Genomic DNA, 57671 nt, shown 5'->3' with positions numbered 1-57671 from the left:
AATATTTTCACTGAACTTTTTTGAGAGTTCCTTCTAAAAAAAATACCGCCAACAAGTAAATCAATAAATAAATAGCAAAAATATAAACGAGTGAGAAAAAGCCAAATATATTGACCATATACGCACTCATGTAAAAAAATACCAATAAGCTAAATCTCCCAACGGTTGACAAGAAAGATTCATATGTAGCCCTGAAATGATCACTAATACTATCGTGCAAAATAACTTCTACACGAAGATATGTATACTTAATGAGATAAAAAATCATACAGACTAAAATGACAGCCATTTCTTTTCTTGGTTCAAAGAAAGCGACTGTAGAAATCAGTAAAGCCGAAAGAAACAACAGTAAAATAAAATTCACTCTTTCACTTAGTTTTGTAAAGAGAAAACTAGCCAAGAGCTGAGAGAGCAATATCAATGAAAATGTCACACCAAGATCAAAATAAGTGACATTAATATTATGATCTTTAAATATCCACTGCCAATATTGCGAGAATATATTGAAAAAGATCAATGAAAAATAAAAGCATAAAGAGATATAAGGAACTTTAATAAAAATAGACAACATCTCCTTAGCTTCACAAATGAGAGAACTCGCTTTATTTGGTTTTTTCTCCCCCTTCAAGTCATCAAGAAAAAACAAACCAAATAGTGTTGTCATCAACATTAAAAACGCCGCGATATACCATATATATTGGCTCGAATAATCAGCAAAATAAGCACCGATCAAACTGAATATAAACATGCCGATGTAATTATATTGAGAGCTGGAACCAAGCACTTTTTTAGTGGATGTCACTTTTGCTTTTGCATATTGAACAAGTAAAGCATTATAGGCTCCAGCAATTAATGTTAGCGATAAGGCATTAAAAGTTTCTGCCAAAAGAAAACCATAAAAGCTTGTAGAAAATCCCATGAGAAAGAGCCATGTGGCAGCAAAAGCCGCTGCCAAAACGATCGATATTTTATAACTTTTTCGATCAGCAAAATATCCCAGAGGAATATCGGTAACCATCATAATAAAAGCCTGAAACGACTTAATGACACCTATATCAATAAGCGTTAAGCCTTTTTCAAGCATATAAAAGACAATAAAGGCGCCAGTTAAAATCCTTATACCGTTAAATAAAAAGCCAAACGCTAATATACTTGTCATGCACTCCCCCAATAACGCCAAAAAAGGCACCCGTATACATCATTTTATATCAATATAAAAGCTTACATTTTACGACAAATAGGACTATAATCGCTATAAGGATTTCCAATCCTATCAATTTGATACCCCAAAAAATGCTGGGAAAATGCCTAAAAAATCAATAAACAATGTTCTTTCTATAATTTGACATTTGTCAAAATCCGCTAAATATTTCACTGTCTCAAGAGCAGCCAAAAAACCAGCAACAACATTTACGGATCTATTTAAAGTATTCATATCGTTTTGCTTAATAGTCTTAACACACTCAAACTCATTAATATCCTTCATAAGCTTCTGATTCTAAAACAGGCATATCATCTGGTTTTACCTAAAATAATAAGCAACCAACAACAGTATTGACCATAGCTAAAGCAGCATACAACAGCACCATCTTCACATTGAAGACAGCTTGTTTTAAAAAAAAACGACACACCCTTTTTACTTCAACCTTATGCGATTTTTACCTCAACCTTGCCCAAAGCGTGTATGAATATAATCACTCAAAAGCGCTTCAAATTCTTCAGCAATGTGATCACCCCGTAAAATTTTTACCTTTTGTCCCTCAATAAAAACAGGTGCCGCAGGACTTTCCCCCACTCCAGGCAAAGAGATTCCAATATCCGCATGCTTTGACTCCCCCGGTCCATTGACGATACATCCCATCACAGCCACCTTCAAGCTTTCAACGCCAGGGTATTTTTCACGCCAAACAGGCATATTTTTGTATAAATCTGCTTCAATTTTTTGTGCCAATTGTTGAAAGACCGTTGAGGTTGTGCGCCCACAACCAGGACAAGCCGCAACAACAGGCAAAAATTGCCGAAACCCCATCACTTGCAAAAGTTCTTGCCCCACCTTTACTTCTCGTGTCCGATCACCACCAGGTTTTGGTGTTAAGGAAATTCGTATCGTATCACCAATCCCTTGCTGTAATAAAATACCCAAAGCCACCGAAGAAGCAACAATGCCCTTTGTTCCCATCCCAGCTTCCGTTAATCCCAAATGAAGAGCATAATCACAACGCGCCGCCAAGGTGGTATAAACAGCAATAAGATCTTGGACATCACTCACTTTAGCAGAAAGAATAATTTTATCACGTCCCAATCCTAACTCTTCTGCTAAAGCAGCCGAAAGCAAAGCCGACTGAACAACAGTTTCCCGCATCACTTCAGCAACCGATAAAGGATTTTCTTGCTGTGCATTTTCATTCATAAGCCGTGTTAACAACGCATTATCAAGAGAGCCCCAATTCACGCCAATGCGAATAGGTTTATGATACCGACAAGCAATCTCAATAATTTCTGCAAATTGACGATCTTTTTTTGCGCCAAAACCAACATTTCCAGGATTGATGCGATATTTTGCAAGCGCCTCAGCACACGCAGGATGCTCTGATAAAAGCTTATGGCCAATATAATGAAAATCCCCCACCAATGGGATAAAAAATCCTAACCTCTCCAATCGCTCCCGTATTTTTGGTACAGCTGCCGCCGCTTCATCGCGATCAACAGTAATTCGAACCAATTGTGAACCAGCTTGCCAAAGAGCAGCTACTTGAGAAACAGTTGCATCAACATCAGCGGTATCTGTATTGGTCATTGACTGTACAACTATCGGGCTCTGCCCCCCAATAATCACATCACCAACAGCAACACCAACAGATCGACGACGCTCAAGTGGTTTAGATAAAAAATAGGTCGTACTCATCAAGTCCTCAAATTTTTAAAACCTGCGCTATCAATCATTATTTACATTGACTTCCTCCGCGCTTCAAAGGACGAAAATTACACCGCCCACCAATCTTAACAGATTGCTCTCAAAAGGTTCTACCTACTAACACTGATGCAATACAATTCATAGGTAGATTCATTCTATAGACGCACCGGATAAGTTCTACTACTTCTGTTCAAGTTTATACTTCTACACTTGGTTGCTTCAAAAAGAAACTGAAACAAAACAGAGACAATACTGTATTTTTAAGTTGCATGCCGATACCTTAATCAACGTCACCACAAAACAATGTTTTACAACACAACAGATAACGCCTATCAAAGCGCAATTTTTAAAAATGCATGAAAGACATCGCCAAATTAATCCAACATATTGATTTATAATAATCTATTTTTTACAAATTTGAATAGCAACCCCAAATATCGTAAGATTTCCTCATTTTAAATCTTCTTAATTGAATCAATCAATACCACTCCCTACAGCCACAAGAGAATAGATAGATAAAAACTCCTTATAAACTATTTCAAGTGCCAAAAGCTATCCCAACACTTTAAACAAACAAAAAAATGAAGACATCGCCCACCATCTTTATGAATGAATCTTACACCATTTTGTAAAAATTTTTACCTTACATCCTTAACAAACACCATCACGAAATGAACTCAAGTACATTAAGAAATGCCTCATTAAACCCAAACTTTTAATTCTCATCTCACCCACGCGCGGCATTATCAATGCAACCTTTCAATGTTCAAGCCGTTATAGCAAAACCCCAAACACAATTCCAACTGTCACGCAACAATTTAACACATGAAGGAGTCAATAAATGTGTCTATTTTCACCCCATAGAAAAAATGCTAAAATTAAAAAACGTATAGCACTCTTAAAAAGAGAGCTGGTCCCCGTAAATCATTGGAGTTTTCAAAATGATAGCTTTGAAAACATTTCTGAGCTGTTTAACACATGGAAACAAAAAGGCCGTCACGCACTTTATCACCTCAACGAACATGCTACAGAATTAAAGAAAAAAGCGAAAGAAAATCCCAAAAAAACCCTCGCATTAGCAGCAGGAGTCGTTTTAGTAAGCTTCTTACTGATCCGTAAAAATTAATAACACAACCAATAACCTTCCCTTTTAATGCCCGCCTTAAAACGGGCATTTTTATGGTTTACAAAATATAAACTTTACGTCTTCCTCCTAACTTTACGCCCTCACCCAAAAGGATAAGTTTCCCATCCGACCCAGTCTATAATCCAATTTTTTATCTGGCTTCCCCCTACCCCCATCTTCCAAACATGCGGTGACACCACACCTCAAAGGACAGTGTTGTGCAAAACCACAAGCAAAGCTTCCAATACTCCACCCCCCCTACTGAGTTAGTTCAAAAGAAATGGAAGTGAGTAAAGATGCATGCGCTTTAATATTCTAAGGAACATTATTTTACATCATGACATAAAAGTATAAGAAGCCTAAGAGCTTTAAAACATGTAGTATAGCAAACCAAACGAAATCTTCCAATGTAAACAACCACTTGCTATAAGTAAATGACGCAAAAATTAAACTGAAAAAACCCAAAATTTCATCCTCCAGAATCGACTCGCTGCGAAGTATCTACATAGGTAACTACGGACATGCCAGGAATGAGTTTTTCAATCCCTTCCTGCCCAGGATCTAAAGCAATCCGTACTGAAATACGTTGCGCAATTTTGATAAAATTACCAATTGTCGTATCCGTTTTTAACAATGAAAATTCTGAGCCTGTAGCAGGTGCAAAACGAACCACACGCCCTGTTAACTTTTTGTTGTTCAATGCATCAACAGAAAAAACAACCGGTTGTCCCACACGCATCTGAGAAAGTTGCGTTTCCTTATAATTAGCAATAATCCAAATATCATCAGAAATAACAGAGACCAATTGTGTCCCTGGCATAACATATTGCCCTACCCGCGCTCCAACTAATCCAATATAGCCTGTTCGAGGAGATAAAATCTTTGTGTGATCGAGATTAAGTTTTGCCAACTCAACACTCACCTTCGCTCCCGCAATTTCTGACTGTAAACTTTGCCGTTCAAGATCCAATTGTTTTTGCAATTGGCGTTTTGTTTCGAGAGCTGTCAAGAGTTGTGAAAGAGGACGAGAAACAGAACTTGCCGCATCACCAAAACCTAACTTTTTACTATCTGGAACAACATTGGAAAATGCTCGTGAACGCGCCAATTCCACCTCTGCTGTATTAATTTCGCCCTGCAAAAGCTGTGCTTGTAATTCAATACTTGCCAGTTTTGCATTTTTTGAATCGAGAACAGCCTGTGCCCGTGCAAGCTGCTGCCGAAAAAGAGAATCATCGAGCTCAAAAAGCAGCATTCCCTTTTCAACGCGTTGATAATCTTGCACATAAATCCGTGCGATTACCCCAGAGATCTGTGAACTAACCAGAGTAACATTGCCCTTAATAGAAGCATTATCCGTTATTTGAATGTTACTCACAAAAGGAGGAAGCCTCCAAGCCCACAAAATCAGCAAAACACCCGTAATGCCCGATAGGAATGCAACAATCGTAGCTTTTGACCGTAATTTTTTTATCATTTTTTTTGCACCCCTCTTTTTATGACATTACTCTACTTTTCTAATGCACGCAAAGAGCATGACTTAACAATCATTGTGGCAAGAAAAATAACGAATACAACCATTGAAATATAAAAATAAAGCCGAAAAACGTCATCATAAGCAAAAATATTTGCTGTTAACTTAAATTTCTCTATCAACATAGAAGTACCCTGCTCACTTCTCAAGCCATTGGGAACAGAAACACCATAAGAAGGCGAAAATAAAGTATTCATCTCACCAGAAATAAGCGGATCAGTAATAATAATATTTTGTGTTAAGGACTCAAAGTTCTTATGGGCAAAATAAAACTGAAGGCTGCCAAAAAAAGCCGACCCCATCAATCCCCCTGTCACTTGCGTTAGCAAAAAAACAGCAATAAAACTTAAAACGTAACGCGGTCCTCGCTCACCAGCGATCACAAACCCTTTGAAAAGAGCAGGAGGCAAAAAAAGTGCATAACTAAAACTCACCAACCCTTGGCTCAACATCATATCTTGTGGGCGCGTTAAATGGTTTACATGACTATCTAAATAAGCTCCTAACGCCAAACAACCCAAAGACAACAAATAAAAATAATCCTCACGCCCCGCCCGTAAAAAAAAGACACAAACAGCCCCCCCTAACAGAATCCCTAATGTCACCGCAAGATACATGGGCGCCATCTCACGATTGAGCAAACCAAAAAGATTAAAAAACCCTACGGGCAAATTTGACCGCTCCAATAAAAAAACATGAAAAATAAATAAAATAAAAACAGATTGGACCATTTCTTTACTGAAAATCCAACGGAGATCAATCAACGGTTTTTCTCTATTAAGCTCAATAATAATAGCAATAGCCAACGAGAAAATAGCAAGTGCGAGCCCCCAACCAATCCATGGTGCTTCATACCACCAATACAATATGCCAACAGACATGATCACAGCATTTAATCCAAGACCAAGAGCAATCAAACCATAGCTTATCCAATCTAATTTTTGAATAACCTTACTACGCACAACAGGAGTAAGAGGCAAAGTATAGATACAGACCAAGCTGATAAGAACCAACCCCATTTCCAGAGCGGAAAGACTGGAAAAACCACCATTTTCCAGCAAATCAGGAGAAATCAAACGTGATAAAGGTGCCGCTAAAGCCGCATTCATATAATTCAAACTAAGACCAACAGTAAACTTCTTTGCTGGAGCAAAAGCCTCCATCATATAAAGCAGCGCAAGCGAAGCCAAAGGAGCAGCAGCAATCCCAGCAAAAAAGCGAATAATCAATGCAGAACGCAAATCCGTAACAAAGAGCTGCAACACGCAAACCAAAACAAAGCCAAGAATTGATAATTCAGCAAAAGCGCGCAGCCCAAATTGATAGCGGATTTTGATCAACATAATCGCTACACTCACATTTGGCGCCATATAAGCCGCTACCAGCCATGTCGTCTCGGCCAAAGTTGCATGAAAATCACCCGTAAGATGGACAATGTTAGACTGAACAATATTAGCCCCTAAACCATAAGCCCATTGCAAAATAAGAGAAGCAAAAATATAAACAAAGCACTTTGGCAAAGGTCCCGCAAAGACACGACCAGGATGAGGAAAAGGTTTTGCACTCCTTTTAGCAGACACAACCGTACTCTTTTTTCCGCTCATGTCATCTTTTCCTGTATACTCTGCTACGCTTCTATCAACACAGCACCATCAGCTGACAACTGCTGGAAAAAAGCCTCTATTTTATGATTGTCCTCATCACTTGTCCCTCCTTCTAACGTCGCTTGAATCTGCAAAATCTGCTGTTCTAATACATCAAAAGAAAGATTCTCTACAGCCACAACGTGCTCTACCAATAAAGAGCAGCCTGAAAAGGTAATATTTGCAACACCCCCGCATACAACAAATAATTTTTCACCCACAGAGGTGCGAACACGAACACTGCCCAACACAATACTTGCCACCAATGGCGCATGATGCGCCATAACTGTCAAATAACCTGAGGCTGAAGGAAGAACAACAGACACTACCTGCTCTGAAAACACAATTTTTTCAGGCGATACAAGCTCAAATAAAAAATGCTCTTCTCTATTGTTTTCCACAAAAGTCTCCAAAATACCCGATATAAGGACTCTCCGTTTTCTCCAACGACTCGTCCTTTTTAACGAAAAATACCCATGACAGTTTTCTCTTGAATAAGAAGCTTCTTACTAAGAAGCCTCTGCCATGAGACGCTTTCCTTTTTCAAGTGCTTCATCAATCGAACCAACCATATAAAAAGCAGCTTCTGGCAAATCATCGTAATCGCCAGCACAAAGCCCCTTAAAGCCTTTGATTGTCTCTTCCAAAGGAACGAGTTTCCCCGGCGAACCAGTAAAGGCTTCCGCAACATGGAAAGGTTGCGAAAGGAAACGTTCAATTTTACGTGCCCGCCCCACCAGCAATTTGTCATCTTCAGAAAGTTCATCCATTCCAAGAATAGCAATAATATCCTGAAGCGCTCTATAACGTTGTAAAATGGTTTGCACTTGACAAGCAACCGTGTAATGCTCTTCCCCCACAATCAATGGATCCAACATACGCGAGAAAGAGTCAAGCGGATCAACCGCTGGATAAATCCCCTTTTCCGCAATAGAGCGCGAAAGAACAGTTGTTGCATCCAAATGAGCAAAAGACGCTGCCGGCGCCGGATCCGTCAAGTCATCTGCCGGAACATAAATTGCCTGAACGGAAGTAATAGAGCCTGTTTTTGTACTGGTAATACGTTCTTGCAACGCCCCCATATCTGTTGCCAAAGTCGGCTGATACCCAACAGCAGAAGGAATACGCCCTAAAAGAGCAGATACCTCAGCTCCTGCTTGCGTGAAACGGAAAATATTATCCACAAAGAAGAGAACATCTTGTCCTTCATCACGGAAACTTTCTGCAATTGTCAATCCTGAAAGAGCCACACGCGCACGCGCTCCTGGTGGTTCATTCATTTGCCCGTAAACAAGGGCACACTTTGACCCTTCCGTTGAACCATTATTCTCTTTTGGATTCACATTCACGCGGCTTTCGATCATTTCATAATAAAGATCATTTCCTTCACGTGTACGTTCTCCCACACCAGCAAATACAGAATAGCCACCATGTGCCTTTGCAATATTGTTTATAAGCTCCATAATGAGAACGGTTTTTCCAACACCAGCACCACCAAACAATCCAATTTTACCCCCTTTAGAATAAGGGGCTAACAAATCCACGACTTTAATACCGGTTACGAGAATTTCCGAAACAGTCGATTGTTCAACATATTCAGGTGCCTCTTGGTGAATAGAACGTGTTTTGGTTGAAGCGATTGGTCCCACATTATCCACCGGTTCCCCAATCACATTCATAATACGTCCCAACGTTGCTTCTCCTACAGGAACGCTAATTTGTGTGCCTGTATCCACAACCTTTTGGCCCCGCATCAAACCATCAGTCGTATCCATAGCAATCGTACGTACGGTATTTTCACCCAAATGCTGCGCAACTTCTAATACCAAGCGATTGCCTAAATTCTCTGTTTCCAAAGCGTTGAGAATATTTGGCAATTCACCTTCAAATTGCACATCAACGACAGCACCAATAATCTGCTTGATTTCACCAACAGCGCCTTTTGCATGCTCTTCTTTTTTTGCGGATGTATCTTTTTTTACAGGTGTATCTTTAGCTGCATCACGCGCAGGTACAGAGGAAGCCTTTACATCCACTTGAGATTTCGAAGCGGCTTTTTTCACGCTGGAACGAGCAGCTGGTTTCTTTTTTTCACCTTTTTCTGTTCCTTTGCTTGAGGTTACTGCTTTTACCATCAATCCTTACCTTCTCCATTTAAAGCGCTTCAGCGCCCGCAATAATTTCGATCAATTCTGTCGTAATCTGTGCTTGACGTTGACGATTATAAGCCACCGTCAATTTACTAATCATTTCACCCGCATTGCGCGATGCATTATCCATAGCTGTCATCTTGGCGCCCATTTCACCAGCAACATTTTCTAGCAAAGCCCGAAAGATTTGCACCGAAAGATTACGTGGTACAAGGGCCTCTAAAAGAGACGCAGCATCAGGTTCATATTCATAAACAATCGATTGTGAACCTTTGTTATGATCGATTTGCTCCACAATATCTATTGCCCCAACAGCTGCTTTTGGAGCAACCATTGGAATCAAATCCAAAGCTGTTGGACGCTGATTAATTACGGAAACAAATTCAGAATAAAACAGCGTACAAACATCGAAAGCGCCTTCATTGAATAAATCAACAATCCGTTGACTAATCATCACTGCCTCTGCAAAACCAATTCGCTTTACAGCATGCAAATCGATATGATCAATTATCAAGCCTTTGTAATCACGCGATAAAATATCCGCGCCTTTTTTACCCACAGTGATAATTTTTACTATTTTATCAGTCGCCAACAATGCCTTAATCTGTTCACGTGCACGACGAGCAATTTGCACGTTAAAAGCACCACACAAACCGCGCTCAGCAGTACACACCACCAAAAGATGTACATCATCGCGCCCCGTACCACGCATAAGAGTAGGCGCATCAACACCATCTACATCAGCAGCAACACTGGTCAAAATATCAGCCATTCTCTTCGCATAAGGACGTGCAGACTGCGCTGCCTCTTGAGCACGATGCAACCTTGCCGCTGCAACCATTTGCATAGCTTTGGTAATCTTTTGTGTTGCTTTAACCGAAGCGATACGGTCTCTAAGATCTTTTAGTGAAGCCATTCAAGCATTCCATCAATTCATCACGAGAAATTTTTCGCATAAGTATCAAGAACAGTTATCAACTTATCTTTCAGCTCATCTGTTATTTGCTTTTGCTCAGCAATTGCCTTTAAGAGATCTTGATAATCACTACGCAAAAGCACCAAAAGTCCCTGCTCAAACCGCGCAACATCAGAAACCGCCAAAGCATCAAGATAGCCATTCACACCCGCGAAAATAACCACCACCTGTTCTTCTGTTTTGAGTGGAGAAAATTGCGGCTGCTTCAACAGCTCTGTCAAGCGCGCACCCCGATTTAACAGACGCTGGGTTGACGCATCCAAATCAGAGCCAAACTGCGCAAAAGCTGCCATTTCACGATATTGCGCCAATTCACCTTTAATCGAGCCAGCAACTTGCTTCATTGCCTTAATTTGTGCAGCAGAACCAACACGCGATACAGAAAGACCAACATTTACAGCAGGACGAATTCCTTGATAAAACAAATTAGTCTCTAGAAAAATTTGCCCATCAGTAATCGAAATCACATTTGTAGGAATATAGGCAGAAACATCATTTGCTTGCGTTTCAATAACCGGCAAAGCTGTCAACGACCCAGATCCATTTTCCGCATTCAACTTCGCAGCCCGCTCTAAAAGACGCGAGTGCAGATAGAAAACATCTCCCGGATAAGCTTCACGACCTGGAGGACGACGCAATAAAAGAGACATTTGACGATACGCCACCGCCTGTTTTGACAAGTCATCATAACCAATCAAAGCATGTTGCCCATTATCACGGAAATACTCACCCATAGCACACCCAGCAAGAGGTGCAATAAATTGCAGTGGTGCTGGATCAGAAGCAGTCGCTGCAACAATAATAGAATATTCCAGCGCTCCACGTTCTTCTAAAACTTTAACGAACTGTGCCACCGTCGAACGTTTTTGACCGATAGCCACATAAATACAATAAACTTTGTCTTGCTCTCGTCCAGCCCCTTTTTCATGAAAAGGTTTTTGGTTTAAAAATGTATCGAGCAAAATTGCTGTTTTTCCTGTTTGGCGATCACCAATCACCAATTCACGCTGCCCCCGTCCAATAGGGATGAGTGCGTCAATCGCTTTCAATCCGGTCGACATCGGTTCATGGACAGACTGACGCGGAATAATTCCAGGAGCCTTAACATCGACACGACGACGCTCTGTTGCTTTAATGGGACCCTTCCCATCGATAGGGTTTCCCAACGCATCAACCACACGCCCCAACAAAGTGGGACCCACAGGAACATCGACGATAGCGCCTAGCCGCTTTACACAATCACCTTCACGAATCTCACGATCTGAGCCAAAAATGACCACACCAACATTATCAACTTCCAAATTGAGTGCCATACCACGCACACCGTTTGGAAAGGCGACCATTTCCCCTGCTTGGACATTATCCAAACCATAAACGCGAGCAATACCATCCCCTACAGAGAGAACCCAACCAATTTCTGAAACCTCAGCCTTTTGGTCAAAGTTTTTGATTTGCTCTTTTAGAATTTTTGAAATTTCAGATGGTCTAATATCCATCAGCTGACCTCTTTTTTCAATGCAAGCTTAAGTGAAGACAATTTTGTGAGAAGAGACGTATCAATTTGAGACGACCCCACACGAACGATTAATCCACCAAGAATTGTTGGATCCACAATGATGTGCAGCAAGACTTTTCCTCCAACAACACCTTCCAAAGCCTCACACAACTCTTGTCTTTGTTGAGAACTTAAAGGGCACGCAGAAACAATTTGCGCAGCAACCTGCCTACGAGCGCGTGCAACACAATGCTGAAAAGCACGTAAAATACCAAATACGGCACTAAGCCTACGATTTGTTGCAATAACACGTAAAAAATTACCAATGACCTGCCCTGCGTTTTTATCAGCAAATTTGATGTTTGCACAAACAGATTGCATTACCTTAATTTGCTCTTTAACTGAAAAGAATGGACTAAGCACAAAGCGTTTTAAATCCTTATGCTCCAAAACAAGCAAAAGATCCTCTACTGCCTTTTCAACCTTTTCAACGTTTCCGGCTTCTTGAACGCAATCAAAAAGCGCTTGCGCATAGCGTTGATCTACCAACGGCAGCGGTATGAGAGAAAATGAATCCGACACGAAATACCGCCTCTTTCCCTTGAGCGACTCTCTGATAGTTATCAGATGAAATGAAACAGACATTCTCAATCTTAAGAATCTTTTTCTTAAAACCTAGAACAAAAATCACTTGGTTTCTAGCATAGACATAGCCGACTCGCAACACCACAAATCGCTGCTTTTTAAAAATTTTAATAAAATATTCAAAATATTTTTGAAAAGCATTTTTTTTAGATATACAGGATGGCATCACAGTTTTTTTATGCCTCTTTTTGACATTCTCTGAGCGATTTTTTCACTCTCTTTGATTTTTCTTCAAATGCCCTTGCCACCATAATAAAACACTTCTTCTCCAAAAAACACTCCCTTTATCACCACAAGACCTTTAATGAGATGCAGCTGCGATTGAAAAAGTCTATTATTTCAAACTGATAAGAAAGAAAAAACAATGAATATCCTCCTAAAAATTAAAGAAAACATTGATCTTTTTTCTTCAAATACCCACTCCTTTTAAAAAATTTCACCAAGTAATATTTTCTTGTAAGCACACTCTTTAAATATACAAAACATTGATTTATAATGACAATATATCATTTTTCATACCGGATAAGCTTCAAATATCGACAAATTCTCTCTTTTCAAATTTTTTTATCAAAAACATGACCTTCATTAAGCCCACATAGCTTCACTTTATATATCACTATATTGCACTGATTTTAGAAAAAGCATAGATCGCTATCAATTTGAACTCGAATAGAATTGGATACTTTTGGTGTACAGCTAAGCATTTTCAGCCCTTATAAAAAGAATCCGCCTATCAAAAAGATACTGTCCCTCGTACAAAAAAGGAGTAAAAGCCGAAATGATAGTGCCCTCGAAGAAGAGAAGCGCTTCTGCTGGTTCTATAACAAAGATATTTTTTCCCGTGGCTCTACTTAATGCAATGGACATGTATCATATTTTGCTGCCTGGATGCTTATTCTGAATAATATAAGAATTCAAGTAAAGCACCTTAAGCAAAGAGACCTTCACTTTATGCGATACTGGTTTTAGAAAAAACTTTGCGGATCAATATCAATTTGAACCCGAACGGAACTGGGCATTTTGGGTGTACCGCTAAGCATTGCACGTATAAACCCTTGTATATCAAAAGAACGCTGTCCTTGCAGCAAAAGCCGAAAACGATAACGCCCCCGAACCAAAGCCAAAGGCGCTTCTGCTGGTCCCATAACCGAGATATTTTTTTCCCGTGGCGCTGCCTGACGCAATGCGCGCGCATAATGTTCTGCTGCTTGGCGCTGTTGTGCAGACACGATCAAAGAGGCAAGCCGCCCATAGGGAGGCAAATGATAATGCTGACGCGCTGCAATCTCACGTGTGTAAAAATCTTCTGGCTGGCATGCAAGTAAGGCTTTGATAACCGGATGATCTGGTTGATAAGTTTGCAATAATCCTAAACTTTTCAATCCCACACGCCCTGCTCTTCCGGTAACTTGAGAAAGCAGCTGATAGGTACGTTCACTTGCGCGTAAATCGCCATTGGCAAGACCAAGATCAGCATCAATAACACCAACCAGAGAGAGCTTGGGAAAATGATGTCCTTTAGCGACCAACTGTGTTCCAATAATAATGTCCACATCGCCATTTGCAATGGCTTGTAATTCGCTTCGCAACTTCCCAATCCCTCCTTTGAGATCTGTTGAAAGGATCAATGATCGCGCTTGAGGAAAAAGCATTTGTGTTTCTTCGGCAATTCTTTCCACACCCGGTCCACAAGCCACGAGATGATCTAATGTCCCGCATTCAGGACAGGCTTGAGGAAGTGGTTCATGATATCCACAATGATGACATTTCAGTTGCCCTTGCGCACGATGTTCGACCAACCAACTTGAACAATCGGTACAATGAAAACGATGTCCGCAAATTCGGCATAAAGTCAAAGGTGCATAACCACGACGATTAAGAAAAAGAAGAGCTTGTTCGCCCTTATCAAGCGTTTGTTTTAAAGCCCTTTCAAGAGCAAAGGAAATAAAGCGCCCCTTTTGCACTCCTCCTTGGCGCATATCAATCACCCGCAACTGTGGAAGTGCAACTTCTTTAAAACGGGAAGGTAAATGCACCTTTTGATAACGCCCTTTTAAAACATTGGCTTGGCTTTCAATCGACGGTGTTGCTGAAGATAAAATAACAGGAAAATGCTCAAAAGAGCCCCGTGCAACAGCCATATCACGCGCATGATAAAAAATGCGCTCTTCTTGTTTATAAGCGCTATCATGCTCTTCATCGACAACAATCAAGCCAAGCTCATGAAAGGGAAGAAAAAGTGCCGAACGAGCCCCCGCAACGACACGCACCCGCCCTTCTGCAACTTGCCGCCAGACGCGTTCTCTACGACGTGGCGTCAGATCAGAATGCCATTCTGCTGCCGCAGCGCCAAAACGTGCATAAAAACGATCTAAAAACTGCTGAGTTAAAGCAATTTCCGGCAATAAAATTAAAACCTGCTTGCCCCCTTTGAAAGCTTGAGCGACCGCTTCAAAATAAACCTCTGTCTTTCCTGATCCGGTAACACCATCAAGCAAAAAAACTTGAAACTGAGAAGATAAAACACCTTCCCGCAATAATGTTGCTGCTTCATTTTGCGCTCCCTGCAACTGAGGGGGACAAAAATCAGGATCAGGCATTGCCACAAGATCAGGAGCAGGAACCTTAACATCTTCAAAAATTCCTAGCGCTTTTAAACCTTCAACAACAGAAACCGAAGTTCCAGCCGCATGTGCCAGACCAGAACGTGTCCATATCTTCTCATTACGCAGCAATTCCAAAATCCGTGATCGCGCTGGTGTGAGACGTTCTACATTTCCACCACAATATCGCAAACCCAGCATCTGCGCTTCCGGCTCTAAAGCAGCCGGTACCGACAAAACCAATCGTGCTACAAGACCAAAAGGTGCCATTGTATAGCGACTAACAAAACGCAAAAATGTGATCATTTCTGCCTTTAATGGGGGACAATCAAAAACATGAAGCAGAGAGCGTAATTTTTCACGCGCCACAGGAGCAGACTTTTGCCCATCGGCTGTCTGCTCTCCAACGTCCACAACAAAACCGCAAAGCTCACGCCCCATCAACGGAACCCGAACAAAGGAACCAACGTTCACCTCCATAGAAGATGGAACTTTATAACTATAAGCGTGAGCAACAGGAAGAGGAACCAATACGGATACAATCTTTTCCTCTATCATGTTTGAATTCATCTTTTAAACCAATCTACGACCTATTGAACACCAACAGGCCTAAACCTTAATCTTTAAACACTCTTATAAAATTCATTGCAGGATTCAATCCCCCCGATTACAACACTTTTCTAACAAAAATTCTTTTTAATACTCATTTCATCACCAAAGTGCCAATAAAAGAACCAATCTCATCGTCTATAATAAAAAACTCTATAGCAAAAAAAACAGCGCCATTCTTCTGTGCAAATAAAGCGCATCACTATTAAGCATTCAACATGCTATCGGTTAAGTGCATCCTTCAACAAAGCGATCCCATAGTATGACTTCTTCCCAACGCACACTTTTATTTTTTTACCGCCTCATATCTCAATTTATCTTCAACAAACTGATTTATAAAGATATAATCATCATTTTACCTATTGTAATAAAACCCTCAATACGATGAATTTTTCTCATTTCAACCCCATCGAGGAACATTTGTAAATCCTTATTGATGAAAGAGTATCCCATGATTTTAATTATAGGGAGAATAATATTGCAAATGGAGCCGTTACAATATTCACTTTGGCTTTGTGCCAAAACGTGAAAACACGTGTATACATCTTTCAGCTTGATTGAGAATCAAGCAACAATACAAGCAGCACAAAAGCGTATTGTTGAAGAATGGAGAACACAGAATAAATCAATGTAATTGACCATAAAAAAACCCTTCATGCGTAAAATTTTACAGGCGTTCTTCAACAGTGTTTTACGACAAAATAAATCCATCCGCTTTCATCAAAAACAAAGTTAAACATACCCCCTAAAAAAGGAAGGTATCTTATGATGCACTCTCAAATATCAAGAGCAATCGCAAATAGGAAATGAGCAAAGTGTTTGATAATGCTAGCTTATTTCCATAAATATAAAAACACCGCTACGCAAAGATGCCAATACGCAAAAATGTTGGTACGCAATGAATTCTATACCTTATCACGAGTAACACTATGAAATGGGTGTGGAAACGATAAATCATATTTCTTTACCGAAAACGGGTACATGATTAACACCATAGCATTCTTGTTCTTTACACAGATATTAATTCTTTCTCTTGCTTTTGCAGTCAACAATAGCGCATAACAAAAAATAGGATAAAGCTAAAAAGAAGAGGTTAGAGATGAAATTTTTTGTGGATAGCGCCAATATTGAAGAAATTCAAGAGTTACAGAATTTAAGCCTTGTTGATGGTGTCACAACCAATCCCTCTCTTATCCTAAAATCAGGACGCAATATTCTTGATGTTACAAAAGAAATTTGTGCTCTCGTTAGCGGACCTGTTTCTGCTGAAGTTGCAGCAACGGAATTTGAAAGCATCATGAAAGAAGCAGCTGTTTTAGCAAAGATTGCCGACAATATTTGTATCAAGCTTCCTTTAACACTCGATGGATTAAAAGCCTGTAAAGCCCTCACAGCAGCAGGACTAAAAACAAATCTCACACTTTGTTTTTCTGCCAATCAAGCCTTATTAGCCGCCAAAGCAGGTGCAACATTCGTTTCACCTTTTATTGGTAGACTTGATGATTGTGGAAATGATGGAAGTGAACTGCTTCATGAAATTCGCACAATTTATGATAACTATAACTTTGAAACACAAATCCTAGCCGCTTCAATCCGCACCGTTAATCATGTCAAAGAAGCAGCACTAAGCGGTGCTGACATTGCAACAGTTCCACCAGCAATCTTAAAAGCACTGGTCAAACACCCTCTCACCGACAAAGGGTTGCAAATATTCCTCAACGACTGGAAAAAAACAGGACAAAATATTGCTTAATATCTAGAATTTTTATTGGAAAGATCTTTTGAAAGTAACAAAAAGATCTGTTCAGCCAACTCTTCCGCAACACGTTTTTTTGCATCTTCTTCTGCTTGCAGCGTTGCATATTCTTGACGAAGTCGCTCAAAAGATGCATTCATCATTGCTGTTCCTTTTGCAACAAGAGTATTTTTCATATCCTGCAAAGTGTAAGAAGCTCTGCTCATAACAGTTCCAACAGAAGGTCGTCCCTTTCTCTTTTTCTCGAAATCAACCTCTATCTGCATCGATTCTCTGGTAAAGACGGATATCTGCAATGCCAATTGATAAGCAGGTAGAGAAGGTTTAGCACCATTTCCATACAAAAGAAATAGAAGATGATTGCGCACCATTTGTCCAAAACGATCCGAAGGTTCTTCCACAACAATAGAAGCAAGCTTTTGCGCTAATCCCAAAGAAGCTTGTCCAGAAGGGTGCCCAGAAGCAGGATTCCCATAAGAAGCAGAATCCATTGTCATTGCACTCTGCAACTCTTGACGGTAAAGCGGTTCAACTTTGCATCCACACAACAGTGTGAATACACCAGCTAAAATGACAAGAATAGAACTTCTAAAAAACGACATTCACAATCCTTTGTGGAACAACAATGATTTTTTTCACAGGCTTTTCAATCAGCTGCGCCTTTACAAAATCTAACGCCAAAACCGCTTCTTTAATCATCACCTCATCAGCAGTTGCTGCAACGCTCACCTCACCACGTTTTTTACCATTAATTTGTACTGGCAAAGTATAGCATTCCGCAACGGTTAACGTGGGATCATAAATAGGCCAAGCAAGCGCAGATATTAAATTTTTTCCCCCTAAAGCAGCATGACATTCTTCTGCTAAATGGGGCATCATGGGTGCAATCATAGCAAGAAAAAAATCCATAGCTTGACGTAAAGAAGCTTTCATTTCATCGTCAACACTTTCTATCCTATTTAACAACGGCGCCATAATATTCAAGAATTCATAAAGGCGTGCAATAGCCCGATTAAAAGCGAATTTTTCCAAATCATCTTCTACAGCGCAAAGCGTGCGATGTGCGACCTTTGAGAGTTCCAAAGCCGCTCCCTGATGCCCTGCACAAGGCGCCACATCCTTTAAAATAGAAGCACTCACAGCCACATGGCGCCAAACACGCTGTACAAAGCGATGTGCACCTTCAACACCAGATTCTGTCCAAATGACATCCCGCTCGGGAGGAGAATCTGACAACACAAACCAACGCACAGTATCAGCGCCATAAGATGCAATAATATCATCAGGATCAACGACATTCTTTTTTGATTTTGACATTTTCTCAATCAAACCAATCGTCACTTCACTTTGATCGGTTAATTTATAAGCACACCGCTTTCCATCTTTTTCAACAATCGAAATTTCTGCTGGAGAAACCCACCCTTTACCATCTCGATAGGTTTCATGCACCACCATACCTTGGGTAAAAAGCCCCTTAAAAGGCTCATCTACCGTCACATGACCGACCAATTTCATAGCACGCATAAAAAAGCGTGCATAAAGAAGATGCAAAATGGCATGCTCAATTCCACCAATATATTGTTGCACAGGCAACCATTCAGCTGTTGCTTGTTTGTCAACAGGTCCCTGCGCAAAAGGAGCCGTAAAGCGTGCATAATACCAAGAAGAGTCAACAAATGTATCCATGGTATCGGTTTCGCGTTTGGCAGGTTGACCACAGGAAGGACAAGTAACATTCTGCCATGTTTCATGTCGTGCAAGAGGATTTCCTGGTTGATCAAAAGTAACATCATCAGGCAACACAACCGGTAAATTAGCACGTGGAACAGGAACAACCCCACAAGTTGTACAATGGATCATCGGAATGGGGCACCCCCAATAACGTTGACGCGAAATCCCCCAATCACGCAAACGAAATTGCACTGTTTTCTTCCCTTGCGGTTGCCCATTGAGCATTTGTTTTTCAAGCTTTTTAGCAGCTTCTTCAAAAGCTTGTCGGGGTGTCAAACCATCCAAAAAACTAGAATTGATCATCACCCCATCACCCGTATAAGGTGTTTCAGTAATAACAAAATCTTCTGCTTGCTCTCCTTTTGGCAAAACCACGGGTTTTATTGGAAGATCATATTTACGCGCAAAATCGAAATCTCTCTGATCATGAGCTGGACAACCAAAAACAACCCCTGTTCCATAGTCCATAAGCACAAAATTCGCGATATAAACGGGAATATGTACTGTTGAATCGAAAGGATGAACAGCCAAAAGGGGCGTGAGAAACCCTTGTTTTTCAGCTGTTTCAAGTGCTGCCGTTGTCGTTCCACCACACCGACAATTTTCAATAAAAGCACTCAACGCTTTGTCTTTTTTTGCCAAAGCTTGTGCAATAGGATGATCAACAGACAGAGCCAAAAAGGAAGCGCCAAACAGTGTATCAGGACGCGTTGAATAACAAACAACCTCATCAAATTTCTCACAAACATCATCAGCATCACCCGCCGACTTTAAAGCCCAACGAATCAGCAAACCTTGTGATTTTCCAATCCAATTTTTTTGCATGGTGCGAACTTTTTCCGGCCATTGGTTCAGCTCTTCAAGCCCTGCCAAGAGATCTTCACTAAAGTCGCTAATTTTGAAAAACCACTGCGTCAACTCACGTTGTTCCACCAACGCACCAGAACGCCATCCCCGCCCATCAACAACCTGTTCATTGGCCAAAACAGTATGATCAACAGGATCCCAATTCACCTTAGCCACTTTACGTGCTACCAACCCCTTTTGATAGAAATCAAGGAACAACATTTGTTGGCGGTGGTAATATTCCACATCACAAGTCGCAAATTCCCGAGTCCAATCTATCGAGAGCCCTAATTGCTTTAATTGCCCACGCATCACCGCAATATTTTGATAAGTCCAAGTTTTAGGGTGCACTTTATTTTGCATAGCAGCATTTTCAGCCGGCATCCCAAAAGCGTCCCACCCCATAGGATGAAGGACATTAAACCCCTTGGCGCGTTTATAGCGTGCAACCACATCCCCCATGGCATAATTGCGCACATGCCCCATGTGAATACGGCCAGAAGGGTAAGGAAACATCTCTAAAACATAATATTTTTCACGAGCATCTTCTTGGACAGTCTGAAAAATTTTCTTTTCATCCCAAATTTCTTGCCATTTTTTTTCTCTCGCCCGTGGATTATAGCGTTCGCCTATCTTATAATGCTCAATCGTCATTCCCATTATACTCTTTTAATAAAACTGAACAAAAAAACTTGTTTTATTATGCTTGACCATGGATTAACCTCATCGTCAACATTTTCGTGAAATATTTCCCTAAGTATTTTATAAAACTTTAAAAAAAAACGACCAACTCTTGAACAAAAAAGGTAAAGCACAAAAACATGAATACACAAACGCCCCTCAATGCCCCTTCCACTGAAGCATGGCAAAACCTTCAAAAAGACATTGCTGAAACATGTCAAGAGCTACAACGCCCTGTAGAAGAAATTGAACTTATCGCTGTTTCAAAAACTGTTTCTGCTATTGATATACGACCCCTTTTACAAGCAGGCCAATCTTTGTTTGCAGAAAACCGCGTACAAGAAGCGGCACAAAAATGGCTCGGGTTACGTCAACAATTTGAAAATATTAAACTCCATCTCATCGGTCCCCTACAATCGAATAAAGCCGCTGAAGCTGTCAAACTTTTTGATGTCATCCAAACGGTTGATCGTGAAAAAATAGCAAAAGTTTTGATGGAAGAAATGCAAAAGCAAAAAAGGCATCTTCCCTGCTATGTTCAAGTCAATATTGGCTTAGAACCGCAAAAAAGTGGTATCGCACCACAAGAAGTGATCCCTTTTGTTTCTCAATGCAAAAACAATTATGGACTTGATATCATCGGACTTATGGGCATTCCCCCTGTCGACGAAAACCCCGGTCCCTATTTCGCGCTCTTAGCAAAATTAGCAAAACAAGCAGGTCTTCCAAAGCTTTCCATGGGTATGTCCAGTGACTTCAAAACCGCTCTACAGTTTGGCTCTAATGTCCTTCGCATTGGCTCCGCTTTATTTGGAAAACGCCCTGTGTAAAGCAATTTCCCCTCATATAAATTCCCATTGAAAATTCTACGAACAAGCCAAAAACAGCAGAAATGAGAAAAATATTTCCTTCAATCTCAATAAAGGAGCAATTCTAGCAAAAAAGATTCCAGTCCCTCTTTCATCCTGTTAGCAAAATAAGCAAAAAAGCTGGTCTTCTCAAATTTCTCACCGGCACATCCACAACACGTACAATAGCTTCAAAATAGCATTACAATTTGGCTCTCATATTCTCGCATATTGGCTCTACTTTACTCCCCTCTGAACGCCTCTCCAGCAAAAGCAACATAAAAAATAAATCCTTATATAAAAGCAAAATGATAAGAGGGGCGTTGAGCATGAATGAAAAAACTGTCGCAAAATCACTAATAGCAAAAGAATATTGAATACGATTATCGCAATGATTTTCATTGAAAATCACGCATTCTCTTAACTTCTCCAACATGCGTAAACAATTTCCCCGCATGCCAATGGCGTAAAGCAGGCAAAAGAGGCTTATGGCTGCATAATACAATAACAAAACTCTTTCATGTAAGTCACTTGAGCAAAATAAACATCTCAAATACCCAATAGAGCACCAAGAGCCGCGCTAAACAACATGCTAGCAATCTATAAGATCAACGATAGCATAGAGGCTTTCCATGCTCTACAAAGCATAACATACGGTCAATATTCGCCTGAAAAATAAAAGAACGAATCTCACGCATGTGCGCATAATACATGCAAGAAAAACAATGGCAATGAGACCGATTTCAATAACGATATTTCTTTATCTTTCTCGTAAACAAAGAGAAAAACTTCAACTTTTCATATGCGCAATTTTTCTGATTTTAAACTTTAATTAAGAAAAACCATGGGGTATTTCTTATATTTTAAAATATTGTAAATAATATTATTATCTTTTTAAGAAAAAAATTAATATATACATAACATATATATGATTTATATAGTATTTTTATTTCCATTTTTAAAATTTATCTTTGACAATGATCTAAAATACGTAATAACCATTTGAAATGTATCATTGTGATACTACTTTTAATGTGGATAATTAAGGAGAATTAATATGTTTGGTTCATTCAACACATTCGGTCATATGGCGACAAAGATATCTCTGAAGTTAAATAATTTTGTAAGTATATTTGTAAGAATATACCAAAATTAAATATCTACATCTGTGCATAAAATAATTTTCAGAGATATCTATTGTGGATCACATCTTATAATCAGGATTTTTTTATAATGAATATTTGTTATGAAATCGTAAGAATGTTTTGTATTCTCATTGTCTTTATCCCTATATATGCTATTGGTTTTTAAAAGTGGTAGTTACAGTTGGAAAGTAAATATAAAATAAACTTTATATACAGTAATTCTTTTCATTATTTCTGATATTTTGGTTTAATTAATTATTAATAAACTTATTCTTTTTTAAATAAGGGAATACAAAATAAAAAACATTTAAAGCGATAATCAATAAAGCACCTTCATCTCCCTTTTTATATGATATTTTTTAGTGCCTTTATGCTTTTATAAAAAGCTCTTTACTACAATAGATTCTGCCACATTTGAATATCCTAAAAGCATAAAATACTCTCTTGAATACAAACGTATCAGATTTTAAAAATTGACTATTCTAATCTTTGTCATTTAGTCTAACCTCACAATGAAAAGCTTTTGGGAAAACTCTGCCACAAATATAACCATACAAAAATACAGAGGCAGATTTTTCCAAACAATAAAAAGAGGGAAACATGACTGAAAAAATTTATCCAATATCAGAAGAGATCAAAAAAAATACTTTACTCGATGAGGAAACTTATCAACAATGGTATCGAGAAAGCATCAATGATCCAGAAAGCTTCTGGGCCAAACATGGTCAACGCATTGAATGGTTTAAACCTTTTACAAAAGTAAAAAACACTTCTTTTAACGGAGATGTCTCCATTCAATGGTACGAAGATGGGATAACAAATGTTACCTATAATTGCATTGATCGCCACCTGAAAACCCATGGAGACAAAATCGCGCTCATTTGGGAAGGAGATAATCCTTATCATGATAAAAAAATAACCTATAACGAGCTTTATGAACATGTTTGTCGTTTTGCTAATCTTTTGAAAAGTCGTGGCATTAAGAAAGGCGATAAAGTAACCATTTATCTTCCTATGATTCCCGAAGCAGCCTATGCCATGCTTGCTTGTGCTCGCATTGGAGCTATTCATTCGGTTATTTTTGCTGGCTTTTCTGCTGAAGCAATAGCAGGACGCCTTGTCGATTGTGAATCAACCTTTATGATTACCGCTGATCACGGCTTGCGTGGCGGCAAACGGATCAACTTAAAAGACAACGTTGACCATGCCATTGAGATAGCCGCGCGCCAAAACGTGCAGGTGGACCAAGTCATGGTTATACGGCGGACTTGTGGACCCATTCAATGGGTAGAGGGGCGTGATTTTTGGTACCACGAAGAGATAGCTCATGCCAAAACAGCTTGTCCAGCAGAACCCATGAATGCTGAAGATCCGCTTTTTATTCTTTATACTTCAGGCTCCACCGGCAAACCTAAAGGTGTTTTGCATACCACAGCAGGCTATCTTGTTTTTGCCTCGATGACTCACCAATATGTTTTTGATTACCACCCCGATGAAGTTTACTGGTGTACGGCTGATATTGGTTGGATAACCGGCCATTCTTACTTGGTTTATGGACCTTTATGTAATGGTGCGACCACTTTAATGTTTGAAGGCACACCAACCTTTCCTGACAAAGGCAGATTCTGGGAAATTGTCGACAAGCATCAAGTCAATACACTCTACACCGCACCAACAGCTATCCGCGCCTTAATGGGAGCAGGAAATTCGTTTGTTGAACACTCAGACAGGACGTCGTTGCGTCTTTTAGGCACGGTAGGCGAACCGATTAACCCAGAAGCATGGGAATGGTTTTATCATATAATTGGAAATGACCGTTGTCCGATTCTCGATACATGGTGGCAAACGGAAACAGGAGGGCATATGATCACACCCTTGCCTGGTGCAACCCCCCTCAAAGCAGGATCGGCCACACGTCCTTTCTTTGGTGTTCAACCCCAAATTGTTGATGCCCAAGGCAATGTTTTAGAAGGTGAAGCAGAAGGCACTCTTTGTATCAGTGATTCATGGCCCGGACAAATGCGCACACTTTATAAGGATCATGAACGCTTTATTCAAACTTATTTTTCCTCCTATAAAGGAAAATATTTTTCAGGCGATAGCTGTAGGCGCGATAGCGACGGTTATTATTGGATCACAGGACGAGTTGATGACATTCTCAATGTCTCGGGGCACAGATTAGGAACCGCTGAAATTGAATCGGCTCTTGTTTCTCATCCCTCTGTATCAGAAGCAGCTATTGTGGGTTACCCGCATCCCATTAAAGGACAAGGAATTTATAGTTTTGTGACCCTCATGGAAGGAACAGCGCCAAGTGAAGAATTGCAAAAAGACCTTATCAAGCATGTGAGACAAGAAATAGGCTCTATTGCCATATTGGATAAAATTCAGTTTGCTCCGCAGCTTCCCAAAACGCGATCAGGGAAAATTATGAGACGTATTTTACGAAAAATCGCTGAAAACGATTTTGATACTCTCGGAGATATTTCAACTCTTGCCGAACCACAAGTTGTTGAAGATCTGATTGCCAACCGACAAAACTAAAAAACACGACGAAATACAACATACGGTGGTTTTTGTTTTTTGCTAAAATTATCTCAGCATTATTACGAAAACCACCGAGGATAATAAAAAACAAAACAATTCATGAAAAGCTCAATCATTCTAACAACAAACGCTTTTCTTCATGAGAGGTAAGAAATAATTTAAGCCAAAACCTCAGGATTGGGATACGAACAAGAATAAGAAAGTAAGATAAAAAGAGCAACATAGCTTTTTAAAATCACCCAATGTCCACTCAGTGCAAAAAAAGCTTCTGAGTAAGAAGGAAAAATAGTTCTGATGTTTATGCTAGAATCCCTTTGAAATTCCTGCTAAAATCATAAATAAGGCTAAAAAAAGAAAGTATAAGTGATAATATTCTTGAGCAAAAATATTTATCTATAACGAGGGTGTATAAAAAATATTGAAAACCATGAAATCTAAAATAAACAAGCTTACAACAAAAATCTAAAGCAATGAAAGTAAGAGTTTTTAGAATAAATGATGCAATATAAAATCAGGAGTAATAATAAAAAGTGATTCATTTTGAAAATGTCGGCCTACGCTATGGAATGGGCCCTGAGGTCCTTCGTGATATTAGCTTTCATATTCCTCCTGGATCATTTCAATTTCTCACAGGTGCCTCTGGAGCAGGGAAAACGTCGCTGATGCGTCTTATGTTTTTGGCACTCAAACCCACCCGCGGTCATATTGATCTCTTTGGAACAGACACAGCATTGCTCAAACGACAAGAGCTCCCTGCGCTGCGACAACGTATCGGGGTGGTTTTTCAAGATTTTCGTTTACTCGACCACATGACCACTTATGAAAATGTCTCCTTACCTTTACGCATTAAAGGACAAGAAGAAGCAACCTATCGCAGTGAAGTGGAAGATCTTCTCTGTTGGGTAGGTCTTGGAGATCATATTCATGTTTTACCACCGGTTCTTTCCGGTGGGGAAAAACAAAGGGTAGCCATTGCACGCGCACTCATTGATCAACCTGAAATTCTACTTGCCGATGAACCCACCGGAAATGTCGATCCGCCCTTGGCAAAACGCCTACTGCGTTTGTTTATTGAATTAAATCGTTTTGGAACAGCTGTTATCATTGCTACCCATGATATTGCCTTAATGGAACAAGTTGCAGCACGACGTATGCTTCTCCATAACGGACGGATGACGATTCATGAATAAGTCTTTCCCCATTTTTACAAGCAATAAAAAAAATACAACAGCGATTATTCCCAGTGGTAATATTTCTGGAAAAGCATTAGTTGCCGTGATTGCTATTATGACATTTCTTTCAAGCCTCACCTTAATCGGTGTTGATTTGGTCCAACGTGCCGCCCAAAATTGGAGTAATCAGATTAGCTATGAAGCAACAATACAAATACGCCCCATTGACAATGTTGATATCAACAAAGCACTCCGTGATGCCGTACAATTGGTTAAAACATTTTCTGGTGTACAAGATGCAAAAATTGTTGACCAAAAAGCTACAGAAAAGTTACTGGAGCCATGGCTTGGAACAGGCTTCAATGTCAATGAACTACCCCTTCCCCGCCTCATCATTGTGACCCTGAAGAGAGATGAAAAAATCAATTTTGCAGCCATTAATCACGCCATTAAAACCCAAATTCCAGGAGGTCAATTTGATGATCACCGTGTTTGGGTTCATCGTTTTGCGACCATGGCACACACCACTGTTTTCATTGGTTTTTCAATTTTAGCATTGGTTTTAGGCTCTCTTATCCTCACCATCATTTTTGCCACCCGCAATGCATTGGCAGAAAATACACATATTATCAATGTCTTATATTTCCTTGGTACTGAAACTCTTTTCATTGCGCGCCAATTTGACTGGCATTTTTTTAAAACTGCGCTGCGTGGTGCTTTATATGGTGGTCTTACAAGCATATTTCTGTTTTCAGCCTTTTGCTTCTGGACGAATTATAACTTGGGAAGAGTAGAAGCTAGCCAAGTAACAGCTTTGTTTGGACATCTTTCCATAAGTTCCATCCCCTACGGAAAAATCACTCTGCTTATTATTTTCGTTTCTTTTCTCACCACCCTTACCAACCGCATGACTATTTTAGCGCAACTGAAAAAAATCGATCAATGTGAAAACGGTTTATTTTAATTTTATGACTCACAACAGCCCCAACTCATTGATGCAAAAAAATTTAGAACGTCCTCTTCCAAAACGGCCCCACTATAATAGTTGGTCTCCCTGCTTTTTATTTCGCTATTTTCCACCGACAACCCTTACTCTTTCAATCATTGTTTTCATTTTCTGGAGCGGTTTTATCATTTTTTCTGAAAAAACTGAACGACTTTCTCCCCCAACACCTCTCCCCAAAGCGGATGCCATTATCGTGCTTACAGGTGGAGAAAACCGAATAGAGACAGGACTTAATCTCTTACAAAGGGGGTTTGGTTCACGTCTCCTCATCAGTGGCGTAAACACCACAACCAATCTGAAAAGTCTCATGCACAACATGCATATTACCCCACGGCTTATCTCCTGTTGTATTGACATCGGGCATCAAGCGATTAACACCAGAGGAAACGCCGAAGAAAGCGCCGCTTGGATCAAAAAACACCACTATAGAACCCTTTATATCGTCACCCATGATTACCATGTGTGGCGCTCAATGCGAGAACTTAAATATTTAATGCCTGATATCCATTTCATTGCCTATCCTGTTAAAAAGAACAATGCTGAAAGCGCAATACAACAGATCAATCAAATCCGCATTCTTATATTCCAATATATTAAAACGCTCCAAGTCTATATCAGAACCGCATTCTAATCTTTATCCTTCTGACTTTTTAAAAACCTTGCCACCCACGAACCGCTTCATACCCTTCCACACGAGTTGCCTCTATAAAAACTCGACAGAGCTTACCCTCATACAACGCAGAACATCCCAATGCACGTGTCACTGTATTTGCACGTTCACCCAAAACATCTCTTACATCCCAAACATATCTCACAGCGCGGATCTGTACATACCATCCCAATATATAAGCTCTTGTAAATAGAGCCCCCAGACAGCCATAAGATCTCCAGACTTGTCATAAAAATCTATTTATACCACTGTCTTACCCTTCATAAAAAATGCAAACCGCCTCACCCTATATTTTGCCACCCCCCAAGTATTACGATAGCTCTTAAACCTCTTGGGATGATTGGTAAGAGGCATGCATTACGCCTTTCTTAAACACGAACATACCAACCTCGTATGACATGCAAAGAAGTAATTTTAATAGATTTAAAATGAGAAAATTTATAATACTTAGATTTCTCATTCAACAGAGAGAATGTTAAACTATCATTATAAGTCAATATATTAGTAACAATCTCTTATTCTAAAAAGCATCTTCATAAGAGCATTTTAGATCACAGATAGAAATAAGCTCAAAACGCACACCGCGACAAATACCCTACGTTTTTTATCGCAATCTTTTTTGAAATCATTTCGCTCTCTAAGATCACCTTTTGTCTGGTTTCCTCTCCCAAAAAGAACGAAAACTTTTAAACTCTATTGATCTGTAAACAATAATAACTCAGCTTCTTGTCTAACGCGTTCCACCTGCTCACTTCAATATCAGAACACCTCAAAAGACAGATTTCATGAGAATTGTCATTTCCTCTCAACATCTCAAAAGGCGACGATTCTTATTAGCAACGATTTGTAAACAATCCACTTTCTCTGGACAGGTTCCACTCAGCTTCCCCATTTATATGGTTTACTCACATAAAGCTAGACAAGAAAACCCTGCCTGAGAATATTCATCACTACCGCTAAAGCTCATGCGTCATAATTTTAGCGACCTCACTGCCTAAGGTGCTTTATCACATACAATATATTGATTTATAATGAAAATTTATTACGCTACAACTTGAATGAGAGCTCTCAATATCATCAGATTCTCTCATTTCAAATCTATTCTCTATTGAATCAATCAAAACCATTTTCTTGCACATCACATAGGACTTGCACATCACAAAGGAAGAGAGCCTGCGCAGCGTAAAACTGTACAAGAAAGACATGCCTCTTATGGACGTGTCTCAAGTGCCAAGGGCTGTCGCAATACCCACGAGCTGACAAGGTGTGTGATAGTGCCAGTTTGTTACGACACAGCGCTATTTTACCGCACAATGGATAATTTAACCTTTTCAGTTTCTCTCACTTCCAATTTTGGCAGGTTGCGCACAATTTTCATTGTTTCCAAGCTTACAGTAATAACCCGCTGAAACAATTCCAATGGATAAGCTGGATTACTCACCGTTTCAACAGCATAGCGATTGGCATCATTCACAATCCCACTCGCTTTATCCGTTTTGACAACCTGCCGCTCCATAACCCATTCAAGAGCAGGCCTGCCATTGATCACATACTCATAAGCTTCAAGAGGAATATTCTGCATCGTGATATTCGCATTATAAACCACGGTGCTTTTGTCAATAGCACCACGCTTACCAGCAAATTTCATTGCTTCAACACGATAAAAACTCTTCTCATCAGAAATCACCCAAGTTCTTGGATCACCCTGTTTATAGGTAACGGGATAGGGTTCAACCTCTTCATAATTCATATGCAAATCACCAAGCTTTCGCCCCGCTGTAACAAAAGCCCAAAAATCCTCTACCTTTTTAACTGTTGGAATACGCGGCAATTGTTTAGACAGATTATGCGCATAACGAGCACGATAATCTTCAGAATGCAAAATCCCATAAACATAATAAAACAAATCATCCTTTGTTATCATTTCGCCAGGATAAGCTGCCTTAAAATAAGCCAACCCTTCGTCCGTAAGAGCATCACGCCGCTCTAAACCAGTTTCTTTGCTTTCCTCTGCAAAATTTGCAAACAAATGAACCTGATCCCCCTCCTTATTTTTCAAGGACACAGTATCTTCATAAACATACCGTGGAAAACATTGACCAGTATCCATTGCATGAAGATTAGATAAATTCTTAGTCATCAGAACAGAAAATCCACTGCTTGCTCCAATTCCCGTAACTTGTATCACCTTATTTTCAGCCGCTTGTTCCAGAGGAAAAATACGTGGCATTTGTAAAACTCTATGGTTAAAAACACGATTGTAATAGAGCCACTGTTGTGTAAAAGGACGATAAAGGCTCTGAGTAATATACGTATCTTTAAATTTAAAAGCTTTCCCCCTTATTAATTCTTCTTTAAGGCTACTACTCCAACTAATCTTTCTAGAATCTGTATTGACAAAATCGTTCACAGCATTTGCACGTGCTTTGCGATCAGAATGTAGATACGCAGCATTAAAACGCTCTACTTCACTGTTATAAAAAGCAATCATATTGCTCATATTCTTTGCTAAAGCTTCACGACTTGAGTTATATGTCCAAGCATCACGACTAGTTTGTATACCGCCAGAAAAATTTTCAAAGAGCCTTTTATCACTGCCTTTCTTGTCACCTAAGGCTAGAAATTTTTCAAAATCATTATTGCGCTGATTCAGCCAATCGCCATGCTCATCAGGTGTAATCATCTGCCAGCTGTGTTCACGTGTGATACCACCAATACTCCCCAACCTCTGAAGTTCACGGAGCTTTTCTTTTGCTGTGAGATAATCTCCAATATCACGAAAATATATTTTCCCATGCTGTTGTGCATCCGGATTTTTAACCAAAATGGAAATCGCAATAGGTGCGCGAGACCCAGAACCAAAAATCTTTCCCCCCTCCTTTCGAGAGAGTTCTCCAGAAGTTCGTTGATTCCCCCGCAAATGGAAAATATAAAGGCTGCTAAATTCCTCGATTAAACATTTTCGTAAACCATCCGTAGAGTAACTACTGATAAAACCTGCATTTGTCACAAAACCAATAACACCACAGTCTTTTATACGGTCACTTGCCCAACGAATGGCACGAATATAACTGTCATAAAGTCCATTAACATTGCTTGCTTTAGATTGAGCGGCATAGGTTTCACGAATGCGACGATCCAATTTAGGATAGCCAATATTCTGCGCATTGTCGTTTTCACTTTTTTGTCCAGAAGAATAAGGGGGGTTGCCAACAATAACACGAATATCCAGTTCCTTCTGGTGCGCCCGACGTGTACTGTTATCCACCAGCAAATCACTGATCAGGTCTTTTTCTTGCTCATAAAGCTGGAATGTATCGGTTAAACAAATTCCCTCAAACGGAACATAATCGCCCCCCATCAGACCATGATAGGTCGTCTCAATATTAATGGCTGCAATATAATAGGCTAAAAGCACGATTTCATTGGCATGAATTTCACGACAAAATTTGTGTTTCACTTCTTCTGGCTTTATCAGACCCGATTGTAAAAGCCGCGTGATAAAAGTACCCGTTCCAGTAAAAGGATCCATGATGTGCACACCCGGTGAGCCAAGCGTTTGCCCAAATTCTTGCTCTAAGACATCATTGACAGAGTGCAAAATAAAATCCACAACCTCGACGGGGGTATAAACAATGCCTAGTTTTTCTACAGTGCGTGGAAAAGCATAACGAAAAAACTTATCATAAAGCTCTACAATCAACCTCTGTTTTGCTTTTGGATCCGTAATGCCACTGGCTCGTAATTTTACACTTGCGTAAAATTTTTCCAGATCTTTGGATTCCTTATCAAGATTTGCCTCATCAAGCACATCAAGCATACGCTGCATAGCACGCGAGACAGGATTCTCACGTGTGAACTGATAGCCTTCAAACAACACCTGAAAGACAGGACGCGTGATAATATGCTGTGCCAACATCTCAATCGCATCAGCTTCTGTAACAGCATCATTTAAGTCATCACGCAGTTCTGCCACAAACCTGTCAAAGGCTTGACGCGCCTCAGTATTTGGCTCTGCCAGAATGCCTGTTAAGCGCGTGATATGATTCTTAGCAATTTCAGCAATATTGCTCGCCCAATCCTCCCAATAATCACGTGTCCCACATTTCTTAACGATCTTTGCCAAAATCGCACGAGAAAGTTCATCTACGCAGAAAGAAAACTCCTCGTTTACCTGCTCTGTAAGAAAGCAATCATGCTCCAGACTTCCAATTCCCGCTCGTGCAGGCTGTGAGCGAACCGGAAGATTGTCTACAACAGCCGTAACAGCCTGTAACTCAGTGCTCTGCGTGACACCAATAATCTCAATCACATTGCTGATATCTTGCCCGAGGGATGCCTTATTAATCGTCGCATCAAAACGATCATCATGCGCACGCAAAGCATTTAAAATTTGCCAGATAACCCGATATTTATCATTGTTGTTCAAAGCCTGTTCCACTGGAGTATCAGGAGGAATACCAATTGGCAAAATGACATATCCCATCTTTTTACCTTCAGAGCGACGCATCACCCGCCCAACCGCTTGCACAACATCAATCTGGCTTTTGCGTGGATTTAAAAACATGATCGCATCAAGAGCCGGAACATCCACCCCCTCAGACAAACACCGAGCATTGGTCAAAATACGACAAACATCATCCCCACTATCAGCTTTCAACCAGTCAAGTAATGCACCACGATCCTTCGCATTAAAAGTGCCATCAACATGCTCAATTTCACACTTCAGAAAATGCTCATTTTCTGTATCCTCTTTCGTATAATCAAGATATTCTCTAACAACCGTAGAAAACTCATCACGCACAAGTTCAGAACTTTTAATAGTTTTACAAAACGCTAAAGCACGATGCATAGGATATAAATCCGCACCAACATCAGCCTTCATATTTTGTTTTGTCAAAGCCTTATAACAGCCAATAATCTTTGTTGCATCATCAAGAATAAGCTCAGTATCGCTATCACTAAGGCGCTTCTGAACAGCGGAACTGACCAATTTTTCGTCCATTGCTAAGACAATAACCTTATAATCTGTTAAAAGATCATTTTGTACTGCCCATGAAAAACCCCGATAAAAAAGTGTTTTACCAAAAAGCTTTTCATCATCCATAGAAGCAAGAACAGCATTAACTTCATTCGCGCGACTTTTTGCGTTATCACCAAAAATACGTGGTGTCGCTGTCATATAAAGGCGTTTCTTGGCACGAATAACATCATTGGAATGCACCTTAACAAAATTGGATTCATCCTCGCCCACCAGCGTTACCCCTGTTGTACGGTGCGCTTCATCACAAATGATAAGATCAAATGTTGGCAAACCATAGTTTTTCTGAGCATCAGCAATCACCTGAATAGATTGATAGGTTGCAAACACCACGGTCATCTTATCTGCAACACTCTTCGCCACCTGTTCTGCAAGTTTAGCAGCATCGGTTGTCGCCGGAAAAGCAAGATCAAACACATCAATTTCAGCAACATCATCACTATTTTTACGACGCTTTCCCACTTGTGTATCGGAACAAACAGCAAAAGATCTCAATCCGATTCCTGCATCCGTTGTCCATTCACGAACCGTCTGTGACATCAGTGCCAAGGAAGGAACAAGAAACAAAACAAACTTGCCTTCACCCGCCAAATCCTCAGCAATTTTAAGACTGGTAAATGTCTTACCAGTACCACAAGCCATAATAAGCTTCCCCCGATCTGCTTGAGCAAGCCCAGCACGCACATCACGCAATGCTTCCAATTGATGTGGACGGATTTTCTTTTTATCCTCCAAAACAACTTTGCCCTGGGCTGCAAAAGTTTCCCAACGGATCGGACTTTGTTGTATATCGGAAAGATTAATCCGTATAACAGGAATATCCTGCCCCCGTATCATTGTTTCAGCGTTATCACTCCAAGTACTTTCAGTACTATCTATAATAACACGCCGCTTGAATGGAGCTTTCCCTGATGCCGAAATAAAACTATCAATATCTGCTTTTCTAATCCGATAGGCTGCATCATAAAATTTACATTGGATTGCCGCAAAACCCCCTCCATCACGAAGCTTTGCCACAAGATCGATACCAGTATCATGACCATCCCAATCATTTTCATGAGCCCAATCTTTAAAGGTTTGAACCTTCTCATAACACCCAGACTGAAGAGGATCATGTGTCAGATAAGCAAGAGCAAAACGCTCAAAATATGTACCTTTATCTCGTTCGGTACGCGCTTCATCACGATAGCTCTGTAAAAGCGATTGCAGCGTCGTCATGCTTTTCTCTCTATTAAAAACATCTTCAATTATCGAATCTAGACCTATTCATTAATGCCTCTTGTTCTACCCAAAAAACTTAAAAAAAGCTTAAAATTGCTTGATTTTAAGATATTTCTTCTATGCTTAATTAAATCAACAAGAGAGAATCTTTTGATCTTTTTGAGTATCCCCCAAATCATATGATGCATTTATTGATGTCTATATCCCTATGGAAATAAACGGTAAGGCGTGATGATTTTGAAAATATTTTTTGCCTTTTGTTAAGAATACACAATAAAGTGCGCAATAATTTTAGGATTTAGCTTAAGAATGAGAGGAGGAAATGGATAGGACACCTGCGAACACACAAGACACCAAGGAAGAAACTCCACACACAAAACAGCGCATTTTACGAACGATCATGCATATAATTTCACTATAATACGCAAAATATTAGTCGTGATATTCAAAATATTGATTTTTGAAATATTTCTTTGTCTTTTGTTCTTTCGTAGACTAATTATTCGCTTCTTATACTTTATAGCGGGTGATTTTAGAATTCTTTTTTATATGTACAATATATTGATTTATAATGATAATATAGCGTCATTCATATTAAATTAGAACTCTGAATAACGTAAGATTTTCTCATTTCAAATCTGTTTATCTTGAATCAATCAAAACCACCCGCTTGCACATCACAAGCGGGATGAGTGTGTGGAGAAAAACTGTACAAGAAATGACTAAAAATGGCTCTTATGAACCGCCGCCTTAATGCAAGGTCTATCGCAACACCCACGAGCTGGCAAATATAATGATGGTGCCGGCTTATTACTTCATAAGCGTAAAGATGGAGGTGCTCAATAGATTTACCATGAACAGCGTCGCAAAATAGGCTTGGATACCTTGAAAAATGTTTCTTTAAAACAAGAGTGTTAATGTGCAACACAATGGCGCTCTGTATCGAACTTGTAGCAGGAGGAAGAATACCATACCAACTAGACATACCATTGCTCATCACTAGCGCCATTATGTTCTTTAGCAGCATAACTGCAGCTTGGTATTACGATGCTCTTACTTCATCTCACATCTGCTGAATATGAGCTTATTCTTTTTCAATAAATGAAAGCCCCTTTCATTCATACATCATTCAAAATAAGAAGCTATCCGCCTCTCAAACTTTTTGTTGTCCTCACCAAACTCATGAAATCAAACCCGCATCTCACGGTATTAGTTCTTAAGATCACGCCCCCTACCGAGTATCTGACGGCATCCTTACCCTAGAAACTCAAATGGCTTGTTTATCCTTCAGCTCCAAAATCATGAGATAAGGCAGAAAAAAGCGATGCCTTAAACAAAATATTCTAAAGAAAGCTAAGTTACTCGCATAAAGGAACAGAAAATGGCTGTGTCTTAGGTCACATTTTAAAACTTGAGCACGATCATAATTTATTTGCATAAACCTAAACACCTATAATTTGCACCACCTTCTGCAAAACTAAAAGTGAGAAATCCTCATAACCTCTTTTCCGAAAATCTTAAAAAGACTAAACGAAACCTCTTAAACTGCTCAACTATCTCGATACCAGTTCATTTTTTTGGAAGAACGCAGGTTTAAGCTGTTTTTGGCATCAACCTTCTTTTTTGTTCTTTTGTTTGTTAGCAGATATACTATTCCCTCGCCTCTTTTTAGGTTAAATCTTAAGAATCGCCGCGCAGTATATTTCACTTGTCCTCCTCTTCACATCTCAGAAGACGAGAATTTTTAACAAAATTCAGTCTGCAAGCAATCTCATTCTAACGGGTTCCATTTAACTTCTCCTTAATAGGATTTACTTCCATAAGACTCGACAAGAAAGATTTAAAAATATTCATCATGCATTCTCAAAACATTTAATGCCTTAATAAGGCTTATATGCCTACCATATCTCACATGATGGGGTGCCCTATAAAACGTTCACCTCTAGTGGTACGCTCCACTTAATGAACAAAGCGTTTTCTAAAATAGAGCAGCAAATAATGCTAAACTTTTTCCATTCATGTTTCGCTTCATAAATGCTTCATCCAGTGGAAAGCATCACGAACAAACATGCCCCCAATTGATAAAGCTTAATCGCGTGAAAGAGCGACAACAGGGTCAAGCCGTGAAGCTTGCCGCGCTGGAGAAAAGCCAAAACATATTCCTATGAGGGTTGAAAAAGTAAGAGACATAATGATCGATTCAATGGTATAGATAAGATGGATAGGTGCCTTAAACAGAAGAAACAAGCCACCGATAGAAAGCCCAAGCAAGATCCCCAAACCACCACCAATGACACAAACCAACACCGCTTCAATGAGAAACTGCTGCAAAATATCACTTTGGCGTGCACCAACTGCCATACGCACACCAATTTCATTGATCCGCTCAGAAACGGTGACCAGCATAATATTCATCACCCCAATACCACCTACAATCAGGGAAATCGCTGCAATTGAAGAAATTAAAAGTGTTAAGATATGTGTACTCTCCATGATACGTTCACGAAAGAATTCTGAATTTCTAATGAAAAAATCTTCTCCACCATGCCGCATAATGAGAAAACGTTTCACCATGTTTTCCGCTAAATGTGAATCGACATCATCAGCAATCCTAACAGTAATTGCACGAACTTCTGTTGTACCAAGAAAACGCGTTTGCACTGTTGTATAGGGCAAATAAAGCTGTAATGTATTTGATGCATTTCCATTTGCGTGATTTTGCGAATCAACAACACCAATAATACGCGCTGGAACATTACCCACATGCACCACTTTGCCAAGAGGGCTTTCATGGCTATGGGGAAAAAGAACAGACAATGCTTCTTTTTCAATCACGAGATCAACCGCCCGATCATGGACACTTTTTTGATCAAAAAACTGTCCTTTGAAAACTTTAAGCCCCTGTATCTGAAAGAATTGTTCTCCCACCCCCACAATGACAGCATTGACTTCAACTGCACCAAAACGCACTTTTGAGCTTGTTGAAATCTGAGGTGTTACACCAGAAACATAAGGTAACCCAGACAAGGCTTCTGCATCAGCTTCAACCAAACTGGTTATTTTTTCTGCTTGTGGATCAGAAAAACTTTTGCCAGGAAAAATGGTTAATGTATTAGCACCCAAACTTTTAAAATTTTCCAGAATTTTCTCTCGTGTACCATTCCCTAAAGCCACCATAGCAATAATCGCCCCAATACCGATAATCACCCCAAGCATTGTTAGAAAAGTCCGCATGCGATGTGCATTCATTGCCAACAGAGCCATCACAAACGCCTCACGGAATCGCTCAACAAAAGAACGAAAAAAGCCTAGTTTTTGTTGGCCTTTTAGATTTTGTTGTTCCTGAAGAGATTTTCCACCAACTTTTGTTTTTGCAACCCTTGACCGCTTATCAGCAATAATTTCCCCATCACTAATTTCGATAATACGCTCTGCTCTTTCAGCCACCTGCATATCATGGGTTACAATGATAATAGTACGTCCCTCTTGATGAAGTTCATCCAAAATATGCAATACTTCTTGCCCACTCTTTTTGTCCAATGCACCAGTTGGTTCATCTGCAAGAATGACCTCCGCATTATTCATGAGCGCCCGAGCAATAGAAACACGTTGTTGCTGACCACCGGACAGCTGATTTGGACGATGATTTATCCGATCACCCATGCCCAAACGTGTTAAAAGATCCTGTGCCCGCTGTTTCCTTGCTTCCACGGCACTTCCCGCATAAATAGCCGGAATTTCAACATTACCAAGAGCTGTCAATTCATTCAACAAATGGTAACGCTGAAAAATAAAACCAAAATGATTACGTCGCAAAGCCGACAATTCATCCGCAGAAAGGGAAGCTATTTCTTTACCAGAGATCCAATAACGGCCAGAAGTTGGGCGGTCAAGACAGCCTAAAATATTCATCAAGGTAGATTTACCTGAACCGGAAGCACCTACAATTGCCACCATTTCACCACGTTTAATGGTAAGATTGATGTTTTTCAAAACGGTAACAAACGCTTCGCCCGCAGGAAATTTGCGCACAATATTTTCCAAGACGAAGACAGCATCTGCTTGATTTGTGCTCATGCTTTAACTCTCGTCTTCGCTATGCATGTTAGAAGACTCGGGCATCAATCCATCAGACGAACTGGTGACGACGACATCACCCTCGTTAAGTCCTGAAATAATCTCTGCCATAACCTTATTATTCAACCCAACGCTCACCTGTTTAGTAACCAACTTATTTTCCCCCACCAAAACAGAAACCCATGCTTTACGCTCTCTTGTCTCATCGCGTAAAGCATTACTTGGAACCAACAAGACATTCTGTGCGCGCCCTAAGATAATATGAACTTGAGCAGTCATATAGGTTCGCAAAAAATTGTCCGCATTATCAACATGTAGAATTCCATTGTAATAGATAGCCGATGATATTAAAGCACTAGAACCACTCACCATACCAGGATTAATACTCACATCAGCACGAATTGTTTCAGGAGCCGGCTCTACTTTTTCTAAAACGCCTTCATAACGACGCTGTGAATTACCTAAAACTGTAAAATAAAGTGGTTGTCCAGCTCGGACTTTAAGAATATCTGCTTCTGAGATTTGCGCCTTAATCGTCATCTTTGATAAATCACCCAAAATAACAATTGTTGGCGCCGACTGAACCGCATTCACATTCTGCCCTTCTTCCACAACTGTTGCCAAAACCGTTCCCGCTGCAGGGGCAGTGATGCGTGTATAACCTAAATTAACCTCTGCACTCTCCACATCAATTTGTGCTTGCACAATCTGCTGACGAAGTTGTTCAATTTGCGCCTCGCGTATTTTCACCTGTGTCGCAGCCTCATCGAGGTTCGCCCGTGAAATCGCCCGTGTTTCAATCATTTTTTTCTGACGCTCTAAATTTTTCTGTGCAAGAGAAAGATAGGCTTCTTGTTCTACCAAACTCGCATAATAATGCGATAATGCTGCTTTTTTTCTTTTTAAATCATTTTCCTGATCTGTAGGATCAATTTCTGCCAAGAGATCGCCTTCTTTCACAACACTCCCAGGGGAAACATGCATTGACACCACACGCCCTGTTGCTCGCGCACCAACAGCCACCAACCGGTAAGGACGTACAAGACCAGAAGCTAAAACACTTTCCTCAATATCCCCACGTTTCACCACCGCGGTTATATAAGTTGGAGTAGATGTTCCAAAAAAAACAGAACGTAACCATAACAGCAAGAGAATGAGAAATATAGCAGTTAAAAAGAAGGAAAGTTTTTTGTGTTTTGTAATGAAATTTTTGAGTAAGTTTTTTTTCATTTCCCTACCTTTGCACGCGAACGAGGTGCATTATCAACGACTTCTGGACGCGATACATCAACAACGCCATCCCAGCCCCCCCCCAATGCTTTCATCAACGTGATATATTGCGTAACCAAAGAAACACGGCTATCTTTAAGCGCCATTTGTGCAGAATAATAAGAGCGATCAGCATTTAACAATTCAAGAAAACTAGTATTTCCATTCTCAAAAAGGTTCCGTGAAAGTTTTAAGGAATGAAGAGAAGCTTTATTCGCAACGATTAGCTTTTCTAAGCGTTGATGTTCCTTCGTTAATCTTACAAGCGCATTTTCTACATCTTCTAAAGCTTCCAACACAGCAGCTCGATAAGTAATAAAAGCTTGATCACGCTGCGCGCGCGCTACCGCAATAGAAGCCTCGACCTGACCTCCATTAAAAAGAGGAAAACGAAGACCAGGTCCAAAAGACCAGCCAATCGTTGAATTTTTCCATAATTGATCAATTGCCGTTGCTGCTGTCGAAATATTACCTGTTAAAGTAAGTGATGGATAACGATCTGCTTCACGTTGACCAATCCGTGCTGTCGCTTGCGCATATTGACGCTCTGCCCGTCGCAAATCTGGACGTGTTAACAAAATATCGGCTGGAATTCCTGCTGGTATCGGCCAGCGTGGTTGTGGAATCTTTGCATGCTTAGCATTTTTTTGTAAAAGATCCTTCAATGCCGTAGGCACACGACCAGTTAAGACAGAAAGGCGATGAACGCTCATTGCTAAATTCGCTTCCATCTGTGATATATCTGCTTCTGTATTTGCCATTTGTGCTTGCGCATTTGAAACATCAAGCTCAGAAACATCACCAGCTGTTAATCTAGCGCGCATCAGTTCATAAGTTTTACGTTGTGATACAGCAATTTGCCGCACAATAAACAACTTTTGTTGCCAGCCACGCATTTGCACATAATTTGTTGCCACATCTCCTAGTAATGTCACCATGGTAGCGCGCATATCTTCCACAGCCGCATCAAGGCCATAACGCGCCGCTTCAACCGCACGTTTATGCCCACCAAAAAAATCAAGCTCCCAGCTTGCATCAAAACCACTACTATACTGGTTGAACAATGCATCAGACTGTCCAGAACGACTACGGGTTCCTGAAATTGAATTGGACACATTTGGCAAAAGAGTTCCCACAACCTGTCCTAAACCCGCACGCGCCTCACGTACCCGAGCTTTGGCAACAGCAACATTATTATTTCCAGAAATCGCGTAATCCATTAACGCATCTAGAACAGGATCATTCAAATGCCGCCACCATCCGGCAAGCGCAATGGGCTGCCCTACAGTCTGTGCAGATTTTTCTCCCCAAACTGCTGGAACACGAAAAGATGTTTTCTGGTAATTAGGACCAACCATACATCCTGACAAAAGCAAACACAACAAGACACTAAAAAATAATCCACGAGAAGCGCCCCATTTGAGATTTCTGATATACATCCAGTCTCCCGCATTCTTTCAGAATCATTATTTAATATTAATACTTTATTTACCTCTTATTTCAAACTTGACGTGAAAAATCAAATACAGTTTGCACAGGAATATGATCTGAAGGACGTTCCCATCCGCGCGCATCACGAAAAATCGAAAGATCTACAACAAAAGGGGCTAAATCTTGAGAAGACCAAACATGGTCAAGCCGCCGCCCATAATCGGTAAATGCCCAATCGCGAGCACGATAACTCCACCATGTGTAAAGCTTGGTAGGAACAGGAATATGCAACCGCATCAGATCAACCCATCCACCTTGACAATACAAATCCTGTAAACGCTCGGTTTCAATGGGAGTATGGCTTACAACCTTCAACAATTGCTGATGAGACCAAACATCCTCTGCCAAAGGAGCAATATTTAAATCTCCCACCAAAAGAGAAGAAAGACCATCGCCTTGATCCGCACGAATGGAGGACATTCCTTCTAAAAAATCAAGCTTATGACGAAACTTTTCATTCACATCAGCATCAGGGATATCTCCCCCAGCAGGAACATAAAAATTATGAATCCGCAAGCTTCTCCCATGGGCTTCCACAATAACTGAGATATAACGGCAATCTTGGTTTTGACAAAAAAAACGTTTTTCTACCTTTTTAAAAGGCAAACGAGAAACAATAGCCACCCCGTTATAAGATTTTTGTCCACTCAATGCGATATGCTTATAACCCGCTGCTTCAAAAGCCTCCACTGGAAATAAAGCATCTGGACATTTTGTTTCCTGTAGACACAAAACATCTGTGGAAAAGAGTTCCAAATACTGAAAAACCTGTGCAAGACGCAAACGAATAGAATTAATATTCCAAGTCGCAATACGAAAGAACATTTGTTTTAATCCCAATGACGTAACACTCTTTCTTCATTTCTTCGAAGGAAGTGCAAACATCCCATTAGCGAACCGGACGTCTGTCCGCACATTCATAATCTGCACAGTAGTTTCCAAATTTTGTTGGTCAACAATTGTCCACTGTCGCAAAGCAGAGCCTTTAGAATCAAAAACCATCCTTATTTGCCCTGCCCCAATCGTTTTATCACGCAGAACAATCGTTACAGCCCCTGGATCTTCGCGAAATGCGAACAAGCGCCCAGAAGATACATCAATTTTATCATCCAACAAAAATTTCATTGGCGTTTGCGAAAGTTGTGAAAAGTTCCAAGTATTCAAAGCCCGATTGTTAATACCCACAAATTGGCCATCTGAAATAATCTGTAAAGGCATTTTTTTGTAAATGAAACGAATTTTCCCTGGGCGCTCTAAATAAAATGTCCCCTGAGACATTTTTCCCTTTGGACTAAACTGAATAAAATCACCTGTCATTGTTTTGATTGCCGCAAAGTGATTCACAACATTTTGCGCCTTTATCACTTTATTAGATGCTTGCGAAAAAACAGGAAAAGTTAAACACCAAAAGACAATAATTCCCACCAACCCAAAGACTCTTCTTTGCAGTAAAAAAGACGTTTTCATAAAAAATGCTCCCAAGCAATACTTAATTGACTTTATAATTCATAACTTAAGTGATCAACGACGAATAAATACCCTTCTTTATAAGATAAAGATATTGTTTGAAAAAAATATCAAAAGATTTTTAAAAGTATTCTTCTTCGACAGTCTCCAAAACTTTTCGCTTACCTATATCATTAGCTGGACTAATGGTGCCTTCTTCTTCCATCCTTTCGATCAATGTGGCGGCACGATTATAACCAATGCCTAAACAACATTGAATATAAGAAGTTGAAGCCTTACGATCACGAAGCATAATAGCAACAGCTTGACAATAGGAATCATCTGCTAAAGAAAAAGCTAAAGAAACATCCTTTTTTATTTCTTGCGGTATCGTTTCCAAATAACCAGTCTGCGTTTAAGTTTCCGAAATCATCAAATTTTCCTGCTTTTCTGCTGATTTTCTAAACGCATAATATATTCTTTCCCACCCCTAATCTATGAAGCAACATAAATTATAGTCAAGACATAATGGATTAAGGACTAAACATATTACTCGCGAACCTGAAAGCTCTTTTAAGTGTCAAAAATGCTTTTTTGACTTCCTTCCCACCCAAAAGAATAAAAATCTTCATCCGAACCACTCTGTAAACAGTTTGGAGTTTAGCAAATTTCACTTAGCTTCCCACCCCATATAATTCATTTATATTAAGACTCGACAGATCAGCCTTGCCCTAAATATTTAGAGCGCACTTAAAAAGACACTTAAATACCAAACCTTACATGCTTTTACCCCCTCTACACTCGCAATGACATTATTTTATACCAAGATATTGATTTATAACAATTTATCTTTTTAACTTAAATCATAACGCCAAATACAATAAGATTCTCTCATCACATACTCTCTCATATTAAATCAATTCAAATCATTTGCTTGCACATTACAAGCAAGGTTGGTGTATGGATAAAAGTTATATAAGATAAAGAATCCCCTTATAAGGAGTCTTAAGTACCAAGGAGCTATCGCAAATTGAGAGCTGGTATATGAAAATGCAGACTTTCTACGATACAATAGGATAAACACTTATTTTATAAGGTATTATAAAAAACAACTATAAAGATTTTTCAAAAGCGCTCTTCTTCAGCAGGCACTAAAATTTCTCGTTTCCCTGCGTGATTTGCTGGACTAATAATACCTTCTTCTTCCATCCTCTCAATCAATGTCGCAGCGCGGTTATAACCAATGCCTAAACGGCGTTGAATATAAGAGGTTGAAGCCTTACGATCACGAAGCACAATAGCAACAGCTTGACTATAGGGATCATCTTCTGAAGGAGAAGACAAAGAAACATCAGCACCATCCTCTTCAACTTCTTGCGTAATTGTTTCTAAATAATCAGGTCGTGCTTGCTCTTTGAGATGCGCAACAACCTGCTCCACTTCATCATCCGCAACAAAAGGCCCATGCACACGCTGAATACGTCCTCCTCCCATCATAAAGAGCATATCTCCTTGTCCCAATAATTGCTCGGCCCCCTGTTCGCCTAAAATTGTTCGGCTATCAATTTTTGAACTCACAGAAAAAGAAATACGTGTAGGAAAATTGGCTTTGATCGTCCCAGTAATAACATCGACGGAAGGACGCTGTGTCGCCATAATTACATGGATACCGGCAGCACGTGCCATTTGTGCTAAACGTTGAACCGCTCCTTCAATATCTTTACCAGCAACCATCATCAAATCAGCCATTTCATCAATAATGACAACAATATAGGGCATAGGACTAAAATCAAGTGTTTCCGTTTCATAAAGAGGCTCACCAGTCTCACGATCAAATCCAACTTGAATTGTCCGCACCATTGTCTCTCCCTGACTTGCAGCTTCCCTAAGACGTGCATTAAACCCATCAATATTACGAACGCCTAGTTTTGACATTTTACTATAGCGCTCTTCCATTTCACGAACAGCCCACTTTAAAGCAATCACGGCTTTTTTAGGATCCGTCACCACGGGTGTTAATAAATGGGGAATGCCATCGTAAACCGAAAGCTCAAGCATTTTCGGGTCCACCATAATGAGACGACATTGTTCAGGTGTCATACGATAAAGCAATGATAAAATCATTGTATTGATAGCAACAGACTTTCCCGATCCTGTTGTACCAGCAACCAAAAGATGGGGCATTTTTGCTAAATCTGCAACAACAGCTTCCCCCCCGATTGTCTTACCCAAAGCAAGTCCTAGCTTGGCTTTGCTGTCAATAAATTCTTGCGCCTGCAACATTTCTCGTAAATAAACCATCTCACGCTTTGCATTAGGCAGTTCTATTCCAATAACATTACGTCCTGGAACCACCGCAACACGCGCCGAAATCGCACGCATCGAGCGTGCAATATCATCTGCCAAACCAATGATACGGGAAGACTTAATGCCTGCAGCCGGTTCAAATTCATACAAAGTTACCACCGGTCCAGGACAAGCATCTATAATTTTTCCTTTGACCCCAAAATCTAACAAAACCCCTTCAAGCTCCTGAGAATTTGCTCTTAAAACAGCAGGAGAAAGTTTTGCATCCTTAACAGACGGTGGTGGAACCGAAAGATAATCTACAAGAGGAAGAACAAAACCACCCTTTGAAGAAGCTGTTAAAAACTTTCGATTTTTAACAGGAGAAACATAGGCTTTATTTTGATTTTCCTCACACTTTACTTTTTCACCTAAAAAAGTTGGCTCAATCCGATCAAATGGCTTTCCTTGCCCTTTACTCTGAAAACGCCTTTTGAAACAGAATAAACGAAAAAAACGCGCTTGTAAAAAATAAAAAAGATGCAAAAGAGCGCCACAAGTTGTCGCAAAAAAACCATGATTTTCACGATCCTCCTCTGCGGCATATTCCGTATCTTCTTCCAACTCAAAGACTGGATTAATGATTTCGTCTTTTGGAATGCTTTTTTCTTTTCTTTTCTTTGTTCGACGCCGCCATATCACATTGCCAGCAAAAGCAGCGGTGAAAAAACCTAAAAGAATAAAAACAACACTGAAAAACACCGTGTAAGGAGGAGAAAGAAAAAGAGGAAAGACTGAAGAAACAACACTTAAAACTTTATCTCCTAAAACCCCTCCCAATCCCATTGGCAATGGCCAATAAGTAAAAGAAGCAACAGGAGACATAAGGGCAAAAGCAATTAAAAACCAAATCGTTGATAGCACCCATAAAAAAAAGCGCAAAGTCAAATTGTAGATATTCTTTTGCGCCAACAAGAGAAAAGACCAAAATAACGGTGGCAACAAAACAGAAAGACTTGCCAAGCCAAAAAACTGCATAATAAAATCTGAAAAAATTGCCCCCATCCACCCCATAAGGTTTGTAACCTCATTTGTACTTGCATGGGTTAAAGATGGGTCCGCAACATTCCACGTCGCCAAAGCAAACACACAAAAAATAATAAAGCCCAAAAGCCCGAGCCCAATAAATACTCCTATCTGACGTAAAAACATCTCAATAAGACGCGAACCTTGAGAATTTCGCACTTCTAATGAATCATAAGGAGAAGAACTTCGGTGCATCTATCAATTCCAAATACAAAACTTTCATATTTTAAAGAGTTATAACTCCCTCTCTCTCTAAAAAAAGCATGAAGCTTAAACTCTGTGCCGATTTGTAAACAAATAGCCTGTAAACAATCCGACTTCTTATCTAGCGTGTTCTACCTCTAACCACTTTATATCATTCATATACCCACCACCCTAAGAGACAATCCTTCATAAGGCGCACAAAAAGCTCTCCCTGAATATTTATCACACGATCAACCAAAAAACACCTCATGTGTAAAGTGTTACATGGGTGCTATAGGCACCTTCCTAAACAAATAATATTTTTTACGCTACATCATGATAACGGCAAAATATGAATACTGTTTTAACCATCACGAATGACCACAATTTTTATCTATTTTTATCTATCATACTAACGAAATAGCCCCCTTCAGCACAAGCATACTGAAGTAACTCACACAACTTAAAAAATACACGACCATCTTTGTTTATTTTTAGTTTTCTTTTTTATCAACCAAGTGTAAAAAGAATTGAAGAAGATATTAAAAAAAGCTTATCCGATAAATCTGTAAGATGAATCACATAAATGATTAAGCAGAAAAACTCTGAAAAACCAATCTGTCATCAGATTGGCGCTAAAAAGAAACCTCGTTTTTGTAAAGCAGAGAGAAAAGTAAAGGTTAAGATATTTTAGGCAATGTAAAAAGATATTCTTTTTAAAAGAAAGCAAACTATAAACAATGGAAGAAGTATTGTGTGTTCTAATCGCAATAAAAACGTACAACCCAATAAAAAAATTAAATCTCATAAAACTAAACAATGTGATCTGCTCATTGCAGGGGGGGCAGCTGTCGGTTTAACCCTAGCGATAGCACTCAAGCAAACAGCCCCTAATCTGAAAATAAAAATCGTTGATGCTGCGCCACAAGGAGATACCCCTGCTTCTAACATACGAACCATTGCCCTTGCTGCTGCTTCTATTCGTATGTTAAAACAATTACAATGTTGGGAACCTATAAAACTCTATGCGCAACCCATTCATTCAATGATCATCACAGATACAAGCACAAATGATCCTGTCAAACCCACTCTTTTAACCTTTGAAGGCGACATTAACCCGGGTGAACCCTTTGCTGCTATGGTAGAGCATAGAGAACTCATCAACACTTTAAAAAAACGTGTCAAAGGTCTCAATATCCCTGTTATTACAAACACCCGTGTCATTGATTTTCATCAAGAAGATCAACATACAACCGTCACTTTAAATAATGAAGAGGTTTGGCAAACAAAATTGCTTATTGCAGCTGACGGAGCCCATTCGAAATTACGCCAAAAAGCTGGTCTGAAAAATTTTTCTCATCCCTATAAACAAACAGCAATCATCTGCACAGTTGAACATGAAAAACCCCATAATGGTCAAGCAATTCAACATTTTTTACCTGCTGGCCCTTTCGCTCTTCTCCCTCTCAAAGGCAACCGATCCGCTATTGTGTGGAATGAAGATCATAGAACTGCGCAATATTATCTCAAAGCTGATACACTTATTTTTGAAACAGAACTCGAAAGACGCATTGGCCATCGATTAGGTAAACTCTCTTGGGATGGCGAACGTCAAGCTTTTCCTTTGAGCCTTTCTTTAACACGTCAATGCATTAAACCACGTTTTGCTCTTGTTGGCGATGCCGCCCATACCATCCACCCCATTGCAGGACAAGGACTCAATTTAGGATTACGCGATAGCGCTGCGCTGGCTGAAGTGATTATTGAAACAGCACGACTAGGTCTTGATATTGGCTCCCTCACGGCTTTAGAGCGCTATCAAAGCTGGAGACGTTTTGAAATTGTCCGTATGGCTTTAAGCAATGATTGGCTTAATAAACTCTTTTCTAATGATAGCCTTCTTTTACGGATGCTCCGCGATACCGGCCTTGGAATCATTAATCAAGCGCCAAAAATAAAAAAATACTTCATTCAAGAAGCTGCCGGACTCACTCCAAATGCCCCACGTCTTCTACACGGCTTCCCACTTTAAGAAAAAATTCATACTATTTTACAACCTTTCCCTTCCTCCTTCAAAGAACAAAAAATTCCTATTTCATCCAATCTGTTTACAAACCGGATTCCTGTCGAGTAATTTTTTCTTGACTTCCTCCTCCCATATTTCACTTAACATAAAACTCGACAAGCAAGCTACATTATGAGAGTATTCACTACGCACTGAAAAAAACGTTTAATATCTCAGAGAGGTTGTTGCCTTATATCACCACACCTTTAAAGGAGCCATTTCACAGCATAATAAAATAAACAAGACATTTTAGCACACAACACTTTTCTTTATAAATAATAAATTCATTATTCTCATACTGAGTGAGAAATCTAAAGATCATAAAATACCCTTATTTCAAATCTCTCTCATGTTGAAGCAATCAAAATCATTCGCTTGCACATCACAAGCGAAAGTGTCGTATAAATAAAACAATTAAACAAAGCGACAAAAGCCTCCCTCTCTCAAGAACTAAGGACTTTAGCAATATTGGAGGCGAGTAAAGTATATAATGGCACCGGCTTATACTTTTTATTGAAGTAAAAATGGTGGTGTACAATGGATTTTATATGCTCATAGAGACTTTTACGTTATACTATTCACGAGAAGCGCTATAAAATAAGCTTAGTTGCATTGAAAAATTTTTCTTTTAAAAAAGCGCGTAAATTGGAAACATAAATGTATTCCGTTTGGGGCATTCTGCTTCTCAGACAAACTCTTTAACTTATTGTGGAATACCACACGACTTTAGAAAAAATATTCCAATATATAACAAAGTATTCCGTACTCTATACCATCACACACAATTGTAAAACCGCATATCATCCCCCTATTTCACACCATAAAAGAAGATAAACTTCAATAGAAATAATCCAATCCTTTTATTTTCAAATACGCTCTTTATTCATTATTCATAAACGCTCATAAATGAATTTTAATCACAAACGCTCAGAAATATGTCATAAATTCTATAAAACCCATAACAGCCATAGAAATTTTCCATTTTCTACACACTCACTCATCTCAACTAAACGAACGATAAATAAAGTAAATGCCTCATATATAATCTTACAGAAAAAATACCAAACAAAATCTATAACATCAGGCTTGTTCTACAGAACAGTATTCCAAAAATATAAGTATGCTAATTTATTAACACATTAATTGATAAAATTATCATTTTACATATTGAGTTAAAATCCCTATGCAATAAATTATTCTCATTTCGACCATTTTTGTAAATAATCAATAAAACTATTTATTTACATAGACTAAAAAGAGCAACGTTAATGAAACGATAAAAAGAAGTAAAATATCCCCCCTCTCTCACATGCCAAAAGCAATTACAATATTCCAATCTGGCATCATCATTATTCTTACCAGATTATAACAACAATACCTTTTGCATTTAAATAAACTTTTTCACGCTCCCTATCATTGTATTTGGTAACTCAATACTTTAATATATTCGTTCAGTATATTTATACAATTAAATTACCCAAAAGAGCATACTTCTTGCATTTACATTCCTTGGTATTCCCTTATCTTGTAAAGATCGCACACGTGTTACGTTACTTCGAGTTCATCAAGTGTATACCCATTCTCCAACCACTCTTTAATCCACTTAGGTCTACGTCCACGCCCATTCCATAATTCCCATTGGTTATTGGGATTTCTATAATGGCGCTCTTTGCTCACAAGATCAGCGATATCAATTCCATGGGCATTAGCAATTTCAAGAATTTTTCGTCGCGCATTTTGCTTTTCCTTTGCTTGCCGTTTTTTTAATTCCACATCGATTTGTGTACGCATCTCTTGTAGTTCATCAAAATTCATATTTTTGAGATCATTCACCTTAATTACTCCCCTTGCAAAAAAGAATTTCTTTTTGCCATATTTTAAACACAATTATAGACAATTTCTGTCCATTTATTATCGAAATTAAAATTACGATACATATATCACTTTGACGGAGATGTGCTTTGAACCACAAAGAGCTGTTTATTGGTATATCAATTACCACCACTGCATCTTTTTTCAGTTCAATTGCTGGAACTACTAAATGCAGTGCTCAAGCGCCATCACACCTCTCTGACTCTTATGAATCAGTAGTCAAAAGTAAATATAAATCGTCACTCTATAAGTTATGGCAATACGCAACAAAGAACAAGCCCTCTCTGTATAATGATAGTGTAGTTCATTATGACAAGAAAACCTCCCCTCATACACAACGGCTTTTTACTTCGTATAAATTTTTTTTGAAAAGATTTTTGCAACTAGAGAATTATATAAAACAAGCAGCTTCAATACAGTATCAAAGATTATTATTTTTTAAAAGCAGCGCCTTTCTTCGTGATTCCAATAATATTGGTTGGCGTAATGTGCTCTATTTTATTCCACACTTTTATCTTGTTGGTTGGGTATTCGCATATATTAGAAATATTCTTAGAAGAGAACAAAGCAATAATCACAAAGAATATTCTAAGCTAAACAATCTCATTCTGCAAATTTATAAAATCAAAAAACAACGAGAAAATGTACTACAAAGAATTAGCATTTGTATTAATAAAATTCTTCATAATAAGGTGTATTGCTAATGATTGTTCCAGATTTCACATTTTTTGCTGCTGCATACATATCCAATACGCCTCCCATAACATTTTCAGTTATCGCCGAACAAGAAGCGCGGGACAATGTCTATGTAACAGATGATAAAGATAACTTCTTCTATCAATCATCTCAGTTTAAGGAAACAATCGCAACAGCTAAACAGAGTGAACATAATTTTAACATAATTTTAGGGCAAATTGATGTTGGGAATGTGAAATTGTTTTCTCTTTTTGATGCGTTTGATTTTTGCAGAAATATTACAGCTGTACAAAGCGCTTTAACTTACTGCTATGAACAAACAACATCAAAGTGCATCTTTGAAAAAGCGACTTTGCAGTCTGTGCTGAATTTTTACAATACAGAAAACTCAAACCACGCCCGTATGCAAAAAATTACTTCATATATTGGAGTAAAAGCTGCTGTACGAGGAAATGAGGGCTTGCAGGAGCCTATAAAGCTTAAAAAAGAAGAACCAGAACAGACAACTAAAGTAGATTCTCTTCCTCTCTCTTCAAAAGGAGAAGAAGATGCATTTACACATAAAGAAAGTAGCGCCCACGATGCTTTTTCAGCTGAAGATTTTTCTTCATCGAGAAGATCACTGAGTGATGACTGATATTTTCACGAAAATCCAGAATTTTGATAGGATATTATAATGAAAGGTAGATAAGAAAATGTTAAAGCTCTAATTAGTAAGATTGAACAAAATCTATTCTAATTGAGGGCAAAGATAATGAAAATGATAGAACAAAACAGCGTTGATATAGCATTTAGTCAAAAAGCAGCACGTGAGATTACAGTCGTGATGCTTTCAGAAAGGGAATGGTATTTTACGTTTATTTCCGATGATCCAATCACCGGAAAGCCAAATAAATATACGTTACTTACACAAAGAGGAAAACTAAGAACTTGGGCTGATCCAAAATATCTTTTTAAGTTTCTTCATGAAAGAGGGGTCATTTGTGGGAGTTTTAATCTTAATCAGGATAAAGAACATGAAACAATTAAATATTCTTCACACAACAGCTCGTAATAAAATTGCTGCATTTTCTGCAGCTTTAACTGTGTTTTTTATGGGTAATTCAGCTCATGCACAAGCCCAAGCAGTAACTTTAAAAAATGCGGAGACAGCTCTAAAGGGGTTACAAGGCGATATTGAAAAAATTATACCTATTGCTGCTGCTATTATACTATTATGCTTAGCAATTGGTTATGCAGGACGCTACATCGGAAAAGACACATTTATACGGTGGGCAATCGGGGTCGTTATCGCAGGTTCAGCAGCCCAACTTGTTACACTGCTATTTAAAACAACATAATAATGGCATTAATTATAAATTATAAAATACAATATGTTTGTTCATATAAAAATATTATCTAGATTTTAATTAAGAGTGAAATATGCAAAAATTAATTAGTATTCAATCGAAAAATAACAACAAAATCATCGCATTTTCTGCTGCTATGATTGCGTTCTTTATAAATAGTTCTGCTCATGCACAAGCCAAACCATCGGTTTTAACAAATGCATCGGACGCTCTAACAGCTTTACAGACAGATTTAAAAGTGATTATCCCTATCGCTGCTGCTGTTATACTTTTATGCTTAGCAATTGGTTACGCAGGCCGCTACATAGAAAAGGATACATTTGTACGCTGGGCAATTGGCGTTGTCGTCGCTGGCTCAGCAACCCAACTTGTTACTCTACTATTTAAAACAACAAACTAATAGCATTAATTATAAATACAATATGTTATTTAGAACTTTAATAAGAGTGAGATATGAAAAAATTAATTAATCTAAAACCGAAAAGTAACAACCAAATCATCGCATTTTCTGCAGCTATAACTGCGTTTTTTATGGATAGTTCTGCTTACGCCGCCAGCGCAAGCGTTTTAAAAAATGCAGAGACAGCTCTAACAGGTTTACAGACAGATTTAAAAGTGATTATCCCTATCGCTGCTGCCGTTATACTGTTGTGCTTAGCAATTGGTTATGCAGGACGCTACATCGGAAAAGACACATTTGTGCGGTGGGCAATCGGTGTTGTCATCGCAGGTTCTGCAACCCAACTTGTTACTCTGCTATTTAAAACAACATAATAATGGTATCAATTATAAATACAATATGTTATCTAGAACTTTAATAAGAGTGAGATATGAAAAAATTAATTAATCTCAAACTGAAAAGTAACAACAAAATCATCGCATTTTCTGCAGCTATAACTGCGTTCTTTGTGAATAATTCTGCTTACGCCGCCAAAGCGAGCACTTTAACAAATGCAGAGAGCGCTTTAGAAGGTTTACAGGGCGATATTCAAAAAATTATACCTATTGCTGCTGCTATTATACTATTATGCTTAGCAATTGGTTATGCAGGACGCTACATCGGAAAAGACACATTTGTACGATGGGCAATCGGGGTCGTTATCGCAGGTTCAGCAACCCAACTTGTTACACTGCTATTTACAACACCATAATAATGGCATCAATTACAAATAATACAATACGATACGTTTATACGATAGGCAATCAGTATTATTATCGTGCCCTCTACAACCAAACTTACTGCAATATTATTGAAAGGTAATTCATGAATCAGTATAACACGTAATGTTTTTAATATCCATCGATTATAGGTGTGTACTAGTAATAATGTAGCCATACTGAAAAAAGGGATATTATTTATAGCAACTTTAATTAAAAGGGGATAAAGAATATGAAACAATCAAATACGTTTCAAGCGAAGGCGTGCAACAGGATTAATGTTATTATCATCACTTCAATGATGTTATTAATAATGCAATCTGCATATGCTCAGACGGAAACAGAGAGCTTGGATGCCTTCATAGGAATGCAATATGGATTAAGTGTACTTATTCCTATCGTTGCCCTCATTATTCTTTTATTACTTTTGCTTATTTATATATTTCGCATCATCGCAAGAGCTACATTTATACGATGGGCCTTCAGCGTCATTATTGCTGGTGCAGCCTTTTATATTAGCCACATATTATTTTACCTCTACTGACAAGAGCACCCCATGAAATCACAAGAACAAAAAGAATTCCCCCTATTCAAAGGAGCAACACGTGTTCCAACGATATGGGGTGTCCCCATGATGCCATTTATCGTTATGGTTATGGGGGTCGCTGTTATTGCTATGACAGTAAGTATCTTTTTGTGGATTATGGCACCTCCGTTATGGTTCATTATGGTGCAAATTACTAAAAACGATGATAAGGCGTTTCGTATCTGGTGGTTATGGATCGATACTAAATTTCGCAATCGCAACAAAGGTTTTTGGGGCGCATCAAGTTATAGTCCCTCTGATTATAGTAAAAGGAGATAAACATGACAGCTGTTGAAAGCAGCAAACGCCTTGCATCAGAGGCACCTGTAAGCCTGTTTCTGCCTTATTCACATCATATCACAGATACGATTATTTCTACTAAAAATGCGGAATATTTGTCAATTTGGAAAATTGACGGGCGTTCACATCAAAGCTCTTCAGAAGAAGATATTTTTCAATGGGTAAAAGAGCTTAACAATACTCTACGGGGTATTGCATCGGCCAATTTATCATTTTGGACGCATATTGTGCGCCGCCGTGTTTATGAATATCCTGATTCAACATTTGATCAAATGTTTTGCTATCAGCTTGATGAAAAATATCGACAAAGCTTTACTGGTTATAATTTGATGGTCAATGATTTATATCTGACTGTCATTTTTCAACCGATAGCGGATAAAATTATGTCGTTCTTTTCTAAGCATGAACGTGAAACGCTTGATCAAAAAAAGATGCGACAAGACACATGTATCAAAGAACTCAATGACATCAATCGTACTTTAGGCCAATCTTTAAACCGTTACGGTGCAGAACTTCTTGGTGCTTATGAAAAAAATGGGCATGTTTATTCTTCTGCACTTGAATTCCTTGGAATGCTTGTCAATGGTGAATATCGCCCTATGCCAATTTGCCATGACCGTTTTGCTGACTATATGTCTGTCAATCGACCTTTTTTCTCAAAATGGGGCGCTCTTGGTGAACTGCGAACAACCAGTGGAATGCGTCGATTTGGAATGCTGGAAATTAAAGAATATGATGCAACAACCAAACCAGGACAATTAAATGTTTTGTTGGAAAGTGACTTCGAGTTCGTATTGACGCAGAGCTTTTCAGTTCTCTCCCGACATGCTGCTAAAGATTATTTACAACGGCATCAGCGTAATCTTATTGATGCACGAGATGTGGCAACGAGCCAAATTGAACAAATTGACGAAGCACTAAACCAGCTTATCAGTGGGCATTTTGTCATGGGAGAACATCACTGCACATTGACGATCTATGGTGATACAATTCAACAAGTTCGCGACCATATGGCCAAAGCAAGTGCAGCATTACTAGACGTTGCGGTACTGCCCAAACCTGTAGACTTAGCAATAGAGGCTGGCTATTGGGCACAACTTCCTGGCAATTGGAAATGGAGACCGCGTCCTGCTCCGATTACATCATTGAATTTTTTATCATTTTCATCTTTTCATAATTTTATGTCAGGAAAACCCACTGGTAACCCATGGGGTCCAGCCGTCACAATTCTTAAAACAACCAGTAAAACACCGCTTTATTTCAACTTTCATGCCTCCAAACTTGAAGAAGACTCGACAGATAAACGTTTACTTGGTAATACCGCGCTTATCGGACAATCTGGTTCGGGTAAAACCGTGTTACTCGGCTTTTTGTTAGCACAAGCACAAAAATTTAAGCCGACAACTGTTGTTTTTGATAAAGATCGTGGCATGGAAATTGCCATTCGAGCGATGGGTGGAAAATATTTAACATTCAAGCCAGGTAGAAAAAGTGGTTTCAATCCTTTCCAACTCCCACCAACACAAGAAAATCTGATTTTTTTGAAACAATTTGTTAAAAAATTGGCAGAAGCTGGTGGTGAGGTCACGCATCACGACGAAGAAGAAATTAACAAAGCAGTTATGTCTGTTATGAGTGCTAACATTGACCGATCACTCCGTCGTTTGTCCTTTCTAGTACAATTTTTACCAAATCCACGTTTAAGTGATTATAATGCTCAGCCATCTGTTCATGCTCGCTTACTAAAATGGTGTGAAGGTGGTGATTATGGGTGGTTGTTTGATAATCCCCATGATGCTCTTGATCTCTCAACACATCAAATTTACGGCTTTGATATCACAGAATTCTTAGATAATTTTGAAACTCGCACTCCAGTGATGATGTATTTGCTTTACCGCACAGAAGGCATGATTAGCGGACAGCGATTTATGTATATCTTTGACGAGTTTTGGAAGCCTTTGCAAGATCCGTACTTTGAAGATTTAGCGAAAAATAAACAAAAGACTATCCGTAAACAAAATGGTATTTTTGTTTATGCAACACAAGAGCCTAGCGATGCCTTGGAAAGTAATATTGCCAAAACACTCATTCAACAGTGTGCAACTTACATTTTTCTAGCCAATCCCAAAGCAAATTATGAAGATTATACAAAAGGCTTTAAACTAACAGATGCCGAATTTGAACTCGTTAAAGGACTTGGTGAGTTTAGTCGCCAATTCCTCATTAAGCAAGGTGATCAATCTGCGCTTGCAGAACTGAATCTTGGTAAATTCCACCTGACACGCGATGGAAAAACCATCGAACACGACTTTAGTGACGAGCTCTTGGTGTTATCAGGAACGCCTGATAACGCAGAGTTAGCCGAAAGCATTATCGCAGAAGTTGGTGATGATCCAGCAATATGGTTGCCAATTTTCTTACAGCACGCAAAAAATGACAGGAGGGAAACATGAAAAAAAAGGTCATTTCAATAGTAGTTGTAATAACTTTAGGGATTTCAAACCCAGCGATGGCTTGGGTTTGGGGTGCTGGGGCGGCGGATTTGGGAGCATCAGTTCCAACGACGTGGCCCAATTTTTTTGGAAAGTCATCTTCAAATAGATCAAAGCCTAAAAAAACTCCACAGCAAAAGAAAGCGCCACCTGATGCCCAACTTCTCGATATGCTAAAAAAACAACTTGAGGAAACAAAAAAGATACACGAATCTATAACGGGAAGCCAAAAATTCGACACTAAAAAGCTTAAAAATGTACAAACAGATCACAGTAGCTTTTTTCTCAAAAATCCAGAGAATCTCTACAATAGAAATAAAACTTCTGCTCTATCTACATCACTTGAAAATATTTTAAAAGAAGAAGAAATTCCTGTCACTATCCATGAATCTAGCAGTTTTATCAACAAGCGCATCCAATATGCAGCCATCACTGATAAAGCCGTAAGTTTAAAAACTTTTCAAGAAGCAAACAATCGTTTTCAGCAAATTGAAGAACTATTAAAAGAAATCACGACAACAAAAGATCTAAAAAGTATTGCCGAGTTACAAGCACATATAATTGGAATGCTTGCTATGCTACAAAATGAAACAGCAAAACTACAAATGGTTACACATTTACGCAATGCTGAACATACACTTATCAAACAACAGAAAGATAAGCATAACATAAAAATTTTGAATAGTAAAAACACGAAAATGCCTACCATAAGATTTATTAGGTAAAGCTTTTATAATAACATTTTGTATATTATTTCCCTGTATGCTCGTAAAAAGAAAAAGTTAATGCGTAATACTCAATTCTCTCTCATAGATCAAAAAGGTCTACGAAGTTTAATTTTATCCTTAAAAAGTTCAACGAAAAATGCTTAAAAATCATATAAAAAGTTGAAAATTCGTTAAAGAGGAATTCCATGGACTTTACAGTGTTCACGCAACTTTTCAATAAAATTGATC

Annotated in this window: 41 protein-coding genes and 2 pseudogenes; 20 read left to right on the top strand and 23 right to left on the bottom strand. The window is 39.1% G+C overall.

The window, feature by feature from the left end; genetic code table 11:
* Positions 1-7: 7 nt before the first annotated feature.
* From ACFIQC_RS06835 to ispG, 3 genes are all read right to left on the bottom strand, one after another.
* Entirely contained in the window at positions 8-1159 is a 1152-nt protein-coding gene (locus ACFIQC_RS06835; protein WP_375706928.1) for an MFS transporter, read from the bottom strand.
* Between the two features lie 114 nt (positions 1160-1273).
* Entirely contained in the window at positions 1274-1486 is a 213-nt protein-coding gene (locus ACFIQC_RS06830; RefSeq protein WP_375706927.1) for a hypothetical protein, read from the bottom strand.
* Positions 1487-1663: 177 nt separating this feature from the next.
* Positions 1664-2905: a flavodoxin-dependent (E)-4-hydroxy-3-methylbut-2-enyl-diphosphate synthase gene (gene ispG, locus ACFIQC_RS06825; RefSeq protein ID WP_375638261.1), complete on the bottom strand. Its 1242-nt coding sequence runs from the start codon at positions 2903-2905 to the stop codon at positions 1664-1666.
* A gap of 850 nt (positions 2906-3755) precedes the next feature.
* On the opposite strand from ispG, the gene ACFIQC_RS06820 reads away from it, so the two are divergent.
* On the top strand, positions 3756-4040 hold the full coding sequence (locus ACFIQC_RS06820; protein ID WP_375673637.1) for a hypothetical protein: 285 nt from the start codon (positions 3756-3758) through the stop codon (positions 4038-4040).
* 469 nt (positions 4041-4509) lie between these two features.
* Here the strand turns inward: ACFIQC_RS06820 and ACFIQC_RS06815 are convergent, their stop codons facing one another.
* The 8 genes from ACFIQC_RS06815 to ACFIQC_RS06780 form a co-directional block, all read right to left on the bottom strand.
* Positions 4510-5517 carry an HlyD family secretion protein gene (locus tag ACFIQC_RS06815; RefSeq protein ID WP_375611727.1) on the bottom strand — a complete coding sequence of 336 codons (1008 nt, stop codon included), beginning with the start codon at positions 5515-5517 and terminating at the stop codon, positions 4510-4512.
* 32 nt (positions 5518-5549) lie between these two features.
* Positions 5550-7178: an MFS transporter gene (locus tag ACFIQC_RS06810; RefSeq protein WP_375613177.1), complete on the bottom strand. Its 1629-nt coding sequence runs from the start codon at positions 7176-7178 to the stop codon at positions 5550-5552.
* 23 nt (positions 7179-7201) lie between these two features.
* Complete coding sequence (atpC, locus tag ACFIQC_RS06805) at positions 7202-7618, bottom strand: ATP synthase F1 subunit epsilon (protein WP_375611725.1); 417 nt, start codon at positions 7616-7618, stop codon at positions 7202-7204.
* A gap of 108 nt (positions 7619-7726) precedes the next feature.
* Entirely contained in the window at positions 7727-9352 is a 1626-nt protein-coding gene (atpD, locus tag ACFIQC_RS06800; protein ID WP_375706926.1) for a F0F1 ATP synthase subunit beta, read from the bottom strand.
* A 19-nt stretch (positions 9353-9371) separates the two neighbouring features.
* Positions 9372-10283 carry a F0F1 ATP synthase subunit gamma gene (locus ACFIQC_RS06795; RefSeq protein ID WP_375629656.1) on the bottom strand — a complete coding sequence of 304 codons (912 nt, stop codon included), beginning with the start codon at positions 10281-10283 and terminating at the stop codon, positions 9372-9374.
* A 20-nt stretch (positions 10284-10303) separates the two neighbouring features.
* A complete protein-coding gene (gene atpA, locus ACFIQC_RS06790; RefSeq protein WP_375706925.1) occupies positions 10304-11839 on the bottom strand; it encodes a F0F1 ATP synthase subunit alpha in 1536 nt (511 codons plus the stop codon).
* A complete protein-coding gene (gene atpH, locus ACFIQC_RS06785) occupies positions 11839-12420 on the bottom strand; it encodes an ATP synthase F1 subunit delta (protein WP_375706924.1) in 582 nt (193 codons plus the stop codon). The genes atpA and atpH overlap by 1 nt, the downstream gene beginning before the upstream one ends.
* 1028 nt (positions 12421-13448) lie before the next feature.
* Positions 13449-15644: a primosomal protein N' gene (locus tag ACFIQC_RS06780; protein ID WP_375706923.1), complete on the bottom strand. Its 2196-nt coding sequence runs from the start codon at positions 15642-15644 to the stop codon at positions 13449-13451.
* Positions 15645-16794: 1150 nt separating this feature from the next.
* On the opposite strand from ACFIQC_RS06780, the gene fsa reads away from it, so the two are divergent.
* Positions 16795-17448, top strand: a complete 654-nt coding sequence (fsa, locus tag ACFIQC_RS06775) for a fructose-6-phosphate aldolase (RefSeq protein WP_375706922.1) — start codon at positions 16795-16797, stop codon at positions 17446-17448.
* Here fsa and lptE read toward each other — a convergent pair.
* Complete coding sequence (lptE, locus tag ACFIQC_RS06770; RefSeq protein WP_375613171.1) at positions 17445-18053, bottom strand: LPS assembly lipoprotein LptE; 609 nt, start codon at positions 18051-18053, stop codon at positions 17445-17447. The two genes, fsa and lptE, sit on opposite strands and share 4 nt — an antisense overlap.
* Positions 18040-20682, bottom strand: a complete 2643-nt coding sequence (gene leuS / locus ACFIQC_RS06765) for a leucine--tRNA ligase (RefSeq protein WP_375621052.1) — start codon at positions 20680-20682, stop codon at positions 18040-18042. The genes lptE and leuS overlap by 14 nt, the downstream gene beginning before the upstream one ends.
* Positions 20683-20849: 167 nt before the next feature.
* Here leuS and ACFIQC_RS06760 point away from each other — a divergent pair, with 167 nt between their 5' ends.
* The 5 genes from ACFIQC_RS06760 (at position 20850) to ACFIQC_RS06740 (ending at position 28058) form a co-directional block, all read left to right on the top strand.
* Positions 20850-21539, top strand: coding sequence for a YggS family pyridoxal phosphate-dependent enzyme (locus ACFIQC_RS06760; RefSeq protein ID WP_375706921.1), 690 nt, complete (start codon positions 20850-20852; stop codon positions 21537-21539).
* Positions 21540-23302: 1763 nt separating this feature from the next.
* Positions 23303-25246 carry an acetate--CoA ligase gene (gene acs / locus ACFIQC_RS06755; protein WP_375686001.1) on the top strand — a complete coding sequence of 648 codons (1944 nt, stop codon included), beginning with the start codon at positions 23303-23305 and terminating at the stop codon, positions 25244-25246.
* Between the two features lie 533 nt (positions 25247-25779).
* Positions 25780-26439, top strand: a complete 660-nt coding sequence (gene ftsE, locus ACFIQC_RS06750) for a cell division ATP-binding protein FtsE (RefSeq protein WP_273723097.1) — start codon at positions 25780-25782, stop codon at positions 26437-26439.
* Positions 26432-27385, top strand: coding sequence for a cell division protein FtsX (locus tag ACFIQC_RS06745; protein WP_375706920.1), 954 nt, complete (start codon positions 26432-26434; stop codon positions 27383-27385). The genes ftsE and ACFIQC_RS06745 overlap by 8 nt, the downstream gene beginning before the upstream one ends.
* A gap of 4 nt (positions 27386-27389) precedes the next feature.
* Positions 27390-28058, top strand: coding sequence for a YdcF family protein (locus ACFIQC_RS06740; RefSeq protein ID WP_375621027.1), 669 nt, complete (start codon positions 27390-27392; stop codon positions 28056-28058).
* A gap of 19 nt (positions 28059-28077) precedes the next feature.
* On the opposite strand, the gene ACFIQC_RS06735 is transcribed toward ACFIQC_RS06740, so the two are convergent.
* Together ACFIQC_RS06735 and ACFIQC_RS06730 are read right to left on the bottom strand one after the other, a co-directional pair.
* Positions 28078-28212: a hypothetical protein gene (locus ACFIQC_RS06735; protein WP_375706919.1), complete on the bottom strand. Its 135-nt coding sequence runs from the start codon at positions 28210-28212 to the stop codon at positions 28078-28080.
* Between the two features lie 1188 nt (positions 28213-29400).
* Positions 29401-34356, bottom strand: coding sequence for a DEAD/DEAH box helicase (locus ACFIQC_RS06730; protein ID WP_375706918.1), 4956 nt, complete (start codon positions 34354-34356; stop codon positions 29401-29403).
* Positions 34357-35087: 731 nt separating this feature from the next.
* On the opposite strand from ACFIQC_RS06730, the pseudogene ACFIQC_RS06725 reads away from it, so the two are divergent.
* Positions 35088-35274 (top strand): annotated as a pseudogene (locus ACFIQC_RS06725) (integrase); the annotation flags it as partial.
* A 1173-nt stretch (positions 35275-36447) separates the two neighbouring features.
* Here the strand turns inward: ACFIQC_RS06725 and ACFIQC_RS06720 are convergent.
* The 7 genes and pseudogenes from ACFIQC_RS06720 to ACFIQC_RS06690 form a co-directional block, all read right to left on the bottom strand.
* Positions 36448-38436, bottom strand: coding sequence for a MacB family efflux pump subunit (locus ACFIQC_RS06720; protein ID WP_375621029.1), 1989 nt, complete (start codon positions 38434-38436; stop codon positions 36448-36450).
* A gap of 3 nt (positions 38437-38439) precedes the next feature.
* The gene (locus ACFIQC_RS06715) at positions 38440-39666 is read right to left on the bottom strand and encodes an efflux RND transporter periplasmic adaptor subunit (RefSeq protein WP_375621030.1); all 1227 of its coding nucleotides are present in this window, start codon (positions 39664-39666) and stop codon (positions 38440-38442) included.
* Entirely contained in the window at positions 39663-41144 is a 1482-nt protein-coding gene (locus tag ACFIQC_RS06710; RefSeq protein ID WP_375706917.1) for an efflux transporter outer membrane subunit, read from the bottom strand. The genes ACFIQC_RS06715 and ACFIQC_RS06710 overlap by 4 nt, the downstream gene beginning before the upstream one ends.
* Positions 41145-41205: 61 nt before the next feature.
* A complete protein-coding gene (locus tag ACFIQC_RS06705) occupies positions 41206-42021 on the bottom strand; it encodes an exodeoxyribonuclease III (protein ID WP_375706916.1) in 816 nt (271 codons plus the stop codon).
* Between the two features lie 33 nt (positions 42022-42054).
* A complete protein-coding gene (locus tag ACFIQC_RS06700; RefSeq protein ID WP_375621033.1) occupies positions 42055-42663 on the bottom strand; it encodes an outer membrane lipoprotein carrier protein LolA in 609 nt (202 codons plus the stop codon).
* 121 nt (positions 42664-42784) lie between these two features.
* Positions 42785-43045 (bottom strand): annotated as a pseudogene (locus tag ACFIQC_RS06695) (DNA translocase FtsK); the annotation flags it as partial.
* 722 nt (positions 43046-43767) lie between these two features.
* A complete protein-coding gene (locus tag ACFIQC_RS06690) occupies positions 43768-46209 on the bottom strand; it encodes a DNA translocase FtsK 4TM domain-containing protein (protein ID WP_375706915.1) in 2442 nt (813 codons plus the stop codon).
* Between the two features lie 742 nt (positions 46210-46951).
* On the opposite strand from ACFIQC_RS06690, the gene ACFIQC_RS06685 reads away from it, so the two are divergent.
* A complete protein-coding gene (locus ACFIQC_RS06685; RefSeq protein ID WP_375706914.1) occupies positions 46952-48229 on the top strand; it encodes a ubiquinone biosynthesis hydroxylase in 1278 nt (425 codons plus the stop codon).
* Between the two features lie 1578 nt (positions 48230-49807).
* On the opposite strand, the gene ACFIQC_RS06680 is transcribed toward ACFIQC_RS06685, so the two are convergent.
* Complete coding sequence (locus ACFIQC_RS06680; protein WP_015857007.1) at positions 49808-50095, bottom strand: H-NS family nucleoid-associated regulatory protein; 288 nt, start codon at positions 50093-50095, stop codon at positions 49808-49810.
* A gap of 128 nt (positions 50096-50223) precedes the next feature.
* Here ACFIQC_RS06680 and ACFIQC_RS06675 point away from each other — a divergent pair, with 128 nt between their 5' ends.
* The 11 genes from ACFIQC_RS06675 to ACFIQC_RS06625 all read left to right on the top strand — a co-directional run bounded on the left by ACFIQC_RS06675 (position 50224) and on the right by ACFIQC_RS06625 (position 57440).
* Positions 50224-50838 carry a hypothetical protein gene (locus ACFIQC_RS06675; protein WP_375640656.1) on the top strand — a complete coding sequence of 205 codons (615 nt, stop codon included), beginning with the start codon at positions 50224-50226 and terminating at the stop codon, positions 50836-50838.
* Positions 50838-51467, top strand: coding sequence for a TrwN protein (locus ACFIQC_RS06670; RefSeq protein WP_375673644.1), 630 nt, complete (start codon positions 50838-50840; stop codon positions 51465-51467). Before ACFIQC_RS06675 ends, ACFIQC_RS06670 begins: the two co-directional genes overlap by 1 nt.
* Positions 51468-51584: 117 nt before the next feature.
* A complete protein-coding gene (korA, locus tag ACFIQC_RS06665) occupies positions 51585-51884 on the top strand; it encodes a KorA family transcriptional regulator (RefSeq protein ID WP_015857010.1) in 300 nt (99 codons plus the stop codon).
* The gene (gene trwL / locus ACFIQC_RS06660; protein WP_375706913.1) at positions 51847-52170 is read left to right on the top strand and encodes a VirB2 family type IV secretion system major pilin TrwL; all 324 of its coding nucleotides are present in this window, start codon (positions 51847-51849) and stop codon (positions 52168-52170) included. The genes korA and trwL (ACFIQC_RS06660) overlap by 38 nt, the downstream gene beginning before the upstream one ends.
* An 82-nt stretch (positions 52171-52252) precedes the next feature.
* Positions 52253-52579: a VirB2 family type IV secretion system major pilin TrwL gene (gene trwL / locus ACFIQC_RS06655; RefSeq protein ID WP_375640669.1), complete on the top strand. Its 327-nt coding sequence runs from the start codon at positions 52253-52255 to the stop codon at positions 52577-52579.
* 53 nt (positions 52580-52632) lie between these two features.
* Positions 52633-52953, top strand: coding sequence for a VirB2 family type IV secretion system major pilin TrwL (gene trwL, locus ACFIQC_RS06650; RefSeq protein WP_375640673.1), 321 nt, complete (start codon positions 52633-52635; stop codon positions 52951-52953).
* 56 nt (positions 52954-53009) lie between these two features.
* The gene (gene trwL / locus ACFIQC_RS06645) at positions 53010-53330 is read left to right on the top strand and encodes a VirB2 family type IV secretion system major pilin TrwL (RefSeq protein WP_375640677.1); all 321 of its coding nucleotides are present in this window, start codon (positions 53010-53012) and stop codon (positions 53328-53330) included.
* Positions 53331-53569: 239 nt separating this feature from the next.
* Positions 53570-53881 (top strand): conjugal transfer protein, encoded by a 312-nt coding sequence (locus ACFIQC_RS06640; protein WP_375706912.1) that lies wholly within the window; start codon positions 53570-53572, stop codon positions 53879-53881.
* Between the two features lie 12 nt (positions 53882-53893).
* Positions 53894-54202 (top strand): type IV secretion system protein VirB3, encoded by a 309-nt coding sequence (locus ACFIQC_RS06635; RefSeq protein WP_375606609.1) that lies wholly within the window; start codon positions 53894-53896, stop codon positions 54200-54202.
* 2 nt (positions 54203-54204) lie between these two features.
* Entirely contained in the window at positions 54205-56676 is a 2472-nt protein-coding gene (locus tag ACFIQC_RS06630) for a VirB4 family type IV secretion/conjugal transfer ATPase (protein ID WP_375640688.1), read from the top strand.
* Complete coding sequence (locus tag ACFIQC_RS06625) at positions 56673-57440, top strand: type IV secretion system protein (protein ID WP_375617807.1); 768 nt, start codon at positions 56673-56675, stop codon at positions 57438-57440. Before ACFIQC_RS06630 ends, ACFIQC_RS06625 begins: the two co-directional genes overlap by 4 nt.
* Positions 57441-57671: the final 231 nt, after the last annotated feature.

The sequence above is a fragment of the Bartonella sp. AA126HLJHH genome, assembly GCF_042197425.1.
Lineage (GTDB): Bacteria > Pseudomonadota > Alphaproteobacteria > Rhizobiales > Rhizobiaceae > Bartonella.
This window is presented reverse-complemented; position numbering and strand designations above follow the sequence as displayed.

What these genes read in the sequence shown, in the direction of transcription:
- ACFIQC_RS06835 (WP_375706928.1), bottom strand. Translation starts at nt 1,159, where the DNA reads ATGACAAGTATATTAGCGTTTGGCTTTTTATTTAACGGTATAAGGATT.
- ACFIQC_RS06830 (WP_375706927.1), bottom strand. Translation starts at nt 1,486, where the DNA reads ATGAAGGATATTAATGAGTTTGAGTGTGTTAAGACTATTAAGCAAAAC.
- ispG (WP_375638261.1), bottom strand. Translation starts at nt 2,905, where the DNA reads ATGAGTACGACCTATTTTTTATCTAAACCACTTGAGCGTCGTCGATCT.
- ACFIQC_RS06820 (WP_375673637.1), top strand. Translation starts at nt 3,756, where the DNA reads ATGTGTCTATTTTCACCCCATAGAAAAAATGCTAAAATTAAAAAACGT.
- ACFIQC_RS06815 (WP_375611727.1), bottom strand. Translation starts at nt 5,517, where the DNA reads ATGATAAAAAAATTACGGTCAAAAGCTACGATTGTTGCATTCCTATCG.
- ACFIQC_RS06810 (WP_375613177.1), bottom strand. Translation starts at nt 7,178, where the DNA reads ATGAGCGGAAAAAAGAGTACGGTTGTGTCTGCTAAAAGGAGTGCAAAA.
- atpD (WP_375706926.1), bottom strand. Translation starts at nt 9,352, where the DNA reads ATGGTAAAAGCAGTAACCTCAAGCAAAGGAACAGAAAAAGGTGAAAAA.
- ACFIQC_RS06795 (WP_375629656.1), bottom strand. Translation starts at nt 10,283, where the DNA reads ATGGCTTCACTAAAAGATCTTAGAGACCGTATCGCTTCGGTTAAAGCA.
- atpA (WP_375706925.1), bottom strand. Translation starts at nt 11,839, where the DNA reads ATGGATATTAGACCATCTGAAATTTCAAAAATTCTAAAAGAGCAAATC.
- ACFIQC_RS06780 (WP_375706923.1), bottom strand. Translation starts at nt 15,644, where the DNA reads ATGATAGAGGAAAAGATTGTATCCGTATTGGTTCCTCTTCCTGTTGCT.
- fsa (WP_375706922.1), top strand. Translation starts at nt 16,795, where the DNA reads ATGAAATTTTTTGTGGATAGCGCCAATATTGAAGAAATTCAAGAGTTA.
- lptE (WP_375613171.1), bottom strand. Translation starts at nt 18,053, where the DNA reads ATGTCGTTTTTTAGAAGTTCTATTCTTGTCATTTTAGCTGGTGTATTC.
- leuS (WP_375621052.1), bottom strand. Translation starts at nt 20,682, where the DNA reads ATGACGATTGAGCATTATAAGATAGGCGAACGCTATAATCCACGGGCG.
- ACFIQC_RS06760 (WP_375706921.1), top strand. Translation starts at nt 20,850, where the DNA reads ATGAATACACAAACGCCCCTCAATGCCCCTTCCACTGAAGCATGGCAA.
- acs (WP_375686001.1), top strand. Translation starts at nt 23,303, where the DNA reads ATGACTGAAAAAATTTATCCAATATCAGAAGAGATCAAAAAAAATACT.
- ACFIQC_RS06745 (WP_375706920.1), top strand. Translation starts at nt 26,432, where the DNA reads ATGAATAAGTCTTTCCCCATTTTTACAAGCAATAAAAAAAATACAACA.
- ACFIQC_RS06740 (WP_375621027.1), top strand. Translation starts at nt 27,390, where the DNA reads ATGACTCACAACAGCCCCAACTCATTGATGCAAAAAAATTTAGAACGT.
- ACFIQC_RS06730 (WP_375706918.1), bottom strand. Translation starts at nt 34,356, where the DNA reads ATGACGACGCTGCAATCGCTTTTACAGAGCTATCGTGATGAAGCGCGT.
- ACFIQC_RS06720 (WP_375621029.1), bottom strand. Translation starts at nt 38,436, where the DNA reads ATGAGCACAAATCAAGCAGATGCTGTCTTCGTCTTGGAAAATATTGTG.
- ACFIQC_RS06715 (WP_375621030.1), bottom strand. Translation starts at nt 39,666, where the DNA reads ATGAAAAAAAACTTACTCAAAAATTTCATTACAAAACACAAAAAACTT.
- ACFIQC_RS06710 (WP_375706917.1), bottom strand. Translation starts at nt 41,144, where the DNA reads ATGTATATCAGAAATCTCAAATGGGGCGCTTCTCGTGGATTATTTTTT.
- ACFIQC_RS06705 (WP_375706916.1), bottom strand. Translation starts at nt 42,021, where the DNA reads ATGTTCTTTCGTATTGCGACTTGGAATATTAATTCTATTCGTTTGCGT.
- ACFIQC_RS06700 (WP_375621033.1), bottom strand. Translation starts at nt 42,663, where the DNA reads ATGAAAACGTCTTTTTTACTGCAAAGAAGAGTCTTTGGGTTGGTGGGA.
- ACFIQC_RS06690 (WP_375706915.1), bottom strand. Translation starts at nt 46,209, where the DNA reads ATGCACCGAAGTTCTTCTCCTTATGATTCATTAGAAGTGCGAAATTCT.
- ACFIQC_RS06670 (WP_375673644.1), top strand. Translation starts at nt 50,838, where the DNA reads ATGATTGTTCCAGATTTCACATTTTTTGCTGCTGCATACATATCCAAT.
- korA (WP_015857010.1), top strand. Translation starts at nt 51,585, where the DNA reads ATGAAAATGATAGAACAAAACAGCGTTGATATAGCATTTAGTCAAAAA.
- trwL (WP_375706913.1), top strand. Translation starts at nt 51,847, where the DNA reads ATGAAACAATTAAATATTCTTCACACAACAGCTCGTAATAAAATTGCT.
- trwL (WP_375640669.1), top strand. Translation starts at nt 52,253, where the DNA reads ATGCAAAAATTAATTAGTATTCAATCGAAAAATAACAACAAAATCATC.
- trwL (WP_375640673.1), top strand. Translation starts at nt 52,633, where the DNA reads ATGAAAAAATTAATTAATCTAAAACCGAAAAGTAACAACCAAATCATC.
- trwL (WP_375640677.1), top strand. Translation starts at nt 53,010, where the DNA reads ATGAAAAAATTAATTAATCTCAAACTGAAAAGTAACAACAAAATCATC.
- ACFIQC_RS06640 (WP_375706912.1), top strand. Translation starts at nt 53,570, where the DNA reads ATGAAACAATCAAATACGTTTCAAGCGAAGGCGTGCAACAGGATTAAT.
- ACFIQC_RS06635 (WP_375606609.1), top strand. Translation starts at nt 53,894, where the DNA reads ATGAAATCACAAGAACAAAAAGAATTCCCCCTATTCAAAGGAGCAACA.
- ACFIQC_RS06630 (WP_375640688.1), top strand. Translation starts at nt 54,205, where the DNA reads ATGACAGCTGTTGAAAGCAGCAAACGCCTTGCATCAGAGGCACCTGTA.
- ACFIQC_RS06625 (WP_375617807.1), top strand. Translation starts at nt 56,673, where the DNA reads ATGAAAAAAAAGGTCATTTCAATAGTAGTTGTAATAACTTTAGGGATT.